At 57.2% G+C, this 57,671-nt stretch carries 50 protein-coding genes and 1 riboswitch (1 of these 51 running past the window's edge); of the genes, 26 read left to right on the top strand and 24 right to left on the bottom strand.

Annotated features, from left to right (window positions below):
• The 3 genes from IBT46_RS24270 to pnuC form a co-directional block, all read left to right on the top strand.
• Nucleotides 1-393, top strand: the 3' portion of a protein-coding gene (locus tag IBT46_RS24270; RefSeq protein ID WP_200547739.1) for a methylated-DNA--[protein]-cysteine S-methyltransferase. The gene continues 114 nt to the left of window position 1, outside the view; only the last 393 of its 507 coding nucleotides appear in the window; the start codon falls outside the window, past its left edge; it ends in the stop codon at nucleotides 391-393.
• Between the two features lie 159 nt (nucleotides 394-552).
• Complete coding sequence (gene nadA, locus IBT46_RS24265; protein ID WP_200547738.1) at nucleotides 553-1,614, top strand: quinolinate synthase NadA; 1,062 nt, start codon at nucleotides 553-555, stop codon at nucleotides 1,612-1,614.
• 28 nt (nucleotides 1,615-1,642) lie between these two features.
• Nucleotides 1,643-2,344, top strand: coding sequence for a nicotinamide riboside transporter PnuC (gene pnuC, locus IBT46_RS24260; protein ID WP_200547737.1), 702 nt, complete (start codon nucleotides 1,643-1,645; stop codon nucleotides 2,342-2,344).
• A gap of 59 nt (nucleotides 2,345-2,403) precedes the next feature.
• On the opposite strand, the gene zitB is transcribed toward pnuC, so the two are convergent.
• Both zitB and IBT46_RS24250 read right to left on the bottom strand, forming a co-directional pair.
• Nucleotides 2,404-3,336, bottom strand: a complete 933-nt coding sequence (gene zitB / locus IBT46_RS24255; RefSeq protein ID WP_200547736.1) for a CDF family zinc transporter ZitB — start codon at nucleotides 3,334-3,336, stop codon at nucleotides 2,404-2,406.
• A 185-nt stretch (nucleotides 3,337-3,521) separates the two neighbouring features.
• On the bottom strand, nucleotides 3,522-3,848 hold the full coding sequence (locus tag IBT46_RS24250) for a YbgS-like family protein (protein WP_200547741.1): 327 nt from the start codon (nucleotides 3,846-3,848) through the stop codon (nucleotides 3,522-3,524).
• A gap of 286 nt (nucleotides 3,849-4,134) precedes the next feature.
• On the opposite strand from IBT46_RS24250, the gene aroG reads away from it, so the two are divergent.
• Nucleotides 4,135-5,187, top strand: coding sequence for a 3-deoxy-7-phosphoheptulonate synthase AroG (gene aroG / locus IBT46_RS24245; protein WP_105591105.1), 1,053 nt, complete (start codon nucleotides 4,135-4,137; stop codon nucleotides 5,185-5,187).
• A gap of 749 nt (nucleotides 5,188-5,936) precedes the next feature.
• On the opposite strand, the gene gpmA is transcribed toward aroG, so the two are convergent.
• The 6 genes from gpmA to modE all read right to left on the bottom strand — a co-directional run bounded on the left by gpmA (nucleotide 5,937) and on the right by modE (nucleotide 12,788).
• Nucleotides 5,937-6,689 (bottom strand): 2,3-diphosphoglycerate-dependent phosphoglycerate mutase, encoded by a 753-nt coding sequence (gene gpmA / locus IBT46_RS24240; protein WP_012441996.1) that lies wholly within the window; start codon nucleotides 6,687-6,689, stop codon nucleotides 5,937-5,939.
• 156 nt (nucleotides 6,690-6,845) lie between these two features.
• A complete protein-coding gene (gene galM, locus IBT46_RS24235; protein ID WP_200547735.1) occupies nucleotides 6,846-7,874 on the bottom strand; it encodes a galactose-1-epimerase in 1,029 nt (342 codons plus the stop codon).
• Nucleotides 7,868-9,016 (bottom strand): galactokinase, encoded by a 1,149-nt coding sequence (galK, locus tag IBT46_RS24230; protein WP_200547734.1) that lies wholly within the window; start codon nucleotides 9,014-9,016, stop codon nucleotides 7,868-7,870. Before galK ends, galM begins: the two co-directional genes overlap by 7 nt.
• 2 nt (nucleotides 9,017-9,018) lie before the next feature.
• Complete coding sequence (gene galT / locus IBT46_RS24225) at nucleotides 9,019-10,065, bottom strand: galactose-1-phosphate uridylyltransferase (protein ID WP_200547733.1); 1,047 nt, start codon at nucleotides 10,063-10,065, stop codon at nucleotides 9,019-9,021.
• A 402-nt stretch (nucleotides 10,066-10,467) separates the two neighbouring features.
• The gene (gene modF, locus IBT46_RS24220) at nucleotides 10,468-11,934 is read right to left on the bottom strand and encodes a molybdate ABC transporter ATP-binding protein ModF (protein WP_200547732.1); all 1,467 of its coding nucleotides are present in this window, start codon (nucleotides 11,932-11,934) and stop codon (nucleotides 10,468-10,470) included.
• Nucleotides 11,935-12,008: 74 nt separating this feature from the next.
• A complete protein-coding gene (gene modE, locus IBT46_RS24215) occupies nucleotides 12,009-12,788 on the bottom strand; it encodes a molybdenum-dependent transcriptional regulator (protein ID WP_200547731.1) in 780 nt (259 codons plus the stop codon).
• Nucleotides 12,789-12,942: 154 nt separating this feature from the next.
• Between modE and IBT46_RS24210 the strand changes: the two genes are divergently transcribed.
• From IBT46_RS24210 to modC, 4 genes are all read left to right on the top strand, one after another.
• The gene (locus IBT46_RS24210; RefSeq protein ID WP_105591113.1) at nucleotides 12,943-13,095 is read left to right on the top strand and encodes an AcrZ family multidrug efflux pump-associated protein; all 153 of its coding nucleotides are present in this window, start codon (nucleotides 12,943-12,945) and stop codon (nucleotides 13,093-13,095) included.
• Between the two features lie 169 nt (nucleotides 13,096-13,264).
• Entirely contained in the window at nucleotides 13,265-14,038 is a 774-nt protein-coding gene (modA, locus tag IBT46_RS24205) for a molybdate ABC transporter substrate-binding protein (protein WP_105591114.1), read from the top strand.
• The gene (gene modB / locus IBT46_RS24200) at nucleotides 14,038-14,727 is read left to right on the top strand and encodes a molybdate ABC transporter permease subunit (protein WP_105591173.1); all 690 of its coding nucleotides are present in this window, start codon (nucleotides 14,038-14,040) and stop codon (nucleotides 14,725-14,727) included. The genes modA and modB overlap by 1 nt, the downstream gene beginning before the upstream one ends.
• Nucleotides 14,727-15,785 (top strand): molybdenum ABC transporter ATP-binding protein ModC, encoded by a 1,059-nt coding sequence (gene modC / locus IBT46_RS24195; protein WP_200547730.1) that lies wholly within the window; start codon nucleotides 14,727-14,729, stop codon nucleotides 15,783-15,785. The genes modB and modC overlap by 1 nt, the downstream gene beginning before the upstream one ends.
• Here modC and IBT46_RS24190 read toward each other — a convergent pair whose 3' ends face one another.
• Nucleotides 15,786-16,604 (bottom strand): pyridoxal phosphatase, encoded by an 819-nt coding sequence (locus IBT46_RS24190; protein WP_200547729.1) that lies wholly within the window; start codon nucleotides 16,602-16,604, stop codon nucleotides 15,786-15,788.
• Between the two features lie 113 nt (nucleotides 16,605-16,717).
• Here IBT46_RS24190 and pgl point away from each other — a divergent pair, with 113 nt between their 5' ends.
• Nucleotides 16,718-17,704, top strand: a complete 987-nt coding sequence (pgl, locus tag IBT46_RS24185) for a 6-phosphogluconolactonase (protein WP_200547728.1) — start codon at nucleotides 16,718-16,720, stop codon at nucleotides 17,702-17,704.
• Between the two features lie 150 nt (nucleotides 17,705-17,854).
• On the opposite strand, the gene IBT46_RS24180 is transcribed toward pgl, so the two are convergent.
• The 3 genes from IBT46_RS24180 to bioA form a co-directional block, all read right to left on the bottom strand.
• On the bottom strand, nucleotides 17,855-18,331 hold the full coding sequence (locus IBT46_RS24180; protein WP_200547727.1) for a kinase inhibitor: 477 nt from the start codon (nucleotides 18,329-18,331) through the stop codon (nucleotides 17,855-17,857).
• A 234-nt stretch (nucleotides 18,332-18,565) separates the two neighbouring features.
• On the bottom strand, nucleotides 18,566-19,612 hold the full coding sequence (locus IBT46_RS24175; RefSeq protein ID WP_105591119.1) for an NADP-dependent oxidoreductase: 1,047 nt from the start codon (nucleotides 19,610-19,612) through the stop codon (nucleotides 18,566-18,568).
• 98 nt (nucleotides 19,613-19,710) lie between these two features.
• Nucleotides 19,711-21,003 (bottom strand): adenosylmethionine--8-amino-7-oxononanoate transaminase, encoded by a 1,293-nt coding sequence (gene bioA / locus IBT46_RS24170; RefSeq protein WP_200547726.1) that lies wholly within the window; start codon nucleotides 21,001-21,003, stop codon nucleotides 19,711-19,713.
• Between the two features lie 88 nt (nucleotides 21,004-21,091).
• Between bioA and bioB the strand changes: the two genes are divergently transcribed.
• Genes bioB through bioD form a run of 4 tightly spaced genes read left to right on the top strand, consistent with a single transcriptional unit; the run spans nucleotide 21,092 to nucleotide 24,680 of the window.
• Nucleotides 21,092-22,123, top strand: coding sequence for a biotin synthase BioB (gene bioB, locus IBT46_RS24165; RefSeq protein ID WP_200547725.1), 1,032 nt, complete (start codon nucleotides 21,092-21,094; stop codon nucleotides 22,121-22,123).
• Nucleotides 22,123-23,274, top strand: a complete 1,152-nt coding sequence (gene bioF, locus IBT46_RS24160; RefSeq protein ID WP_200547724.1) for an 8-amino-7-oxononanoate synthase — start codon at nucleotides 22,123-22,125, stop codon at nucleotides 23,272-23,274. The genes bioB and bioF overlap by 1 nt, the downstream gene beginning before the upstream one ends.
• Nucleotides 23,258-24,016, top strand: coding sequence for a malonyl-ACP O-methyltransferase BioC (gene bioC / locus IBT46_RS24155; protein ID WP_200547723.1), 759 nt, complete (start codon nucleotides 23,258-23,260; stop codon nucleotides 24,014-24,016). Before bioF ends, bioC begins: the two co-directional genes overlap by 17 nt.
• A complete protein-coding gene (gene bioD, locus IBT46_RS24150) occupies nucleotides 24,009-24,680 on the top strand; it encodes a dethiobiotin synthase (protein WP_200547722.1) in 672 nt (223 codons plus the stop codon). Before bioC ends, bioD begins: the two co-directional genes overlap by 8 nt.
• A gap of 63 nt (nucleotides 24,681-24,743) precedes the next feature.
• Here bioD and IBT46_RS24145 read toward each other — a convergent pair whose 3' ends face one another.
• Nucleotides 24,744-25,460 (bottom strand): ABC transporter ATP-binding protein, encoded by a 717-nt coding sequence (locus tag IBT46_RS24145; protein ID WP_105591125.1) that lies wholly within the window; start codon nucleotides 25,458-25,460, stop codon nucleotides 24,744-24,746.
• An 838-nt stretch (nucleotides 25,461-26,298) separates the two neighbouring features.
• Between IBT46_RS24145 and uvrB the strand changes: the two genes are divergently transcribed.
• Nucleotides 26,299-28,323 carry an excinuclease ABC subunit UvrB gene (uvrB, locus tag IBT46_RS24140; RefSeq protein WP_200547721.1) on the top strand — a complete coding sequence of 675 codons (2,025 nt, stop codon included), beginning with the start codon at nucleotides 26,299-26,301 and terminating at the stop codon, nucleotides 28,321-28,323.
• A gap of 171 nt (nucleotides 28,324-28,494) precedes the next feature.
• Here uvrB and yvcK read toward each other — a convergent pair whose 3' ends face one another.
• Nucleotides 28,495-29,403: a uridine diphosphate-N-acetylglucosamine-binding protein YvcK gene (gene yvcK, locus IBT46_RS24135; protein ID WP_200547720.1), complete on the bottom strand. Its 909-nt coding sequence runs from the start codon at nucleotides 29,401-29,403 to the stop codon at nucleotides 28,495-28,497.
• 164 nt (nucleotides 29,404-29,567) lie between these two features.
• Nucleotides 29,568-29,703, top strand: a riboswitch (molybdenum cofactor riboswitch).
• Between yvcK and moaA the strand changes: the two genes are divergently transcribed.
• The 7 genes from moaA (at nucleotide 29,695) to IBT46_RS24100 (ending at nucleotide 34,409) form a co-directional block, all read left to right on the top strand.
• A complete protein-coding gene (gene moaA, locus IBT46_RS24130) occupies nucleotides 29,695-30,681 on the top strand; it encodes a GTP 3',8-cyclase MoaA (RefSeq protein WP_105591128.1) in 987 nt (328 codons plus the stop codon). (Overlaps the previous riboswitch by 9 nt.)
• Before the next feature lie 15 nt (nucleotides 30,682-30,696).
• Nucleotides 30,697-31,212, top strand: a complete 516-nt coding sequence (gene moaB, locus IBT46_RS24125) for a molybdenum cofactor biosynthesis protein B (protein ID WP_200547719.1) — start codon at nucleotides 30,697-30,699, stop codon at nucleotides 31,210-31,212.
• Nucleotide 31,213: 1 nt separating this feature from the next.
• The gene (moaC, locus tag IBT46_RS24120; RefSeq protein ID WP_200547718.1) at nucleotides 31,214-31,699 is read left to right on the top strand and encodes a cyclic pyranopterin monophosphate synthase MoaC; all 486 of its coding nucleotides are present in this window, start codon (nucleotides 31,214-31,216) and stop codon (nucleotides 31,697-31,699) included.
• A complete protein-coding gene (moaD, locus tag IBT46_RS24115; protein ID WP_105591131.1) occupies nucleotides 31,692-31,937 on the top strand; it encodes a molybdopterin synthase sulfur carrier subunit in 246 nt (81 codons plus the stop codon). Before moaC ends, moaD begins: the two co-directional genes overlap by 8 nt.
• Nucleotide 31,938: 1 nt before the next feature.
• Entirely contained in the window at nucleotides 31,939-32,406 is a 468-nt protein-coding gene (gene moaE / locus IBT46_RS24110) for a molybdopterin synthase catalytic subunit MoaE (RefSeq protein WP_105591132.1), read from the top strand.
• 78 nt (nucleotides 32,407-32,484) lie between these two features.
• Nucleotides 32,485-33,576, top strand: coding sequence for a DUF1615 domain-containing protein (locus IBT46_RS24105; protein WP_200547717.1), 1,092 nt, complete (start codon nucleotides 32,485-32,487; stop codon nucleotides 33,574-33,576).
• A gap of 122 nt (nucleotides 33,577-33,698) precedes the next feature.
• A complete protein-coding gene (locus tag IBT46_RS24100; RefSeq protein ID WP_200547716.1) occupies nucleotides 33,699-34,409 on the top strand; it encodes a Bax inhibitor-1/YccA family protein in 711 nt (236 codons plus the stop codon).
• Nucleotides 34,410-34,452: 43 nt separating this feature from the next.
• On the opposite strand, the gene IBT46_RS24095 is transcribed toward IBT46_RS24100, so the two are convergent.
• From IBT46_RS24095 to IBT46_RS24085, 3 genes are read right to left on the bottom strand one after another with little or no spacing between them, the layout of a single operon-like run.
• Entirely contained in the window at nucleotides 34,453-35,406 is a 954-nt protein-coding gene (locus IBT46_RS24095; protein WP_200547715.1) for a lysylphosphatidylglycerol synthase domain-containing protein, read from the bottom strand.
• Nucleotides 35,406-36,650, bottom strand: coding sequence for a cardiolipin synthase ClsB (clsB, locus tag IBT46_RS24090; protein WP_200547714.1), 1,245 nt, complete (start codon nucleotides 36,648-36,650; stop codon nucleotides 35,406-35,408). The genes IBT46_RS24095 and clsB overlap by 1 nt, the downstream gene beginning before the upstream one ends.
• Nucleotides 36,647-37,408: an endonuclease/exonuclease/phosphatase family protein gene (locus tag IBT46_RS24085; RefSeq protein ID WP_200547713.1), complete on the bottom strand. Its 762-nt coding sequence runs from the start codon at nucleotides 37,406-37,408 to the stop codon at nucleotides 36,647-36,649. The genes clsB and IBT46_RS24085 overlap by 4 nt, the downstream gene beginning before the upstream one ends.
• Nucleotides 37,409-37,590: 182 nt before the next feature.
• Between IBT46_RS24085 and IBT46_RS24080 the strand changes: the two genes are divergently transcribed.
• The 4 genes from IBT46_RS24080 to IBT46_RS24065 all read left to right on the top strand — a co-directional run bounded on the left by IBT46_RS24080 (nucleotide 37,591) and on the right by IBT46_RS24065 (nucleotide 42,204).
• Nucleotides 37,591-37,980 carry a YbhQ family protein gene (locus IBT46_RS24080; RefSeq protein ID WP_105591138.1) on the top strand — a complete coding sequence of 130 codons (390 nt, stop codon included), beginning with the start codon at nucleotides 37,591-37,593 and terminating at the stop codon, nucleotides 37,978-37,980.
• 257 nt (nucleotides 37,981-38,237) lie between these two features.
• Nucleotides 38,238-39,713, top strand: a complete 1,476-nt coding sequence (gene rhlE, locus IBT46_RS24075; RefSeq protein WP_200547712.1) for an ATP-dependent RNA helicase RhlE — start codon at nucleotides 38,238-38,240, stop codon at nucleotides 39,711-39,713.
• Between the two features lie 51 nt (nucleotides 39,714-39,764).
• Nucleotides 39,765-40,706, top strand: coding sequence for a tRNA dihydrouridine(16) synthase DusC (gene dusC / locus IBT46_RS24070; protein ID WP_200547711.1), 942 nt, complete (start codon nucleotides 39,765-39,767; stop codon nucleotides 40,704-40,706).
• 295 nt (nucleotides 40,707-41,001) lie between these two features.
• On the top strand, nucleotides 41,002-42,204 hold the full coding sequence (locus IBT46_RS24065) for an MFS transporter (RefSeq protein ID WP_200547710.1): 1,203 nt from the start codon (nucleotides 41,002-41,004) through the stop codon (nucleotides 42,202-42,204).
• Here the strand turns inward: IBT46_RS24065 and ppk2 are convergent.
• On the bottom strand, nucleotides 42,198-43,115 hold the full coding sequence (ppk2, locus tag IBT46_RS24060) for a polyphosphate kinase 2 (protein ID WP_200547709.1): 918 nt from the start codon (nucleotides 43,113-43,115) through the stop codon (nucleotides 42,198-42,200). The two genes, IBT46_RS24065 and ppk2, sit on opposite strands and share 7 nt — an antisense overlap.
• 198 nt (nucleotides 43,116-43,313) lie before the next feature.
• Here ppk2 and IBT46_RS24055 point away from each other — a divergent pair, with 198 nt between their 5' ends.
• Nucleotides 43,314-44,345 (top strand): transporter, encoded by a 1,032-nt coding sequence (locus tag IBT46_RS24055; RefSeq protein ID WP_200547708.1) that lies wholly within the window; start codon nucleotides 43,314-43,316, stop codon nucleotides 44,343-44,345.
• Between the two features lie 442 nt (nucleotides 44,346-44,787).
• Here the strand turns inward: IBT46_RS24055 and IBT46_RS24050 are convergent, their stop codons facing one another.
• The 6 genes from IBT46_RS24050 to IBT46_RS24025 form a co-directional block, all read right to left on the bottom strand.
• On the bottom strand, nucleotides 44,788-45,990 hold the full coding sequence (locus IBT46_RS24050; RefSeq protein WP_200547707.1) for a L,D-transpeptidase family protein: 1,203 nt from the start codon (nucleotides 45,988-45,990) through the stop codon (nucleotides 44,788-44,790).
• A gap of 615 nt (nucleotides 45,991-46,605) precedes the next feature.
• Nucleotides 46,606-49,776, bottom strand: coding sequence for a glycosyltransferase (locus tag IBT46_RS24045; protein WP_200547706.1), 3,171 nt, complete (start codon nucleotides 49,774-49,776; stop codon nucleotides 46,606-46,608).
• A 20-nt stretch (nucleotides 49,777-49,796) separates the two neighbouring features.
• Nucleotides 49,797-51,056, bottom strand: coding sequence for an HlyD family type I secretion periplasmic adaptor subunit (locus tag IBT46_RS24040; protein ID WP_200547705.1), 1,260 nt, complete (start codon nucleotides 51,054-51,056; stop codon nucleotides 49,797-49,799).
• The gene (locus tag IBT46_RS24035) at nucleotides 51,037-53,235 is read right to left on the bottom strand and encodes a type I secretion system permease/ATPase (RefSeq protein WP_200547704.1); all 2,199 of its coding nucleotides are present in this window, start codon (nucleotides 53,233-53,235) and stop codon (nucleotides 51,037-51,039) included. Before IBT46_RS24035 ends, IBT46_RS24040 begins: the two co-directional genes overlap by 20 nt.
• On the bottom strand, nucleotides 53,232-54,665 hold the full coding sequence (locus tag IBT46_RS24030) for a TolC family outer membrane protein (protein ID WP_370569525.1): 1,434 nt from the start codon (nucleotides 54,663-54,665) through the stop codon (nucleotides 53,232-53,234). Before IBT46_RS24030 ends, IBT46_RS24035 begins: the two co-directional genes overlap by 4 nt.
• 218 nt (nucleotides 54,666-54,883) lie before the next feature.
• Nucleotides 54,884-57,671, bottom strand: a 2,788-nt coding sequence (locus IBT46_RS24025) for an Ig-like domain-containing protein (RefSeq protein WP_200547703.1), incomplete at its 5' end; no start/stop codon positions are given.

Here is a 57,671-nt window from a genome sequence, read left to right as displayed (position 1 = left end):
TTCCTGCCGCAGGTTGAACAACCTGATAATCGCATTCTGCTCGAGGCGGAACGCCAGCTGTGGGAGTACTTCTCCGGCAAACGGCGGGAGTTTGCACTGCCGTTGGAATTTGTTGGTACCGAGTTTCAGAAACAGGTCTGGGCCGCGCTGGTCACCATTCCCTATGGTGAAACCCGCAGCTATGGTGATATCGCACGCCAGATCGGTAATCCGACGGCGGTACGTGCGGTGGGGGCTGCCAACGGACGTAATCCGCTTTCCATTATTGCGCCCTGCCATCGGGTCATTGGCACCAACGGTAAACTGACCGGTTTTGCCGGCGGTCTGCAAACTAAAGCTTTCCTGTTGCGCATTGAGGGCGGTGGCCAGCTATGGCCGGAAGAGGCACTTTAACGATCGACATCACATCCTGGTGTGAAAATTAAAAACTCAGCGACATTGCTCTATATTTCAGCTATCGTGTTTAGCATATAAAACAAACCAGCCGAAGAGTTGGCGCCGGACCGGGTTCCAGGGCCGTTTCGGTTAAGTTGAAAAAACGAGAGTTGCATTATGAGCCTGATGTTTAATCCCGAAGACGCCATCTATCCGTTCCCGCCGAAACCGGCAAAACTGTCTATCGAAGAGAAGCAGTTTTACCGTGAGAAGATTAAACGCCTGTTAAAAGAGCGGGATGCGGTGATGGTCGCTCACTATTACACCGATCCGGAAATCCAGTCACTGGCGGAAGAGACCGGCGGGTGTATTTCCGACTCGCTGGAAATGGCCCGATTCGGTAGCCAGCATCCGGCATCAACGCTGCTGGTCGCCGGCGTGCGTTTTATGGGCGAAACCGCCAAAATCCTCAGCCCGGAAAAAACCATTCTGATGCCGACGTTGCAGGCCGAGTGTTCGCTGGATCTCGGCTGCCCGATCGACGAGTTCAGCCGTTTCTGCGATGCGCACCCGGATCGTACGGTCGTGGTTTACGCCAATACCTCTGCCGCCGTTAAGGCCCGCGCTGACTGGGTCGTCACCTCCAGCATTGCCGTTGAACTGATCGAGCATCTCGACAGCCTGGGGGAAAAAATTATCTGGGCACCGGATCGCCATCTGGGGCAGTACGTGACGCGCAAAAGCGGAGCTGATGTGCTGTGCTGGCAGGGAGCCTGCATCGTCCACGACGAATTTAAAACCCAGGCGCTACAGCAAATGAAGGCACTCTATCCGGAAGCCGCCGTGCTGGTACATCCTGAGTCACCGCAGGCCATCGTTGATCTGGCCGATGCCGTGGGATCGACCAGTCAGCTGATCCAGGCTGCGCAGACCATGCCGCATAAGAAAATGATCGTCGCCACCGATCGTGGCATTTTTTACAAAATGCAGCAGGCCTGCCCGGATAAAGAACTGCTGGAAGCGCCCACCGCTGGTGAAGGTGCCACCTGCCGCAGCTGTGCGCACTGCCCGTGGATGGCAATGAATGGACTGAAAGCGATTGCCGATGGTCTTGAGCAGGGCGGCAGTGCCCACGAGATACACGTTGATGAAGCGCTGCGCCAGGGTGCATTGATCCCGCTGAATCGTATGCTAACCTTTGCAGCACAACTCAAACTTAAGGTTAAGGGTAACGCCTGACCGATGGTCTTCAGGATAAGGTCTTAATATGGATTTCTTCAGTACCTCAAATATTCTGGTTCATATTCCTCTCGGCAGCGGTGGTTACGATCTTTCATGGATCGAAGCCATCGGTACGCTGGCTGGCCTGCTGTGCATCTGGCTGGCAAGCCTGGAAAAGATCGTCAACTATGCGTTTGGCCTGCTAAACGTCACACTGTTCGCCGCGATCTTTTTCCAGATCCAGCTTTACGCCAGTCTGCTGTTACAGCTGTTTTTCTTCGTGGCCAATATTTACGGCTGGTATGCCTGGAGTCGCCAGACCAGCGATCATCAACAGGCGTTGAAGATTCGCTGGATGCCGCTGCCAAAAGCGCTTCTTTGTGGCGCTGTTTGCATACTGGCGATTGCGCTGATGACGTTCTATATCGATCCGGTGTTCGCCTTTCTGACGCGTACTTCGGTGGCGCTGATGCAGGGGCTGGGATTAAACGTGGTGATGCCTGAGCTTCAGCCGGATGCTTTCCCGTTCTGGGATTCCTGCATGATGGTGTTGTCGATTGCCGCGATGATCCTGATGACGCGCAAATACGTCGAGAACTGGCTACTGTGGGTGGTGATCAACATCATCAGCGTGATGATTTTTGCCCGGCAGGGGGTTTATGCGATGGCGCTGGAATATGCCATCCTGACGGTGATTGCCCTGAACGGTTCCTGGCTGTGGATTAAAAGCGCGCGCCAGCGCGCTTAACCGTCACCACGGCGCGGCAGGCGGGCGATAAATACCGCCTGCCGCAGTGACAATAGCCACTAGTGATTATGACCGTGATGGCTGTGACTCTCGCCCTGAATCCAGTGCAGATCGCAGTCATCGCCGTCGCAGCGCTGATACTCCATCTGCACCGTTGCGTGCTCGATCTGATAATTCTCATGCAGGTAATGATGAATTCGCTGCAATAGCGCATCGTGATCGCGCGGGGGTATCACCTGCACATGTAGCGTAATGACTGGCTTTTCTCCCACCTGCCACAGATGAACATGGTGCACGTTGCGAACCTCGGGAATATTGAGCGTCAGCGATCGCTGCAGCTTGTCGGCATCAATATGCTGCGGTGCGCCTTCCAGCAGTTCATGCGTACTCTCTTTAATCAGCATCCAGCCGCTGCGTAGCACCAGCATTGAAACCAGCACCGAGAGAATAGGGTCAATCGGGGTCCAGCCGGTGAACATAATAATCAGCGCCGCCGCAATGGCGCCCACTGAACCCAGCAAATCCCCCAGTACGTGCAAAGCCGCCGCCCGCACGTTGAGGTTCTTTTCACCGCTGCCGCGATGCAGCAGCCAGAATGAGAGAATGTTGGCCAGCAGGCCGCCAACGGCGATAACCAGCATCATGCCGCCTGCAACGGGCTGAGGATGAGTAAAACGTTGAATGGCTTCCCAGACAATCAGTACGGTAATCACCAGCAGGGCAAGGGCGTTGACGAACGCGGCGAGCGTGGTTAAGCGCAGCATGCCAAAGGTATGGCGTTTGTCCGGTCGACGTTGGGCAAACTGAACCGCCATCAATGCAACCAGCAGTGCAGCGGCATCGGTGAGCATGTGCCCGGCATCCGCCAACAGGGCCAGCGAGCCGGAAAGCAGGCCGCCGACGACTTCGGCGACCATATAGATTGCGGTAACCAGAAAAGCCGCCAACAGGCGGGAGCGGTTTCCATCTGCAGCAGAATGACTGTGTGCCATAGGTATCCGGTTGAGTGAACAGACGTGTAATCCACTATATTAATGGATTAGTTGCAATATTTGTATTCTGCTGTCTGTACTCATTAGTTAGATGGTGCCGTCATCAACTTTTTGCAGGCAGCCGCAATGCGGGATGAAACACCGGGAGCGATACTCTGCCCCGGTGCTACAGCGACAACGCGCTGTTACTGCGTTGTACCATCGGTTTTATGGTTGGCATCCTCGCCGACTTTCTTGCCGATATCCGGGCATTTTCCGTCTTTACACTGTGAGTTTTTGTGGACTTCTGCGGCGTTCATATCCTGATGCGTTGCGCTGGCATCGCCGGTATTAATTTTACTGTTGTCCACATTATTGGGCTGAAGGTTTTGCTTCGCGTCCGGCGCTTTGGCGCCGGCGTCGGCTGCTGCATTCGCCGCACCGTTATTGCTGCTGGTATCTGCGGCCATTGCCGTTGCACTACCCAGGGACATTGCTGCTGTGAGGAAGATAATGGCGAACTTATTCATCATTGTGCTCCATTGAGTTCTGAGTATTAACCAAACCTGCTTAACGGTTTGAAAAGAAATTATCCTGTTGGGAAATAAAGCTCCGTAAAGATAACTGTTGGCAATCGTTAATGGTGCCAATTCCATTTTTCCAGATATTTACATTTAAAATTGTAGTAAAGCGAAGTGGAAAATCAAATTTACCCGCAAAATCTTGAGGGAAAGGCGATTTACAGCGTCAGGGACTCGCGATAGATTGGAGCAGATGCGCCTGGTGTGCACTTCGGCAATGAAATAACCTGGAACTATTATGAATTATCAGAACGATGACTTAAGAATCAAAGAGATAAAAGAATTATTACCCCCTGTTGCCCTGTTTGAAAAATTCCCTGCCACGGATAAGGCTGCTGACACAGTATTCCGCGCTCGCCAGGCAATTCATCAGATTCTGCAGCAGCAGGACGATCGTCTGCTGGTGGTGATCGGTCCCTGCTCCATTCACGATGTGACGGCGGCGAAAGAGTATGCAGAGCGTCTGCTGAAGCTGCGCGAGGAGCTGAAGGATTCGCTGGAAGTGGTGATGCGCGTTTATTTTGAAAAGCCGCGCACCACGGTTGGCTGGAAAGGGCTGATTAACGATCCACATATGGATGGTAGTTTCCAGATCAACGATGGTCTGCGCATTGCGCGCAAGCTGCTGGTGGATATCAATGACAGCGGCCTGCCTGCTGCCGGTGAGTTCCTTGATATGATCACCCCGCAGTACGTCGGCGATCTGATGAGCTGGGGCGCTATTGGCGCGCGCACCACGGAATCTCAGGTTCACCGTGAGCTTTCTTCCGGTCTTTCCTGCCCGGTTGGCTTTAAAAACGGCACCGACGGCACGATTAAAGTTGCCATCGATGCGATTGGTGCAGCCGGTGCGCCGCATTGCTTCCTGTCGGTGACCAAATACGGTCATTCTGCGATTGTGGAAACCAGCGGTAATCAGGATTGCCATATCATTCTGCGCGGTGGCAAAGAGCCAAACTACAGCGCGCATCATGTTAGCGCGGTGAAGAGCGGTCTGGAAAAGGCCGGTCTGCCGGCGCAGGTGATGGTTGATTTCAGCCACGCTAACAGCAGCAAGCAGTTTAAAAAGCAGCTGGATGTGTCTACCGATGTGGCAGAGCAGATTGCTTCGGGTGAGCGGGCGATCATTGGTGTGATGATTGAGAGCCATCTGGTGGAAGGTAATCAGAGCCTGGAGAGCGGTGAGCCGCTGGTGTACGGTAAAAGCGTGACCGATGGCTGTATTGGCTGGGAAGATACTGAAACCGTGCTGCGCCAGCTGGCTGCGGCGGTGAAGGCGCGTCGCGGCTAAAGTCCGATTATCTGTGGGGGGCGTCTGAGCTGACTGTGTGCTGCCAGTTAGCTCTGTGGCTACAGCGCCTGAATTGACGGGGCGTTGCCAGTTAACAGTGTGGCTACAGCGCCTGATCAGACGGTTCGCTGTCCGCTTCGGCGGTCCTCGCGCCGCTGTGCGGTGCCCTCACTCCGTTCATCAGCCTCACGGACCAGCACAGACGCGTGTCCCGCGCGGCTGTGCTTTTCGGCCGCGTCCATGCGGCCAAATCCTGGCTTCCTCTCTTCGTTCAGCGCTGCGGATTGCCGAAGCGGGCAGCGATCCGTCTGCTCCGTAGCTTCAGCGTTTTTTTGCGATAACCCCCATGACTATTCAGCCGGTTAGCTTTAATCAGATTGCGTATTAACGTCTCTGGTGCGACCCCGAAGTCAGCCTCTGAGATGAACGGCGGGCAATTCGCAGCGCTGAGGTGAAAGCAGCAGGCCAGGAGACGCCAACAGGGAAGTTGGCGTCAGGCGAAGCCGGGCCATGGATGACACGTCTTTGGCGGTCCGAGCGGCCGGATGCTGAAACCGAAGGCATCACGCAGCGCGTGACGCGAGGACCGACCGGAAGCCCCGGCAGAGGCTGGGAACCGGGCACCGTTTTATCAGCGACAGAATCGCCGTCTCGACCAGCGACTCTCCCCAAATTGCACGCAAAAAAAACCGCCATCTCAACGACGGCGGCTTTATCAACTCAGCTCACTCCTGCCTCTCGGCAGAAAATTACTTCGCTTTACCCTGGTTTGCTACGGCCGCGGCTTTCGCTGCGATCTCGTCAGCATCACCCAGATAGTAGTGCTTGATAGGCTTGAAGTTTTCATCGAACTCATACACCAACGGCACGCCGGTTGGGATGTTCAGTTCCAGAATCTCTTCTTCGCTCATGTTGTCCAGGTATTTCACCAGCGCACGCAGGGAGTTACCGTGGGCAGCGATGATCACTTTCTCGCCGCTTTTCATGCGTGGCAGAATAGACTCGTTCCAGTAAGGCAGAACGCGATCGATAGTCAGCGCCAGGCTCTCGGTAGTTGGCAGCTGCTCTGCGGTCAGTGACGCATAGCGCGGGTCGTGGCCAGGGAAACGCTCATCGGCACGATCCAGCTCCGGTGGAGTCACCGCAAAACCGCGACGCCACTGCTTAACCTGCTCGTCACCATATTTGTTCGCGGTTTCCGCTTTATCCAGACCCTGCAGCGCACCGTAGTGACGCTCGTTCAGACGCCATGATTTCTCAACCGGCAGCCAAACCTGATCCACTTCGTCCAGAATATTCCACAGCGTGTGGATGGCACGTTTCAGCACGGAGGTGTAAGCAAAATCGAAGGTGAAGCCTTCTTTTTTCAGCAGTTGACCCGCTGCTTTAGCTTCGGTGCGGCCTTTATCAGACAGATCAACGTCGTACCAACCGGTAAAGCGGTTTTCGTTGTTCCACTGGCTTTCGCCGTGACGCACCAGAACCAGCTTAGTTACAGCCATAGCTTAACTCCTTAATAACTTTACGTTTCTATGATAATGGGAATCGGTAAACTGCCGGAGCCTGCGCGCGACAATTTTAATGTGCATTACCATAGCTGAAATCTGCGCAGCGCGTAAGCCCGTCGCGCATGCGTTGCGCGTTTTTCATGCGCTTTATCAAACTGCAATCAACTGGTAACGCGTCACCGACTGATACGATTCACCTGGCGCCAGCCAACAGTCCGGCTGCGGCCATTCAGGGTGATTAGGCGAGTCGGGCAGGAACTCGCTCTCCAGCGCAATACCCTGGAAAGCATTATAGACTCCCTGTTCGCGCGCCGGGGTTCCCGCCAGGTAATTCCCGCTGTAAAGCTGCAAAGCCGGAGCGGTAGTAAACACTTTAAGCTGTAGTTGACCGTCGGCAGACCACAGCTCGGCGGCCGGTTCCGGCGAGTCATTCAACAGGTAGGCGTGATCGTAACCTTTCACCCGCTGCTGATCGGCATCCTTCAGGAAATCCTGCGCCACGCTCTTCGCCTGGCGAAAATCGAAACCGGTTCCCTCCACCGCTTTCAGTGGCGCAGCGGGAATCCCTTCGCTGTCCACCGGCAGATAGTAATCGGCGTTTAACAGCAGACGATGCTGGCGCGCATCGCCGTGTTCCACATCCAGATTGAAATAGGCATGATTAGTCAGATTCACCGGGCAGGGTTTATCCACCGTCGCCTGATAGCTAATCGAAAGGGTGTTATCTTCATCCAGATGATAGCGCAGTGAGACGACTAGTTCGCCCGGGAAGCCCTGATCGCCGTCGGGTGAATCAAGGCGGTATTCCACTTCGCTTTCGCTCTGGCAGACAATCTGCCAGCGACGATGGCTGAAGCCTTCAGGGCCGCCGTGCAGCTGGTGTTCGCCCTGATTGGCGCTCAGTTTAATGGCCTCACCGTTCAGTACCAGCTGTGAGTGGGCGATACGGTTCGCGTAGCGGCCAACTGTCGCACCAAGATAGGCAGACTGGTGAAGGTAGTCGGAAGGTGTCGCGCAGCCCAGCAGCGCTTCTCGTACGCTGCCGTCGCGCATCGGCACGCGTGCGGAAAGCCACGTTGCGCCCCAGTCCATAAATGTCGCCACCATGCCGTTGCCGTTGCGCAGGGAGGTAATCCGCCACGGCTGTCCGTCCGGGGCGTGAGAATCAGGTTTTAGCATGGACCCGCTCCTTCTGAGGCTTTGCAAACGTAAAATGTTTCTTTGATACCGGACTGTGCCTCGTAATGCTCCGCCACGGCCGCTTTCACGCCCGCTACGCAATCCTGCGGCATCAGTGCCACCACGCAGCCGCCAAAGCCGCCGCCGGTCATGCGTACGCCACCGCTCTCACCCAGCGCGGCTTTAACGATATCCACCAGCTGATCAATTGCCGGTACGGTGATTTCAAAGTCATCGCGCATTGAGGCGTGGGATTCTGCCATCAGCACCGCCATGCGGGTCAGATCGCCGTTGGCCAGCGCATCAGCCGCTTCCAGCGTGCGGGCATTTTCCGTCAGCACATGGCGTACGCGTTTCGCTACCAGCGGGTCCAGCTCGTTCTGGCGCTCGTTAAACTGCGCCAGGGTTACGTCACGCAGGGAAGACTGGCCGAAGAACGCCGCACCTTCTTCGCACTGCTGGCGGCGGGTATTGTATTCACTGCCGACAAGGCTGCGGCGGAAGTTGGAGTTAATGATCACGACCGCAATATCTTCCGGCATCGGAACCGGTCGGGTGCCGAGCGTACGGCAGTCCAGCAGCATGGCGTGATCCTTCTCGCCCAGCGCCGAAATCAGCTGGTCCATAATGCCGCAGTTGCAGCCGACAAACTGGTTCTCCGCTTCCTGACCGTTGACGGCAATCGCTGCGCCATCCAGCGCCAGTCCGTAAAGGTGATTGAACACGGTGCCTACCGCCACCTCCAGAGAGGCCGAGGAGCTTAAACCCGCACCCTGCGGCACGTTGCCGCTAATCACCAGGTCCGCGCCGCCGAAATTTGGCTGACGCTGTTGTAAATGCTTCACCACGCCGCGCACATAGTTGGCCCACATATAGTCCGGGTGGGAAACAATCGGCTGGTCGAGGGAGAAAATATCCTGCTGGCTGTCGTAATCAGCTGCAACAACCCGTACCTGACGATCGTCGCGCTTCGCACAGCTGATGACCGTCTGGTAATCAATGGCGCAGGGCAGCACAAAACCGTCGTTATAGTCGGTGTGCTCGCCAATCAAATTCACCCGTCCGGGTGCCTGGATTGTATCGGTTGCCGCGTAGCCAAAAGCGTTGGTGAAAATCTGCTGGGTAGTGGTCTTTAAAGTCATGGTTATGCTCCGGTTTCGCGGAAATGGATATCGCTGACGGCACGCAGACGTTCGGCTGCCTGTTCCGGCGTTAAATCACGTTGAGTTTCAGCCAGCATTTCGTAGCCGACCATAAATTTACGTACCGTTGCTGAACGCAGCAGCGGTGGATAGAAGTGTGCGTGCAGCTGCCAGTGCTCGTTGTCTTCGCCGTTAAACGGCGCGCCGTGCCAGCCCATGGAGTAGGGGAACGAGCACTGGAACAGGTTGTCATAGCGGCTGGTCAGCTTTTTCATTGCCAGCGCCAGATCGTCGCGCTGCGCGTCGCTGAGATCGGTCAGGCGCTTCACGCTGGCTTTCGGCAGCAGCAGGGTTTCAAACGGCCATGCCGCCCACCACGGCACCACGGCCAGCCAGTGCTCGGTTTCTACTACCGTACGTTTGCCGTCCTGCAACTCGCGTGCGCAGTAATCAACCAGCATTGGCGATCCGTTTTTTGCATACCAGGCACGCTGCAGATCGTCCTCGCGCTTCGCTTCATTCGGCAGGAAGCTGTTGGCCCAAATCTGGCCGTGCGGATGCGGGTTGGAGCAGCCCATCGCCGCGCCTTTATTCTCAAAGACCTGCACCCACGGATAGCTTTGGCCCAGCTCAGCGGTTTGTTCCTGCCAGGTTTTCACCACATCAATCAGGCCGTCCAGCGTCAGTTCCGGCAGGGTTTTACTGTGATCGGGGGAGAAGCAGATCACCCGGCTGGTGCCACGCGCGCTTTCACAGCGCATCAGTAAATCATCGCTTTCCGGCGCATCCGGCGTATCGGTCATCAGCGCCGCAAAGTCGTTGGTAAAGACATAGGTGCTGGTGTAATCGGGATTTTTATCGCCGGTTACGCGGGTATTGCCCGGGCAGAGAAAACAGTCGGGATCGTGCGCAGGCAGTCTATCCTGCGAGGGTGTTTCCTGCGCGCCCTGCCACGGTCGTTTGGCGCGATGCGGGGAAACCAGAATCCACTGGTCGGACAGCGGATTGTAGCGACGATGTGGATGATCCACCGGATTGAATTTTTGCATGTTAAGTCCTGATAACCTTCTGTCTGCGTCAGATCTGATAAAAAAATAGCACAGTCGCGGTGCGGAAAGCGTGATCGAAATGGAAAAAATGGAATCGTTTACACAAACTTTAAAAACGGCAATGTCGCTAAGAGTAAAGGATGGACACAATTTCGCAAGCTTGTGGTAGTGAATTAGTGGTAGCGATTACACGATGTGGTTTACGCCACGTGCCGGTCACTGTAAGCCTGGATAAAACGCAATGGAGTGAAGAGGTAGGGCCGCGTCCGTGTTTGAGATAAGTCATGCGGAAACGGGAAGGGAAGGTGCTAATAAGTATTAAGAGAATCACACTGGATGAGTTCCACCAGAAGTGAGAGGAAAGCAGGGCAGGTCCACGAACGAACCCGCCCGGCGCAGGAATTACAGCGTTTCCTGTAAATATCCGTAGCGGTCGCCATCGGCAATAAAACTCAGACGATGGGTAATGCACTGCGGGGCATCTTCCGCGTGGTGGGAAACAAACAGCAGCTGGGTGCGGCCTTCACCAATCAGCACATCGACAAAGCGACGAACCAGCAGGCGGTTAATCGGGTCCAGCCCCTGTAGCGGTTCGTCGAGGATCAGCAGAGCCGGGTGTTTAACCAGCGCACGGGCGATCAGTACCAGCCGCTGCTGGCCCCAGGAGAGATCGTGGAACGGCGTATCACCCTGTTTTTCCATGCCCAGCAGATGCAGCCACTGTTTCGCCAGCGCCTGCTGACGATCCGAGACGGCCTGGTAGATGCCGATGGAATCAAAATAGCCGGAGATAATCACATTGCGCACGCTGCTGCTGACCCGGTAATCAAGATGCAGGCTGCTGCTGACGTAGCCGATATGCTGTTTGATATCCCAGATGGTTTCGCCGCTGCCGCGACGGCGGCCAAACAGCGTCAGATCGTTGCTGTAGCCTTGCGGATGATCGCCGGTGATCAGACTGAGCAGCGTCGATTTACCGGCGCCGTTCGGGCCAACGATCTGCCAGTGCTGCTGGCGATCGACCTGCCAGTCGAGATGGTGCAGGATCGGACGATCGTTATAGGAGACAACGCCGTCGCGCAGCACAATCAGCGGTGCATCGGCAGCCAGCTGCGGAATGGCCTCCGCGTCGTCGGGTTCCGGCAGCGTCATGCCGTCCAGCTTTTCACTGTGCGCCAGCTGGGCGACCAGCGCCTCGGCAAGGATCGCTTTACGCGGGCCGGTATGGCTGAGATGGCACTCCGCCAGCACGCCCACCTGCTGAATGAAGTCGGGGATATCATCAAAGCGGTTCAGCACCAGCACCAGGGTGAAATCAGGCCGCTGCAGTTCCCCCAGCACGCTGGCGAGATTAGCGCGTGAAGCCACATCCAGCCCGTCAAACGGTTCATCGAGGATCAGCAGGTCGGGCTGCGCCATCAGCGCCTGGCACAGCAGGGTTTTACGCGTTTCCCCGGTGGAAAGGTATTTGAAGCGGCGATCGAGCAGGTAGGTAATGCCAAACTTCTCCGCCAGCTGCTGGCAGCGCGCCGGGTCGCGCACCTCATCCTGAATAATCTCAGCCGCCGTACGTCCGGTATCGTCTTCGCCGGGGCTGAGCAGGTCGGTGTTATTACGCTGCCATTCGTCGGCCACCAGTTTCTGTAGCTGTTCCAGCGACAGGCGCACGGGGTGCCTGAAATCGCCGATCGCCAGGCCTTTAGAGGGGGCCAGCTCACCGGAAAGGGCGCGGGCCAGCGACGACTTACCGCTGCCGTTGGCCCCGACGAACGCCCAGCTTTCACCGGCGCGTAAAGTCAGATCGTTCAGGTTCAGAGTTCGGGTATCGCTCAGGCGAAAGATGCCTTGCGTAATTTGCAACATTGACATTATTCATTCCATTTTATGCATCACACGGCTATTAGGGGCTTCCTGCCGTACAATGTCAAATCCCGCCCGATGATTCAGAGCAGCGTCGCGATGATGACGCAATCGGCATTAAAATATGCTGTCACGGCCGAGCCGGGCTGCAGTTTTTGCTGGGTGATAAGCTGATTTTCAACGGTGGCACAGAGCGTTTCACCGCTGCCGAGCGTCACCAGCACTTCGCTGCGGCTTTCACCCTGTTCTATCTGGCTGATGTGGCCCGTCAGCAGATTATCCGCGCTGACGCTTTCCTGGCTAATGCCAACCCACGGCGCTTTAATCAACACCAGCACCTCTTTGCCCGCAGTCAGCTGCAGGCGGTTGGCGCTCTGCTCGGTCAACGCGACCTTGATTTGGGTGTCACCGTCGGCCAGCTGTACCGTAACATGCTGCTGTACCGGCAGATTGTCACGGCTGGCGACGGTGCCGTACAGCTGGTTTCGCGCGCTGGTTTGTAGTGAAAAGCGGGCGATTGCGCCCAGCAGACTGCCGAGTGGCGCATCGTCCTGTAAAACATCAAATGCCTTCTGCTGGATCTGTTCCAGCAGCGCATAGAGTTGGATCAGGCGCTCGCCGTAGGGCGTAACGATGGCCCCGCCGCCGCCTTTACCGCCGGTGGCGCGTTCAACCAGCGTGCGGTCGGCCAGCTGGTTCATCTCGTTAATCGCATCCCAGGCGCTCTTATAGCTGATCCCCGCCAGCTTCGCACCCTGGCTGATCGAGCCGCTCTCCTTTATCTGGCGCAGCAGTTCAATGCGGCGCGGGTCAGCGAACAGCCGCTGCTGTAACTTCAGAATCAGGGCAATTTCGGCCTGCATTTTGCTCTCCCATTTTCAGCATCTCATTGCCGGATTGTAGCAGCAGGGGATGCGGATGCGTGGGGAATAAATTCAGCACGAAAGCACAAAAGGTCAGTGCAATCCTGTGTTCTGTCGTTACAATAACTTTTTTGTTCAGCAAAATGAGGCTTCCATGCTGGAATTACTGAAAGGCCTGGCTGTAGCGATCCTGATGGTCCCGGTTGTGATGGCGATTATCCTTGGTCTGATTTATGGATTAGGTGAAGTCTTCAACGTCATTTCTAAAATCGGGCACCGTGACCGCCCGGTTAAAAACCAGCAGTAACACGTTTTCCCCTCACGCCCGGTTTACCGGGCGTTTGTTTTCCCCGCTATCCGCTTTTGTGAAATTGACCTCAAATAATGTTCTGTTCCTCTTCATCGATTTTTCTGTGACGTTCGGCCGCGCTATCGCTATATTATTGCCTACATAACGAACCTCTCTGGAGAAGTGCATGTCTGTAAAAATGAATACCTGGCTGACCGCTGCGGTCGTCACCCTGAGCATCAGTGGCCACGCGGTTGCTGCGGATAACATCACCGTTTTTGCTGCGGCCTCGCTGACCAACGCCCTGCAGGATATCGCCAGCCAGTATGAGAAAGGGAAAGATGTCAAAATCGTTTCCTCATTCGCTTCATCCTCTACCCTGGCCCGTCAGATTGAGCAGGGCGCTCCGGCCGATCTGTTTATCTCTGCCGACCAGCAGTGGATGGACTACGCCGCAGAGAAGAAAACCATCGATGAATCCAGCCGTTTTACTCTGCTGGGTAACGATCTGGTGCTGGTGGCTCCGGCCTCTGCCAAAGCGCAGAAAGTGGATATCAGCAAAACCACCGACTGGAAAACACTGCTGAACGGCCAGCGCCTGGCGGTGGGCGATCCTGACCACGTTCCGGCCGGTATCTATGCCAAAGAAGCGCTGGAAAAACTGGGTGCCTGGGATCAGCTCTCGCCGGTGATGGCGCGCAGCAACAGCGTTCGTGCCGCTCTGGCGCTGGTCGAGCGTGATGAAACCCCGTACGGCATTGTTTACGGTTCTGATGCGGTTGCCAGCAAGAAAGTGGCCGTGGTCGGCACCTTCCCGGCAGACAGCCACAAGCCGGTCGAATATCCGGTAGCTATCGTGAAAGATCATAAAAATGCCAGCGTCAGCGCCTTTTATGACTATCTGAAAGGACCGCAGGCGGCAGCGATTTTCAAACAGTATGGATTTGCGCCTAAGTCATGATGTTCCTCAGCGATCCCGAATGGCAGGCGGTGGCGCTCAGCCTGAAAGTCTCGGTGGTTGCGGTGGCATGCAGCCTGCCGTTCGGTATCCTGATGGCGTGGCTGCTGGTCCGCCGTCAGTTCCCCGGTAAAACTCTGCTCGACAGTATTATCCACCTGCCGCTGGTGTTGCCGCCGGTGGTGGTGGGCTATCTGCTGCTGCTGGGCTTCGGGCGGCGCGGGGTGATTGGCGAATACCTGTATGACTGGTTTGGCTTCAGCTTTGCCTTTAGCTGGCGCGGTGCCGCGCTGGCTTCGGCGGTGATTGCCTTCCCGCTGATGGTTCGTGCCATTCGCCTGGCGCTGGAAGCGGTTGATACCCGGCTGGAGCAGGCAGCCCGCACGCTGGGTGCCGGGCGCTGGCGGGTGTTTCTGACCATCACGCTGCCGCTGACCCTGCCTGGGATTATTGTGGGTACGGTGCTGGCTTTTGCCCGCTCTCTGGGCGAGTTTGGTGCCACCATCACCTTTGTTTCCAATATCCCGGGTGAAACGCGTACGCTGCCGTCGGCAATGTACACGCTGATTGAAACGCCGGGTGCAGAAGGCGCTGCCGCCAGACTGTGCGTGATTGCTATCGTACTGGCGCTGTTTTCTTTGCTTGTTTCCGAATGGCTGACCCGCTGGGGTCGTAAGCGTTTAGGTCTTTAATGTTAGAACTCGATTTCAGCCAGCAGCTGGGCGACTGCCTGCTTAATGTGCAGACCAGCCTGCCGGGTAAGGGAATTACCGCCGTGTTTGGCGTGTCCGGTGCGGGTAAAACCTCGCTGATTAACGCCATTGGTGGGCTGACGGTGCCGCAGCAGGGGCGCATTGTGCTCAACGACCGGGTGCTCAGCGATACCGCTAAAGGTATCTGGTTACCGCCGGAAAAGCGCCGCGTCGGCTATGTGTTCCAGGACGCCCGTCTGTTCCCACATTATCGGGTGCGCGGCAACCTGGAATACGGCATGGCGAAAAGCCTGCGCCCGCAGTTCGACAGTCTGGTTCAGCTGCTGGGCATCGAACCGCTGCTGTCCCGCTTCCCGTGGTCGCTCTCTGGCGGTGAGAAACAGCGTGTTGCCATTGGGCGTGCATTGCTGACTGCGCCGGAAATCATGCTGATGGATGAGCCGCTGGCCTCGCTCGATCTGCCGCGCAAGCGCGAGCTGCTGCCCTATCTGCAAAAGCTGGCGAAAGAGGTCGACATTCCGATTCTTTACGTCAGCCACAGCCTGGATGAGCTGCTGCACCTGGCCGAAAACGTACTGGTGTTGGATAAAGGATCGGTCATCGCCAACGGTCCGCTGGAAGACGTGTGGGCCAGTAGCGCCATGCGTCCGTGGCTGCCGCGCGCCGAGCAGAGCAGCGTGCTGCGCGTAAAGGTGCTGGAGCAGCATCCAAACTACGAGATGACTGCATTGTCGCTGGGCGAGGAGCGTATCTGGGTCAGCCGCATTGCTGCGCCGTTACAAACGCCGATGCGCATCCGTATTAACGCGGCGGACGTGTCGCTGGTGCTGGAACCACCGGTCAACAGCAGCATTCGCAATGTGATACCTGCCGTCGTAGTTGAGCTGCTGGAGATCGAAAATCAGGTGGAGGTGAAGCTGCGGGTCGGTCACAGCGAGCTTTGGGCGCGTATTACGCCCTGGGCCCGCGATGAATTGAAGATTAAACCGGATATGCCGCTTTATGCGCAGATCAAAAGCGTGTCAATCACGCCCTGATTACAGAATTTCGCGGTAAATGGTTTCGGCAATGCCCGGCTCAAGGTTGGTGCCGATCACGCGCCCGGCGCGGGCTTTGATCGCCTCGTCGGCGTTGCCCATTGCCACACCCAGACCCACAGTTTCCAGCATGCTCAGGTCGTTGTAGTTGTCGCCAAAGGCCAGCACGTCGCTCATCTGATAGCCTTCTGCGGCTACCCATTCTGCCAGGCGTTTGCCTTTGCTGTTACCGGCTTTGGCAATATCGACCTGATCGTGCCACGACCACTCGCAGGCCAGGCCGAGTTCATCCTCAACCTTCTGCGCGAAGCGATGCAGTTCTGCCGTGTCCTGGTGAGAAACGGCAAATTTCCAGATCGACTGTGCACTCTGCGCCGCACCGGCCAGGCTGTCGACATGCAGGAACGTCGGGCGCTGGGATTCAGGCAGAGTCAGGCCCCAGTTAATCGTGCGGGTCACGTGACCAGTTTCGGCCTGGTACAGCATGGCATCATCCACATACAGCAGGCCGTGAATCGCGGCGTCATCGAGCATTTCAATCACGCGCTGCGCCTGATCTTTTGGCAGCGGATCGGAATGTAAGACTTTTTTCGCCTGGTAATCATACAAATAGGTGCCGTTACAGCAGATTGCAGGTGTATCCAGCGCCAGTGCCTGATAAAAAGGATGGATAGCAACATGATGGCGACCGGTAACGATCAACACTTTTACCCCGGCCTGGCGCGCTTTAGCCAGCGCTTCCAGCGATTCGGGAAGAATGGTTTTATTCGGCGTTAAAAGCGTGCCGTCCAGATCAAGGGCGATGATGCGATAGCTCATATGCGTTTCCGTGACTAAATGTGAGTTAAAGAGTGTACACCCTGTGACGCCGGCCACAAAACCGACGAACGCAATCAATGATTACGACCCCGAAGACTTAACAAGGAGCATTCATGAAACACGTTGTTTATACCGCCAGCCCTGAGAGCCAGCAGATCCATGCCTGGCAGCTGAATGAGGATGGCGCGCTGACGCTGTTGCAGGTTGTCGATGCGCCGGGCCAGGTTCAGCCAATGGTGGTCAGCCCGGACAAAACGTTCCTGTACGTGGGTGCCCGTCCGGACTTCCGCGTGCTGGCGTATAAAATCGACAGTGAAGGCAAACTGAAAGAAGCGGGGCACGCATCGCTGCCGGGCAGCCCGACCCACATTTCCACCGACCGTGAAGGGCGCTTTATCTTCGTCGGTTCGTATAACGATGCCTGCGTCAGCGTCAGCCCGATTGGCGACAATGGCCTGCCGGGCGAACCTGCTCAGGTAATTAAGGGTCTGGATGGCTGCCACTCGGCGAATATCGACCTCGGTAACCGGACGCTGTTTGTTCCGGCGCTGAAGCAGGACCGTATCGCGCTGTTCGAGCTGGCGCAGAACGGCGAGCTGACCCCGCGCACTCAGGCAGAAGTGAATACCACCGCCGGTGCCGGTCCGCGCCATATGGTGTTCCATCCGAACCAGAAGTTTGCCTACTGCGTCAACGAACTGGACAGCAGCGTCGACGTCTGGGCGCTGGGTGAAAAAGTCGAGAAGGTGCAGAGTCTGGATATGATGCCGGAAGGCTTCAGCGACACGCGCTGGGCGGCCGACATCCACATCACGCCGGATGGCCGCTTCCTGTACAGCTGCGATCGCACCGCCAGCGTGATCACCGTGTTCAGCATCGGCAACGACGGCGCGGCGCTGACGATTGAAGGTTACCAGCAGACGGAAACCCAGCCGCGCGGTTTTAACATCGACAGCACCGGGCAGTATCTGATCGCGGCAGGTCAGAAATCGCACCATATCGCGGTGTACAAAATCGCCGCGGATAACGGCTTGTTGCAGGAACTGGCGCGCTATGCGGTCGGTCAGGGACCGATGTGGGTCACCATCAGCGCGCTCTGATCGCCCGCTGACAGTTAATAAAAAAGGCAATCCGAAGATTGCCTTTTTTTATGCGCGACGATTGCCAGATATAGGCAATTGCCGCGTGGGGTAGAAATCTTACCATCGCGCAGAATCATAGCCTGCGCAACTGCCATTTCTGAGCGCCGATCAGGCGTAAATGGCGGTAATCGCCGCGCTGCCCAGCGTATGGAAATGTACGTTGAAGCCGACCATTGCCGCACTGGCGTTCTCGTCCACGTCCAGCTTTTCCACGTCCAGCGCGTGAACGGTGAAAATATAGCGGTGGTGCTCACCTTTTGGCGGTGCCGCGCCACCATAGCCGGCGGTGCCGAAGTCGGTGCGGGTTTCCAGCGAACCGGCAGGCAGTTCGGCGACGCCGGAACCGGCACCTTCCGGCAGTTCACGTGTGTCCGCAGGCAGGTTGGCCACCACCCAGTGCCACCAACCGGAGCCGGTCGGCGCATCGGGATCGTAGCAGGTCACCACAAAGCTTTTGGTTCCGGCCGGAACCTCATCCCACGCCAGATGCGGCGACAGGTTCTCACCCTGGTAGCCCATGGCATTTAATACCTGGCGCTCCGGCAGCTTATCACCATCGTTAAAACTCGTGCTAAACAGTTTCATTCCTTCTCCTGTCACTGAAGATGTCAGCTATTTTCAGCCGCTCTGCGGCGGCAAAGGTCTTCCCGGCTGCCTGCGCAGCCAACGCTGAAAAGGTATCACATGCCGCCGCGTTCATCAGTGAAGTATTCGTGGCTCACGGCTTCAACTTTATGAGCGATAAAGCCGCATTGCCTGGATCTCTGTACCTGGGCTCATTTACTGCAACGCATCCGGGAATGATACCCTTTGCCGCGTTTATGCTGGCGTATCGCCCGCTACCCGCACCACCACCTTGCCGAAGTTTTTCCCCTCCAGCAGGCCAATCAGCGTTTCCGGCGCGTTATCCAGACCGTCGACCACATCTTCACGGAACACCAGACGATCCTCCGCCACCCACTGGCTCATCTGGCGGAAGAATTCGTCAAAGCGATGGCCGTAATCCTGATTGATAATGAAGCCCTGCACGCGCAGGCGTTTACGCAGGATGGCGCTTTGCAGCAGCGGCAGGCGGTCCGGCCCGGCGGGAAGATTCGTGCTGTTGTAGTCGGCGATCAGACCGCAAACGGGAATGCGCCCTTTGGTATTCATCAGCGGCAGAACGGCGTTAAACACTTTGCCGCCCACGCTTTCAAAATAGACGTCGATCCCCTCCGCGCAGTGGCGGCTGAGCTGCTGCGCCAGATTATCATCGCGATGATCCAGACAGCGATCGAAGCCCAGCACCTGTTCGGCATAGCGGCATTTCTCTGCGCCACCGGCAATACCGACCACGTGGCACCCCTTCAGTTTGGCAATCTGGCCCACCAGTGAGCCCACCGCGCCGGTCGCTGCGGCCACCACAACGGTCTCGCCCGGCTGCGGATTACCGATATCCAGCAGCCCCATATAGGCGGTGAAGCCAGGCATGCCCAGAATCCCCAAGGCGTGGGAGGGATGTTTCAGCACCGGGCCGCTGAGTTTAAATAAGTCGCGGCCGTCGGACAGGGAAAAATCCTGCCAGCCGCTGTTGCTGACCACCCAGTCACCGACGGCGTAGTCGGCATGTTCAGACTGTTCGACAACCGAGACGGTGCCGCCGCACATCACCTCGCCCAGCCCGACGGGCGGCGCGTAGGAAGGCGCATCGCTCATCCGCCCGCGCATATACGGGTCGAGTGACAGCCACACGGTGCGCAGGAGCACCTGGCCGGTTTTTGGGGCAGGGACGTGCTGGGCTTCCAGACGGAAATTGTTTTCCGTCGGTGCGCCGTGCGGGCGCGAAGCCAGCAGGATGCGACGATTGGTTTGCTTATCTTGTGGCATAAAAGAACCTCCGCTATCTCGTGCCCGGCTTCAGTGCCGTACACACAATGCTAAAAGCGTAGTGCATACGGCCTGCGGCTGCCTCGCGCTGCGTGCCCTCAGGTCATTTTAAAAAGCTGCGGATTATCCACGGCGGCGGCAACCGTTGCGGTCAGCTTTGCCAGCTCGTCGCTGGAAATAATATAGGGCGGCATCAGGTAAATCAGGCGACCAAACGGACGTATCCACACGCCGTTTTCCACAAAGAAGCGCTGAATGGCGGCCACGTCCACCGGTCGGCGAGTTTCCACTACGCCAATCGCGCCCAGCACTCGCACATCGGCAACTTCCGCCGCGGCCTTTAACGGCATCAGCGCCGCCCGCAGCTGCGCTTCAATTGCCGCGACCTGCTCGGGCCAGTGGTTCTCTTCCAGCATCGCCAGCGACTCGGCCGCCACCGCACAGGCCAGCGGATTGGCCATAAACGTCGGGCCGTGCATAAAGCAGCCCGCCGCCCCGTTGCTGATGGTGTCCGCTACCCGGCGAGTGGTCAGCGTCGCCGAAAGCGTCATCGTGCCACCGGTCAGGGCTTTGCCGACGCAGAGAATATCCGGGGCGATCCCCGCGTGTTCGCAGGCAAACAGCCTGCCGGTGCGGCCAAAACCGGTGGCAATCTCATCGGCGATCAGCAGCAGCTGATAGCGGTCGCACAGCTCACGTACCCGCTGTAGATAGCGCGGGTGATAGAAACGCATGCCGCCCGCACCCTGCACAATCGGCTCGAGGATCACCGCACTGAGCTGACGATGATGGGTCACGATCAGCTGTTCCAGCGCGTCGGTATCGCTTTCGCGCCACGGGTCGTCAAACCGGCACGTCGGCGCGGGGGCAAACAGATGCTCGGGCAGATAGCCCTGATACAGGCTGTGCATTGAATTCTGTGGATCGCACACCGACATCGCCGCAAAGGTATCGCCGTGATAGCCGTTACGCAGCGTCAGAAAGCGCTGACGTTTTTCGCCGCGCGCCTGCCAGAACTGCAGGGCCATCTTCATCGCCACCTCAACTGCCACCGAACCGGAATCCGCCAGGAACACGCATTCCAGCGGTGCGGGAGTGATGGCGACCAGCCGACGGCACAGCGCCACTGCCGACGGGTGCGTAATACCGCCGAACATCACGTGCGACATCTGCGCCATCTGGTTCTGTAACGCCTGATTCAGGCGCGGATGGTTGTAGCCATGAACCGCCGCCCACCATGACGACATGCCGTCAACCAGCTGCCGACCATCGGCCAGCTGTAACCTACATTCCTGTGCGGCAAAGACCGGATAGCAGGGCAGCGGATCGCGCATTGAGGTATAGGGATGCCAGATATGGTCACGGTCAAAAGCAAGATCGGCTGCATTCATAAATCACTTGTAAACCAAAAATAAAAAATTTAGTTTACAAGTATAACCAGGCCGTGAAGACAAATGACAGACTTTTTTGGAGCAAGCAATGGCAAAACGTTGGACCCTTTCACAGACGCAGGCGCTGTTTGATAAGCCGTTTCTCGAACTGATGTTTGAAGCGCAGCAGATCCACCGCCAGCATTTTGATCCGCGTCAGGTACAGGTCAGCACGCTGCTGTCGATCAAAACCGGAGCCTGCCCGGAGGACTGCAAGTACTGCCCGCAAAGCGCGCGCTATAAAACCGGGCTGGAGTCCGAACGGCTGATGGAGGTGGAGGAGGTGCTGAACTCCGCGCGCAAGGCGAAAGCCGCCGGTTCCGGTCGTTTTTGCATGGGGGCGGCGTGGAAAAATCCGCACGAGCGCGATATGCCCTATCTGGAGCAGATGGTGCAGGGAGTGAAGGCGATGGGGATGGAAACCTGTATGACCCTCGGTACGTTGAGCGAGCAGCAGGCACAGCGGCTGGCCTCCGCCGGGCTGGATTTCTATAACCACAACCTCGACACTTCGCCGGAATTTTACGGCAGCATCATCACCACCCGCAGCTATCAGGAGCGTCTGGACACCCTTGGAAAAGTGCGTGATGCCGGGATTAAAGTCTGTTCCGGCGGCATCGTCGGCCTGGGCGAAACGGTCAACGACCGGGCCGGACTGCTGGTGCAGCTGGCGAACCTGCCGACGCCGCCGGAAAGCGTGCCAATCAATATGCTGGTGAAAGTGAAGGGCACGCCGCTGGCGGATAACGAAAACGTCGATCCGTTCGACTTTATCCGCACCATTGCTGCGGCAAGAATTATGATGCCGCGTTCCCACGTGCGTCTTTCCGCCGGGCGTGAACAGATGAGCGAGCAGACCCAGGCGATGTGCTTTATGGCCGGGGCTAACTCGATTTTCTACGGCTGCAAGCTGCTGACCACACCGAACCCGGAGGAGGATAAAGATCTGATCCTGTTCCGTAAGCTGGGCCTGAATCCGCAGCACACCGCGACGCACGCCGGGGATAACGAACAGCAGCAGGCGCTTGCCGCCCAGCTGATGACCGCTGACACCGAACAGTTTTACAACGCGGCCCTGTGATGAGCTGGTCGCAACGCGTTCAGCAGGCGCTGGAGCAACGTCGTCAAAACGGTCAGTACCGCCAGCGCACGCCCTGCCAGCAGGCCGACGCGCGCAGCCTGAACATCGCAGGGACGGACTACCTCAATTTTTCTGCCAACGATTACCTCGGGCTGAGCCATCACCCACGCATTGTGAATGCCTGGCAGCAGGGCGCGGCGCGCTATGGCGTTGGCGCAGGCGGCTCGGCGCATATCACCGGATTTCGCACCCCGCAGGCGGATCTGGAGCAGCAGCTGGCCGACTGGCTGGGCTATCCCCGCGCGCTGCTGTTTATCTCCGGCTTTGCCGCCAATCAGGCGGCGATCGCGGCGCTGGCGGGTAAAGACGATCGCATTCTGGCCGACAAACTCAGCCACGCTTCGCTGTTAGAGGCCGCCAGCCACAGCCCGGCGACGCTGCGCCGCTTTGCTCACAACCAGCCGCAGGCGCTGGCTGCAAGGCTTGCTGGGCCGTGCAGCGGTGAAACGCTGGTGGTCACGGAGGGCGTCTTCAGCATGGACGGCGACGCCGCGCCGCTGACTGCGCTGCATCAGCTTGCGCAGCAGCATAACGCCTGGCTGCTGGTGGATGATGCGCACGGCATTGGCGTTTGCGGTGAGCAGGGGAGGGGCAGCTGCTGGCAGCAGGCAGTTAAGCCCGATCTGCAAATCATTACCTTTGGTAAAGCGTTCGGCGTCAGCGGTGCGGCGCTGCTGTGCGATGACGACACCGCCGAGTTTATGCTGCAGTTTGCCCGCCATCTGATTTACAGCACCGCCATGCCGCCCGCTCAGGTCTGCGCACTTCAGGAGGCGCTGCGCTGCGTGCAGCAGGGTGACGAACTGCGCCAGCGCCTGCGGCAAAATATCGCCCGTTTTCGCGCCGGAGCCGACGGTCTGCGCTGGCAGATGATGAATGCCGACAGCGCGATTCAGCCGCTGTTAGTGGGCGAGGAAGGGGCCGCCGTGGAACTGGCTGCGCGGCTGCGGCAGCAGGGCTGCTGGGTGAGCGCGATTCGACCGCCGACCGTACCGCCCGGCACCGCGCGGCTGCGCATTACGCTGAGCGCGGCGCATTTGCCGGATGATATCGATCGCCTGCTGGAGGTGCTGCATGCTACAGGCGATTGATAAACGGGCGGTTGCCGTGGCCTTTGGCCGCGCTGCATCGGGGTATAACCAGCACGCCGAGCTGCAACGGCTGTGCGGTGAACGGCTGATGGCGCTGGCGAGGTGCGGGAGCACAATGCAGGTACTGGACGCAGGCTGCGGTACCGGCTGGTTCAGCCAGCGCTGGCAGCAGAACGGCCATCGGGTGACCGCGCTGGATCTCTCGGCAGAAATGCTGCGTCAGGCGGAATCATTGGCGGTCGCATCGGACTACCGGCTGGGGGATATCGAAGCGCTGCCGTTCGTGGATGCCAGCTTCGACCGCTGCTGGAGCAATCTTGCCGTACAGTGGTGCAGCGATCTGCGCCAGGGGCTGAGCGAGCTGTATCGGGTGACCCGCCCGGGGGGGCAGGTGCTGTTTTCTACCCTCGAAGCCGGATCGCTGCACGAAGTGACGGCCGCGTGGCAGGCGCTGGGAGCCGAGGCTCCTCTCAACCCGCAGCTGACCGCCGACGAGATCGCGCAGGCCGGGGTCGGCATGAATTTACAACTGCACCGTTTCACATTGACGCTAGCCTACCCGGACGCCATTAGCGCGATACGTTCGCTAAAAGGGACCGGGGTGACCCATTTACATCGTGGTCGGGAAAGCCATTTTCTTAACCGGGAACGGCTACAGCAGCTTGAGCACGTCTGGAGCCGCGATCGGCGCGGCTGCCTGCTGAGCTGGAAACTGATTTTAGGAGTGATTGAACGTGAGTAAACGCTGGTTTGTGACCGGAACCGATACGGAAATAGGCAAAACAACCGCCAGCTGCGCGCTGCTGCAGGCCGCCAGTGCGGCGGGTTATCGCTGTGCGGGCTATAAGCCGGTGGCCTCCGGCTGTGAAGTCACACCCGAAGGGTTACGCAATGAGGATGCCCTGCTGCTCCAGCGGTTTTCCAGCGTCGATTTACCCTACGAGATGATCAATCCGCTGGCATTTATGGAACCCACCTCACCGCATATCGTCAGTGCGGAAGAGCAGCGCCCCATCGCCTTCAACCAGCTATCCGCCGGGCTGGCGTCGGTAGCGCAGCACGCTGACTGGGTACTGACCGAGGGTGCCGGAGGCTGGTTTACCCCGCTGTCAGCGGATCAAACGTTTGCCGACTGGGTGGTGCAGGAGCAGCTGCCGGTGATTCTGGTGGTGGGGGTTAAGCTGGGCTGCATCAATCACGCGCTGCTGACCGCGCAGGCGATTCAGGCCAGCGGATTACCGCTGGTGGGCTGGATTGCCAACTGCGTACAGCCCGCCGGCAAGCGTCACGCGGAGTATATGGCGACGTTGCGACGGCTGCTGCCTTCGCCGCTGCTGGGGGAGATCCCTTATCTGCCCGATGAAGCGCAGAGGGCGCAGCTGGGGCAGTATCTGTCGCTGCCATAGCGGCAGACGCCCCGATGCGAAGACGCTGGAATAACGCCGGGATGCCACTCCTGACAGCGCTATTCAGGCCGTCAGCCAGGTATTCACCACGCCTTCATCCAGCAGCGCCATTTTACCGTGGGCAACGTTTCGCCCGCGGTGCAGCAGCAGGAAGTAGTCGGCCACCCGGCGGATAAACGACAGGCGCTGTTCCAGCAGTAAAATGGTCATGCCGAAATCATGATTCAGCCGGTGGATCAGATTGCCCATTTCCTCTTCCAGCCACGGCGACATCCCTTCGGTCGGATCGTCCAGAATCAGCAGTTTGGGTTCCAGAACCAGCGCACGGGCCAACGCCAGATGCTGCTGCTGGTCGAGGGGCAGTTCGCCACTGCGCTGCTGGCGTAGCGAATAAAGCGCCGGAAACAGGTCATAAACCATCTGCGGGATAGCCCGGTGGCGCTCCTGTCCTGCACCGGCCAGCAGGGCGATTTGCAGGTTCTCTTCCACGCTAAGCTGAGAAAAGATTTGCCTGCCCTGTGGAACATAGCCAATGCCGAGAGCAGCACGCCGCTCTACCGGCTGTAGCAGCAAATCCTGCGGCGGCAGATCGCCTTCTTGCCAAATCATCGAACCGCTGTTGATCGGCAGGTGGCCCATGATGCAGTTAACCAGCGTAGTCTTCCCCATCCCGGGGCGGCCAATGATGCCGGTACAGGTGCCGGGGGGAAGATCGAGGTCCACATCCCACAGAATATGGTTTTGCCCATAAAATTGATTGATTGAACGTAAACTCAGCATCTTGCACTCTCCTCCAGACAGTATCCGATTGCACCCGCATTACAGGGCGATTTAGCTGGCGTACTATTTAACAAGCAATTAACGGGCCATCTCTACATAACGGTGAAAAACTCGATGAACTATCCGTTCTGCGGCTCTATTTGTCAGAAACGTTAAACAATTTCTGACGGTAATCAGCGGGCTGCACCCCGATAGTGCTCCGGGCTAATCAATTGTGGTGCAGATGCTGCGTGAAATGGCAGGAGTGAGCTGAAGTCTGAAAGAGGGGGATGCTTAAAATTCCTACTGGCTATGCAGAATTCCACCTTTTCATATCCAAAAAGGTGCGTTGAAGTGTGAAAAAAAAAACAAAAAAAAATATTTAGCCGCGGTTATGAGCGATGGGGACGATTTATACACATCAGACGTTACAAGCGCTGTAATCAGTTATCCACTGTTACTGTGGATAACCTTGTGTATTAGATTGTGAAAACTTGCGTAAAGCGAGAGCGGGCGCGGCTTTGGCTCTGATTGGTGCGAAACTCGGCTTGTTATTAAATTTTATTAAAATCAGCACCTTAACTAAAATCAAGCGCCGGGGGTTCTTGAACCAAAGTCGGCCGCGCTTTTAACTACCGACGCTTGACAAATGTTAATATAACAAAAGTTCTGGGGATAACCCAGTAACAGTTTATGCGCAGTCGTTTGCGTACTGTCCGACAAAAGTGCGGCTCTGCCCTCTGGATTCGCATTATGCAAATTAACTGTTAATTTATCCAGTATTTTTAACTGGCAAATTGGCGATGGCGGAGTAGAATTAGAACCCGGTTCGTGCATATTTCCATCAGGTAGCCTGCTAATGAGCAAAGTCTTTAAACTCAACTCCGATTTTAAACCCTCTGGCGATCAGCCTGAGGCGATCCGCCGTCTGGAAGAGGGGCTGGAAGACGGGCTGGCTCACCAGACGCTGCTTGGGGTAACGGGTTCAGGAAAAACGTTTACCGTCGCCAACGTGATTGCCGATCTCAATCGGCCAACCATGGTGCTGGCACCCAATAAAACCCTGGCCGCGCAGCTGTACGGCGAGATGAAGGAATTTTTCCCCGACAATGCGGTGGAATACTTTGTCTCCTATTACGATTATTACCAGCCTGAGGCCTACGTCCCCAGCTCGGATACCTTTATCGAGAAAGATGCCTCGGTAAACGAACATATTGAACAGATGCGCCTGTCGGCGACGAAGGCGCTGCTGGAGCGCCGTGATGTGATCGTGGTGGCGTCGGTCTCGGCGATTTACGGTCTGGGCGACCCCGACCTCTATCTGAAGATGATGCTGCACCTGACGCGCGGCATGGTGATTGACCAACGCGCCATTCTGCGGCGTCTGGCTGAACTCCAGTACACCCGCAACGATCAGGCCTTCCAGCGCGGCACGTTCCGCGTACGCGGTGAGGTTATCGATATTTTCCCGGCGGAGTCCGACGACTACGCGCTGCGGGTTGAACTGTTTGACGAAGAGGTGGAACGGCTGTCGATTTTCGATCCGCTGACCGGGCAAATTACCTCGGTGATCCCACGCTATACCATCTATCCAAAAACCCACTACGTGACGCCGCGCGAGCGTATTTTGCAGGCGATGGAAGAGATCAAAGTGGAGCTGGCCGATCGCCGTCAGGTGCTGCTGGCCAACAATAAACTGCTGGAAGAACAGCGTATCAGCCAGCGCACCCAGTTTGACCTGGAAATGATGAATGAGCTGGGCTACTGCTCGGGCATTGAAAACTACTCGCGCTATCTTTCCGGGCGCGGTCCGGGTGAAGCGCCGCCGACGCTGTTTGACTATCTGCCTCCCGATGGCCTGCTGGTGATTGATGAATCACACGTGACCATTCCGCAGATCGGCGGTATGTATCGCGGCGACCGGGCGCGAAAAGAGACGCTGGTGGAATACGGTTTTCGCCTGCCTTCGGCGCTCGATAACCGCCCGATGAAGTTTGAAGAGTTTGAGGCGCTGGCCCCGCAGACCATCTATGTTTCCGCCACGCCGGGAAATTACGAGCTGGAAAAATCCGGCGGTGATGTGATCGACCAGGTGGTGCGCCCAACCGGTCTGCTCGACCCGATCGTCGAAGTGCGCCCGGTCAGTACCCAGGTTGACGATCTGCTGTCGGAGATTCGCCAGCGGGTGGCGATTAACGAACGCGTGCTGGTGACGGTGCTGACCAAACGCATGGCGGAAGATTTAACCGAGTATCTGGAAGAGCACGGCGAGCGGGTACGCTATCTGCACTCCGACATCGACACCGTTGAGCGTGTTGAAATTATCCGCGACCTGCGCCTCGGCAAGTTTGATGTGCTGGTGGGTATCAACCTGCTGCGAGAAGGGCTGGATATGCCGGAAGTCTCGCTGGTGGCGATACTCGACGCGGATAAAGAGGGTTTCCTGCGTTCTGAACGTTCGTTAATCCAGACCATCGGCCGCGCGGCGCGTAACCTCAACGGTAAAGCGATTCTGTACGGTGATAAGATCACCCCGTCGATGGAGCGCGCCATTGGTGAAACGGAGCGCCGCCGTGAGAAACAGGACGCCTTTAACAAAGAAAACGGTATCGTGCCGCAGGCGCTGAACAAGAAAATTGCCGACATTCTGGAGCTGGGGCAGGGGCTGGCGAAAAACAAAGCCAAACCGCGCAGCATGAAGGGCCGCAGCATTGTGGAAGACGATCCGGGTTATGTGGATCTGTCGCCGCAGGGGCTGCAGAAACGCATCCACGAACTGGAGGCGCTAATGCAGCAGCATGCGCAGAACCTTGAGTTTGAGGAAGCCGCCGAGGTGCGCGATAAGCTGCATCAGGTGCGGGAGCTGTTTATCGCCGCGTCGTAAACAACGACGCGCTGATTGGCGGCCTTTCACAGATGGGAACGTCGCGGCAGTGAGGCGATGGGTGATGATGACTCACTATCCTGAATCCTGCCCCGTAGCGCACAGTCTTACGGGGCAGGCTGACTCAGAGCCAGGCGACCAGGGTGCGTAGCGGTGCCGTTTGCCGCTTAGCTAGTTCATCGCCTGGATGGCGTGCTCCAGCGCATTGCGCAGCAGCTGGCGATCGTGGCGATAGCGAATATCGTTAGCCTCCAGCGGCTCCTGTACAACTACCCGGTCGCTTAGCAGGCTGGTATCGCTGACCGGGCCGACCACCAGTGCGTCAATCACCCGCTTGCCAATCGCTTTTTCCATAATCTCCAGTTTATCGGCGACGGTCAGTTTTGCCGCCGCCGGGCTGAGTTCCTTGCCCAGATTGCCGATAAACACCATGGTGGCCGGGCTGCGACGCAGCGCCTGTGCCAGTTCAGGCACCAGCAGTACCGGCATCAGGCTGGTGTAAAAGCTGCCGGGACCAATCAGAATCAGGTCGGCTTCGGCAATCGCTTCTACGGCTTCGCGGGTGGCGCTGACCACCGGCGACAGCCTCAGCTCCTGCGGCCGTTGGCTCATCTGATCGATCTCGGTTTCGCCATACACCAGATGCCCCTCTGCATCGACGGCCACCAGATCCACCGGCTGCTCGGACATCGGGATCAGAAATGCATCGACCTTCAGCAAATTGCGGATAAGATTGATTGCTTCCAGCGGGCGTACGCTGAGGTGGTCGAGGGATTTCAGCATCAGATTGCCGAGATTATGCCCGGCCAGCTCGCCGTTTCCGGCAAAGCGGTACTCAAACATGGCGGAAGCCACACTCGGTTCTGCGATTAGCTGATTAAGGCAGTTACGCATATCGCCCCATGCAATGCCGCCTTCCGAGCGGCGAATTCGCCCGGTGGAACCCCCATTATCGGTGGTAGTGACAATGCCGGTCAGGCGGGAACCCAAAGGAGAAAGAGCGGACATCACACGGCCCAGTCCGTGCCCGCCACCCAGAGCCACCACGCGATCGAGGTCGGCTAATGTGCGATTACGCATAGAATTTTTTCATCACGCTACAAGAATCATTATGTTTAGCATTTTACGCTAACCGGCGGCGAAAATGCGGAAAAATCGTTATATATCATAATATATACCGAAACTTTGTACTGGAATCCAGCCTGCTTTAGCGTTAAAGTTTTAATCAACTTGGTTTACCGATGAGCGGTAAATCACACTTAGCCCTGATACCTAAGTCTTTAAGCGGATACGGTGTCCTGGCCGCAACCTCGAGTTGCCAGGGTGCAGAAAGAAATGCCTGCATCTCCCGACATTGGAAAGGTGTAGCTGGTGCTAAATTTCACGGATAATTACGCCCGTAGTTTTTACTACCTGCGTTTATCGATCACTGACGTGTGCAACTTTCGTTGCACCTACTGTCTCCCCGACGGCTATCGGCCGCAGGGCGCAAATAATAAAAGCTTCCTTTCGCTGGATGAAATCCGCCGTGTGACCCGGGCGTTTGCCGCTGCGGGCACTGAAAAAGTGCGTCTCACCGGCGGGGAACCCTCAATGCGCCGTGACTTCACCGATATTATAGCCGCCGTTCGCGAAAACAAAGGTATCCGCCAACTGGCAGTCACCACCAACGGCTATCGACTGAAGCGTGACGTTGCTCAGTGGCGCGATGCCGGACTGACCGGGATCAACGTCAGCGTCGACAGCCTCGATCCCCGCCAGTTTCACGCCATCACCGGCCAGGATAAATTTGAAGAAGTGATGCGCGGTATTGATGCCGCCTTTGACGCCGGTTTCAGCAAGGTGAAGGTGAACAGCGTGCTGATGCGTGACGTTAACTACCGCCAGCTCGACTCCTTCCTCGGCTGGATTCGCACGCGTCCCATTCAGCTGCGTTTTATTGAACTGATGGAAACCGGTGAAGGCGGCGATCTGTTCCGCCGGCAGCACGTCTCCGGTGAATCTATTCGTCAGTATCTGCTTGAGCACGGCTGGGTCCTGCAGGCGCGCGCGCGCAGCGACGGCCCGGCGCAGGTGTTTCACCACCCCGACTATCTGGGGGAAATCGGTCTGATCATGCCCTATGAGAAGGATTTCTGCGCCAGCTGTAACCGGCTACGCGTCTCGGCCGTCGGTAAACTGCATCTTTGCCTGTTCGGTGACGGCGGCGTGCCGCTGCGCGATCTGTTGGAGAATGACGATCAGCAGGACGCCCTGCAGGCGCGTATCGCCAGCAGCCTCAGCCATAAAAAGCAGACGCATTTCCTGCACCAGGGCAATACCGGCATCACACAAAACCTCTCGTTTATCGGCGGTTAATCTAAGGATTTGATTATGGGTAAAGGTACAGCGGAGTTCATCGCACTCAACGTGGCGATTCTTACCGTGTCGGACAAGCATACGCTGGCCAGCGACACGTCCGGTGACTGGCTGAAAGAGGCGGTCAACGAGGCCGGGCACCAGGTGCTCGATCGCGCCATCGTGCCGGATAACCGTTACCGCATTCGTGCTGTCGTATCCAGCTGGATCGCCAGCGCGGATATGCAGGTGGTGCTGATCAACGGCGGCACCGGTTTCAACAGTAAAAACAGCACCCCGGAAGCCTTACTGCCGCTGTTTGACCGCGAAATTGAAGGCTTCGGCGAGCTGTTTCGCATGGTTTCGTTAGAGGATATTGGCACCTCAACGCTGCAATCACGAGCGGTGGGTGGCATCGCCAACCAAACGCTGATCCTTGCCGTGCCGGGATCAACGTCCGCCTGCCAGCTGGCCTGGGAGCGCATCATTCAGGATCAGCTGGATGCCAGAACGCGCCCGTGCAATTTCGTTTCACACGTAAAGAAGCTTTAATATGTCTCAGTTAACCCACATTAATGCCGCCGGTGAGGCGCATATGGTGGATGTCTCCACCAAACAGGAAACCGTGCGCGAAGCCCGCGCCGAAGCTTTTGTGGTGATGCACCCGGAAACGCTGCAAATGATCATTGACGGCAGCCATCATAAAGGTGACGTGTTTGCCACCGCGCGCATCGCCGGTATCCAGGCAGCAAAGCGCACCTGGGAGCTGATCCCGCTGTGCCATCCACTGATGCTGAGCAAGGTGGAGGTAAAACTGGAAGCCCAGCCCGAGCAGCATCGTGTGCGCATCGAAACGCTCTGCCGCCTGACCGGCAAAACCGGCGTGGAAATGGAAGCGCTGACCGCTGCCTCGGTAGCCGCGCTGACCATCTACGATATGTGCAAAGCGGTGCAGAAGGATATCAGCATCGAACAGTGCCGCCTGCTGAGTAAAAGCGGCGGTAAATCCGGTGATTTCCAGGCGGTGCCTCATGCTTAATATTCTTTTCTTCGCTCAGGTGCGGGAACTGGTTGGCACCGATCGTATTGAGCTGCCTGCCGAGTATGCCGACGTGGAATCGCTGCGCGCGGCGCTGGCCGAACGCAGCGATCGCTGGGCGCTGGCGCTGGAGTCCGGCAAGCTGCTGGCGGCGGTCAATCAGACCCTGGTTTCGCATCAGCATCCACTTCGCGCCGGGGATGAAGTCGCCTTCTTCCCGCCGGTTACCGGGGGCTGAGATGGAAACACGTATTCGGGTCAGTGCCGATCCCTTCGATATGGCCGCAGAATATGCCTGGCTTTCCGCCTGCGACAGCGACGGGGCGGTGGTGACCTTTACCGGCAAAGTCCGTAATCACAACCTCGGCGATAACGTTAGCGCGCTGACCCTGGAGCACTATCCGGGGATGACCGAAAAAGCGCTGGCCGATATTGTAGCCGAGGCCCGCCAGCGCTGGCCGATGCAGCGGGTGACGGTGATCCACCGCATCGGAGAGCTGTTTCCCGGTGACGAAATTGTGCTGGTGGGCGTCAGCGGTGCGCATCGCGGAGCCGCCTTTGACGGTGCGGAGTTCATTATGGACTACCTGAAAACTCGCGCGCCGTTCTGGAAACGGGAAGCCACCGCCGAAGGCGATCGCTGGGTTGAATCCCGCGACAGCGACAAGCAGGCCGCCGGGCGCTGGCAGCAGCAAAAGGCGGAGTAAAACCGCTTTATCTGATGGATCTATGGTGAATCAGCCGCTAGTCTGAGCGCATAAATCGGGTTAATCGTAAGGATATCCATGCTTTATCGCGCTCTGAGTCGCCTCTCTTTGCTGGCCCTGCTGATCCTCGCAGGCTGTAGCAGCCCGACCTCTAAAAAAGCCGACGCGCCGCGTCCCGCCGATGTGAAAACGCAAATCACCCGCCTGCTGCCTGCGGGCGTTAGCGATCGCCAGGGCTGGGCCGGGGATATCTTCGTGGCGCTTAACGGTCTGAATATCCCGCCGACCGCCAGCAATATTTGCTCGGTGATCGCCATTGCCGGGCAGGAGTCTAATTTTAACGCCGATGCGCCCGTCGCGGGGCTGCCGAAAATTGCCTGGGCTGAAATTGACCGCCGTGCGGGCCAGCTGCATATCCCATCATTCCTGGTGCGTACTGCGCTGATGATCGATTCCCCGAATGGTAAAAGCTACGCCGACCGGCTCGATCGTGTGAAGAGTGAAAAAGAGCTGAGCGCAATATTTGATGACTTTATCAATATGGTGCCGATGGGACAGAAGCTGTTCGGCAATCTGAACCCCATCCATACCGGCGGGCCGATGCAGGTCAGTATCGCGTTTGCTGAAGCGCATGCCCGCGGCTATCCCTATACGCCGGACGGATCTATCCGCCGCGAGGTATTCACGCGGCGCGGAGGCGTGTGGTTTGGCACCCAGCACCTGTTGGGCTATCCGGCCGACTATCCGGCTCCGCTGTACCGCTTTGCCGACTATAACGCAGGCTGGTATGCCAGCCGCAACGCCGCTTTCCAGGCGGCCGTATCGCGGCTGAGCGGTATCAAACTGGCGCTGGACGGTGACCTGATTAACTACGGCTCCGACAGCGCAGGATCAACGGAAAAAGCGCTGCGCACGCTGGGCAAACGGCTGGACTACAGCGACCGGGCTATTCGCCGTGCGCTGGAAAAAGGAGATGATGCGGAATTTGGCAACAGCGATCTGTGGCAGGCAGTCTTCGCGCTGGCGGATAAAGACGCTGGCAAGAGGCTGCCGCGTGCCGTGCTGCCGGGTATCAAGCTGGAAAGCCCGAAAATAACCCGTAATCTGACCACCGCCTGGTTCGCCCAGCGGGTGAACAGTCGCTATCAGAGCTGCCTGGCGCGCGAGTAACAGTTTCAACCCTGGCTCAACGGGGTGAGTTTGTTTCACGACGAACTGGCACAGACGGGAATCTATGTGCCAGACTGAGAACAGATTAACGGGTTTATTCACTTATCTTTGAGAGGAGCATCATGGACAGATATCCACGTTCCAGTGATTCAATCGTTCAACGTGCCAGTACGGGCCTGTCCACTTACATGGCGCAGGTATACGGCTGGATGACCTGCGGCCTGCTGCTGACGGCGTTTGTTTCCTGGTATGCGGCGAACACCCCGGAGGTCATGCAGCTGGTCTTTGCCAATCGCATTACTTTCTTCGGACTGATTATCGTGCAGCTTGGATTGGTGGTACTGCTGTCGATGATGGTGCAGAAGCTCAGTGGGGCAGTTGCTACCGGCATCTTTATGCTTTACTCGGCGCTGACCGGTCTGACCATGGCCAGTATCTTCCTCGTTTACACCTACTCATCGATTGCCAGCACTTTTGTGGTGACCGCGGGGATGTTCGGTGCGATGAGTCTGTGGGGCTACACCACCAAACGTGACCTTAGCGGTATGGGCAGCATGCTGTTTATGGCGCTGATTGGGATTCTTCTCGCGTCGCTGGTGAACCTGTGGCTGAAGAGCACTGCACTGATGTGGGCAGTGACCTATATCGGCGTGGTGGTGTTTGTCGGTCTGACCGCCTATGACACCCAGAAGCTGAAAAATATCGGTGAAAGTATCAACGTGGACGACAAAGAGAATCTGCGTCGTTACTCAATCATGGGCGCGCTGACCCTGTATCTCGACTTTATTAACCTGTTCCTGATGCTGCTGCGGATCTTCGGCAACCGCCGCTGACTTAGCCTTATCACGGTCCGGGCTTATCCCCGGACCGTTTGTGTCACGCCGCCAGGTTCTTTTCTTTCAACGATTTAGCCCGACTCTCCAGCCACAGATATAGCACCAGCGCCAGCAGCAGCGGGGCGATAAAATAGAGCAGGCGATAGGCCAGCAGCGCGGCAATAATTGCACCGTGGCCGACAGGCTCTCCGCGCAGCAGCGCCAGAAACACCGCTTCCAGTACGCCGATCCCGGCAGGAATATGAATAATCACTCCGGCAATACTGCTAATCAGCAGCACGCCCAGCACCTGAGGAAAATCCACCTTCTGCATCAGCAGCAGCCAGATAATTGCCCCCATCACCAGCCAGTTCGCGCTGGAAACCGTAAACTGCACCAGCGCCATGCGCAGCGACGGCAGCGCCAGCTTATGGCCTTTAATGCTCCAGCGGCGGCGGCGGGAAAAGGCACACAGCAAAAGATAGACAAACACAAACAGCAGCAGCCCGATGCCAATAGTGCGTAAGGTTGCCGACCCGACAAACCATCCTGCGGGAATTTTCACCATGCCCGCGCTGAATACAATGCCGGACACCAGCACATAGCCCAGCCAGTTGGTGGCGATACTCAGGGTAAAAATGCGGGTAATGGTACTGCTGCTTAAGCCCAGCCTTGAGTAGAGGCGATAGCGCATCGCCACGCCGCCAACCCAGGTGCTGAGCGTCAGATTAAAGGCGTAACAGATAAACGACACCAGCATCACCTGGCGTTTTTCCAGCTTGTGGCCGCAGCTGGCGCGGCCGATCAGATCGTACACGCCGTAAGTCAGATAGCTGACGATCACCAGCGCCACCGAAGCCAGAACCGCCGTGCGGTTGTAGTTCACGATGGTGTCCAGCACCTCACTCCAGTCAACTTTGCGAGCGTAAATAACCAGCAGAACGATAACGGCGATAAAAAACAGCCAGGTCATCGCCTTTTTCACCGGTTTCCATAAGCGATGGGATGTCGACATCAGAATTTAGCTCCTTCATTTTCCGTCCCCATGCGGTCCTGAGTTTCCATTTCCGGCTGTACCGGTGCAGGGACTTCGGCCAGTTTAGGGGTATGGGCAGGCAGCCAGCCGGCAATTGCGGGAAAATGGCGCAGGAAGTGGAACACCACCACGTTTTTACACAGCTGCCACCCGCTTTGCGGCGGTAGCTCGCGCTCTTCCACCCGGCGGCAGTCCTCACGCAGCAGGCGCTCGAGGTTATCCCGCACCTGCTGGTTAAAGTCACGGTCGTGGATCATCAGATTGGCTTCCAGATTCAGCGACAGGCTGAGCGGGTCAAGATTACTGGAGCCGACGGTGGCCCACTGCCGGTCTTTTACCGCAATTTTGGCGTGCAGCGGGCGGCGGCAATATTCATAAACCTCCACGCCGCCTTTCACCAGAAAGCTGTAGAGCAGCTCTGCACCGACTTTAACGATGGGCATATCCGGTTCACCCTGAACAATCAGCCGCACGCGAACGCCGCGCCTTGCCGCATTGCGCATCTCGCGCAGCAGGCGGTAGCCCGGAAAGAAATAGGCGTTGGCGATAATCACATCTTCTTTGGCCGTGCGCAGCATCTCGAGATAATGCTGCTCGATGTCATCGCGGTGATCGCCGTTATCACGCCAGACCAGCAGCGCCTGTGCGTCACCGGGTGTGGCATTCTGCGCCGGACGATGGCGTCGGGCGCCCCACCAGCGGTGGCCCGAACGCTTGCTGCCGATTTCCTGCTGCACGTAGGCGCCAATATCGGCGACGATTGGCCCTTTCACCTCGACGGCATAGTCCTGCTTGGCCTGGGGGCCAAAGCTGGCGTTGTGCTCCGCCGAATAGTTAATGCCGCCTACGAAGGCAATATCGCCATCGGCGACCACGATTTTCCGGTGCAGGCGGCGGAACAGGTTGGTCCGCATCCCCAGCATCAGCGGGCGCGGATCGTAATACACGAAGCGTATCCCCTCTGCGGTCAGGCTGTTAACGAAAGCGTCAGGCAGATCGGGTGAGCCATAGCCATCCACCATCATTTCGATATGTACACCACGCTTTGCCGCCGCCAGCAGTTCGGCGTGTAGCGCCTGGCCTACTTCGTCGTCGAACAAAATAAACGTTTCCAGCAGCAGGTTGTGCTGTGCGCGTTGGATCGCACCGAAAACGCGAGGGAAAAATTCTTCGCCGTTCTCTAACAGCCTGATGGAGTTACCTTCTCGCCAGCCTGGTTTCATAAATGGATTTCCACCGCCAGCGGCGCATGATCGGAAAGATGTGACCACGGTCGCAGCGGAATAGTTTGCGGATGGCTGATACCGACATTGCGCACATAAATTCGGTCCAGCCGTAACAGCGGAAAGCGAGCAGGAAAGGTTCGCGCCGGTCGCCCGTGCTGCCGGCTGAACACCTCTTCCAGGCCCGCCTGGCGTTTCAACATATCGTTGGCCCGCTGCCGCCAGTCGTTAAAATCCCCGGCGATCACCACCGGAGCATCGGGCGGCAGGGCGTTAACCAGCTGACAAATCATCAGCAGCTGATTGCGGCGATCGGCTTCGCGCAGGCCCAGATGAACGCACATCACGTGCAGCGTTCCCGCTCTACCGGGCAGGGCAATCTGGCAGTGCAGGATGCCGCGCTTTTCCGTTCCCGCAATGGAAATATCGCGATTCTCAAATTGGGTAATGGGCAGGCGAGAGAGCACGGCATTCCCGTGATCCCCATCTGGATAGACGGCGTTGCGGCCGTAGGCGAAATCCTGCCAGATCGAATCCGCCAGAAATTCGTAATGTGGTACGCCGGGCCAGTTTTCCACCTTTAGCGCATGCAGACGGTGGCTGCCCATCACTTCCTGCAGGAGAACGATATCGGCCCCGGTAGCACGTACTGCATCTCGTAATTCTGGCAGGATAAAACGTCGGTTAAAGGGGGTAAAACCCATATGTGTATTAATGGTCAGGATTTTAAATGAAAATCCTTGCGCATTTTGTGACATAATTAGCGCGCTCTCCCTTTCAACTTGTGAAGAGTAAAGTGTAGTCCTTGTCACAAAAGAGTGCTTAATTGCGCTTTTTTTTGCGGATTTGTCCGAAAGTTGAGTTAGTCTGGAGAACTGCGTTACTGGCCTGTGTCAGTAACATGCTTGGGTGGCCAGTCATGGACCACCGGGAGAAACAAATGAAATGGTCTAATCGTATTCAGATTGTCACTGGGCAAAACTGTTTACACATCGCGCTACATCTGCTGCTGATTGCCGCACTGGTGTGGGGATGGAAGCACCATGCGCTGCTGCAGGTCAGCCTGCTGCTGCTGGCGATGTATGCCAGCGTGTTTGCCGCCATGCTGTTAACGCAGCGCGTACCGGGTTTACGGCGCATTGGCGATTTCCTTGAAGATGTTACAACCACTTACTATTTCGGTGCAGCGATGTTGGTGCTGCTGGTACTGTCGCGGGTGATTCACAATAACCTGCTGCTCGGTGCCGTAGGGGTTGTCATGCTGGCCGGTCCGGCGGTCGTTTCGCTACTGGCGAAAGAGCCGGCGCGTTCGCGCCACCGCCAGCGTTAATCCCAGACGGGCCACTTCGGTGGCCCGTTATTTTATCCGCTGAATATCCCCGTAAGCCTCCCATGATACCCGCATCTTTTTTAGGATTTCAGTACCAAGAATAACTCCCTGTAGAGCGTGGGGATCTGTTATAATCTGCCGCTTACGCACCGTGGTTTGTGCTCTCATTCAAGCGTCAGGACAATCCTGGCGTCATATTCTCCCCCTGGAAACTACACCGCTTTGCGGTCAGGGCGGACCCGGAGTCAGTCAACTTTATGTCATTTGATTCTCTCGGCCTCAATGCCGATATTCTTCGCGCTGTCGCTGAACAGGGCTATAACGAGCCAACGCCGATTCAGCGTCAGGCAATCCCGGTAGTGCTTTCCGGTCGCGACCTGATGGCCAGCGCCCAAACCGGTACCGGTAAAACTGCCGGTTTTACCCTGCCGTTGCTGCAACTGCTGAGCAGCAGTAACCCGCACGCTAAGGGCCGTCGCCCGGTTCGTGCGTTGATTTTAACGCCAACCCGCGAGCTGGCAGCGCAGGTCGGTGAAAACGTTGCTGAGTACAGTAAATATCTGAACATTCGTTCGCTGGTGGTATTTGGCGGCGTGAGTATTAACCCGCAGATGATGAAGCTGCGCGGCGGTGTTGACGTACTGGTCGCCACGCCGGGCCGTCTGTTGGATCTGGAACATCAGAACGCGCTTGACCTGTCCAAGGTTGAGATTCTGGTGCTGGATGAAGCCGACCGCATGCTGGATATGGGCTTTATTCACGATATCCGTCGTGTGCTGGCCAAGCTGCCGGCAAAACGTCAGAACCTGCTGTTCTCCGCCACCTTCTCTGATGAGATCAAATCTCTGGCGGAAAAACTGCTGCACAACCCGGAGCAGGTGGAAGTGGCTCGCCGCAACACCGCATCTGAGCAGGTTACTCAGCACGTTCATTTCGTTGATAAAAAGCGCAAGCGGGAACTGCTGTCGCAGCTGATTGGTAGCGGCAACTGGCAGCAGGTGCTGGTCTTCACCCGTACCAAGCACGGCGCTAACCACCTGGCCGAGCAGCTGAACAAAGACGGTATTACTGCCGCTGCGATCCACGGCAATAAAAGCCAGGGTGCGCGTACCCGTGCGCTGAGCGATTTTAAAGACGGTAAAATTCGCGTGCTGGTGGCAACCGACATCGCTGCACGCGGCATCGACATCGAACAGCTGCCGCACGTGGTGAACTACGAGCTGCCAAACGTGCCGGAAGACTATGTACACCGTATTGGTCGTACCGGTCGTGCAGCGGCGGTGGGTGAAGCGCTGTCGCTGGTCTGCGTGGACGAACATAAGCTGCTGCGTGACATTGAGCGCGTGCTCAAGCGTGAAATCCCGCGAATGGCTATCGATGGCTACGAGCCGGACCCAACGATCAAGGCTGAGCCGATCGTTAACGGTCGTCAGCAGCGCGGTGGCGCAGGCGGCGGCGGTCGCGGTCGCGGCGGTGCGCCGGGCCAGCGTAGTGGTGGCGGCGGACGCAGCGCCGGTGGCAACCGCAGCGGTAGCAGCAACAGTAGCGGTAACAACGGTGGCGAGCAGCGTCGCCAGGGCAACGGTGGTGAACAGCGTCGTCAGGGTAACGGCGGCGGTGCGGCGAACGGTTCCGGAGCAGCACGCGGTGCGCGCCCGGAAGGTGGCAACGGTGCGGCACCACGCGTAAACCGTACCCGTCAGCGTCGTGCTAATCCTGGCAACAACGGCTAATTCATTCGGGGGAACCGTCCGGTTCCCCCTTTTACAACCCACAGGTTTATCATGCGCGTGCTACTGGCCCCGATGGAAGGCGTTCTCGATTCGCTGGTGCGTGAACTGCTGACCGACGTCAACGATTACGACCTCTGTATTACCGAATTTTTGCGGGTAGTGGATGCACTGCTGCCGGTAAAATGTTTTTCACGTCTCTGCCCTGAACTGGATCACGCCAGCCGGACGCCCTCCGGTACGCTGGTGCGTATTCAGCTGCTGGGCCAGTACCCGGAATGGCTGGCGGAAAATGCCGCCCGGGCGGTGGAGCTGGGTTCCTGGGGCGTGGATCTGAACTGCGGCTGTCCGTCGAAGACGGTCAACGGTAGCGGCGGCGGTGCCACGCTGTTAAAAGATCCCGAGCTGATTTACCAGGGCGCGAAGGCGATGCGTGCCGCTGTGCCTGCACATTTGCCGGTGACGGTAAAAATTCGCCTCGGCTGGGATTCCGGAGACCGCCAGTTTGAAATTGCCGATGCGGTGCAGCAGGCCGGTGCTACCGAGCTTGCCGTACACGGCCGTACTAAAGAAGACGGGTACAAAGCCGAGCGCATTAACTGGGCGGCGATTGGTGAAATTCGCAAACGCTTAACGATTCCGGTGATCGCCAACGGCGAAATCTGGGACTGGCAGAGCGCGCAGGACTGCCTGGCGTCGACAGGATGTGATGCGGTAATGATCGGACGCGGCGCACTGAACGTTCCCAACCTCAGCCGGGTGATCAAGTACAACGAGCCGCGTATGCCGTGGAACGACGTCGTGATGCTGCTGAAGAAATACGTATTGTTGGAAAAACAGGGCGATACCGGCCTGTACCACGTCGCGCGCATCAAGCAGTGGCTGGGCTATCTGCGTAAGGAATACGAAGAAGCCAGCGGGCTGTTTGCTGAAATTCGTGCGCTGGGCACCTCAAAGGATATCGCGCAGGCGATTGGCAATATTCCCCTGAAGTAAACGGCCATCAGCACTATCGCCGCCTTTTGTAACCGGGGAACTCGCCTTTTGCCAACAGAATGGCTCCGGCGAGCGGCCGATGCCAGTAATCATCACCACTTTGCCCTGAAATTGCAGGGTAAATTGGTGGGTGGATTAACGTATTCTGTCGGAGCCTCCACGGAAAGTGCGTTTAACATTCGCTGCTGGCAACAAAAATCCTCTTTTTGACATAACTTATCGTGATTCTTCGCGGGATCTGTTAGCAAGCTAAGGGTATGATATAGCGACTATTACAACCTGTTTTGGCTCTGCTATGTCTGCAATTCCGGCATTAACCAATGCCCAGCTTAATAAACGCATTATCTCCGTCGTGGTTTTTACTTTTTTCTGTTACCTCTCTATCGGCCTGCCGCTGGCGGTGCTGCCGGGCTATGTGCATAACCAGCTGGGATACAGCTCGTTTGTTGCCGGGCTCATCATCAGCCTGCAATATTTCGCTACGCTGATTAGCCGTCCGCAGGCCGGTCGCTATGCCGATCTGCTCGGACCGAAAAAAGTGGTACTGGCCGGGCTGGTGCTGTGTGGTGCCAGCGGTGCGCTGAGTATTCTGGCGGTGATATTTAATAGCTCTCCACTGGTCAGCCTGCTGCTGCTGGCTGCGGGAAGGGTGGTGCTGGGCTTCGGTGAAAGCCTGACGGCTACCGGATCGATCCTGTGGGGGATTAATGTGGTCGGCACGGTGCAGAGTGCACGCGTGATCTCCTGGAACGGCGTGGCGACCTATCTGGCCATGGCAATGGGCGCACCGCTCGGCGTGATGCTGAATTCGCTGTTTGGTATTCCTGGCTTTGCCGGGTTGATCGTGGTGATGGCGATTCTTGGCTTCTGGATGGCAACGCGCCGGCCGGCGGTCAAAGTGCAGGTGGGCGAGCGCACGTCGTTCAGCCAGGTGTTTGGCAAAATCTGGATCTACGGCCTGTGCCTGGGGCTGGGCACGGTGGGCTTCGGTACGATTGCCACCTTTATCACCCTCTATTTCAGCCATCACGGCTGGAGCGGTGCGGCCTTCTCGCTGACGCTGTTCAGCTGCGGGTTTATTCTGATGCGCCTGCTGTTCAACAACAGCATCAGCCGCTTTGGTGCGATGCGCGTATCGCTGGTGTCGTTCACGATCGAGTGTATTGGCCTGTTGATTATCTGGCAGGCGAGCAGCGTATGGATGGTGGATCTGGGGGCGTTTCTCACCGGTTCCGGCTTCTCACTGATTTTCCCGGCGCTGGGCGTGGAAGCGATTCGGCGCGTTAAGCCGCAGAATCAGGGATCGGCACTGGGGCTTTATTCTGCCTTTCTCGACTGCGGTCTGGGGATCACCGGGCCGCTGGCTGGCTTACTGATTGGGCACTGGGGAATTGATGCTATCTATCTGGCTGCGGCGGGCGTAGTGCTGATTGCGCTGGCGCTAATCGTGAGAATGCTGATGCGGGGGGACGGTCGAGCCCCCCGGCCGGATCAGTAAATTTCCGGTACGATCATCTCTTCCGGCACCGGGTTGCGGCGATACTCATCGTGACGCTCCCGGTGCGGCAGGGTGATAGTTTTCTGCTCCGTGTCCTCATACGGGATCTGGCGCAGCAGATGGCTGATGCAGTTCAGGCGCGCTTTCTTTTTGTCCACGCCCTGTACGATCCACCACGGAGCTTCATCAATATTAGTGCGCTCCAGCATCTCTTCTTTCGCCTCGGTGTACTCTTCCCAGCGGCGGCGGCTTTCCAGGTCCATCGGGCTGAGCTTCCACTGTTTTAACGGATCGTGGATGCGGCTGAGGAAGCGCAGTTCCTGCTCTTCATCGGTAATGGAGAACCAGTATTTAACGATCTGAATTCCACTGCGCGTCAGCATCTTTTCAAACTCCGGCACGCTGCGGAAAAACTCTTCCACTTCCTGTTCGTTGCAGAAACCCATCACCCGCTCAACGCCCGCACGGTTGTACCAGCTGCGGTCAAACAGCACCATTTCCCCTGCGGCCGGAAGATGCGCGATGTAGCGCTGGAAATACCACTGGGTGCGTTCCCGATCGTTAGGCGCGGGCAGGGCGGCAACGCGGCAGGTGCGCGGGTTAAGGCGCTGGGTAATGCGTTTAATCACCCCGCCTTTGCCGGCGGCATCGCGGCCTTCAAAAATAATCACCAGGCGGTGGCCGGTGCGGGTGACCCACTCCTGCAGCTTGACCAGTTCACCCTGCAGGCGCAGCAGTTCGCGGAAATAGTGCTTACGCCAGGCTTTTTCACCCGATTCAGGCTCGCGGCCGTCGCCAAAACGCAGATCGTCAAGTTCCATCTCCAGCTCTTCGTCGTAGCTGTCGTAGAACTCCTGCAGCAGGCGCTGGTTAATATTCTCAATGGAGAAATCATTACCTTGCATCGCCATTCTCGCTTACCCCCGGTAAGGTTAAAAAGTAGTCATTGTGCTGTTAAACAGAATTACTCTCCGGTAATACGCAGTTTTTATGACAAAGAAATGACGAAGCGGGCGAATAAATGCGCACCCGGCGACAACGGTAACAAAACTGTCATCTGCATAGGTCAGGATAGGGTTATTGCGGCCCTGTTTTAGCCTGGTAAAACTATGACTCAACGCCTGCCGCTGGTGCGGCAAAAACCCGACTTTAGTGATGATGTTTCCGGCCTGATTTATGGCTATCAGTTTTTCAACGGCCGCGAGCCGCAAAGTCTGACCGTACAGCAGTCGTGTGAAGCATGGAACAGCCAGAGCAGCGCGGAAGATAGCTTTCTGTGGCTTCACGTTAATCTGAATCACGCTGCCGCCGCGCGCTGGCTGCAAACGCATTTTGCCGTAGATGAAGAGTTCTTCGACGAGATCCAGCACGGTTCACACAGTACCCGCATTGAGCGGCAGAACGATGCGCTGATGGCGGTGCTGAACGACGTGATTTTTGATGCGCGTGAAAGCGGTGAGGAAACCGCCACGCTGTGGATCTGGTGCCGGGCGGGGCTGGTGGTCAGCGCCCGCTTTAAGCCGGTCAGGCTGGTGGAGCGGTTACAGCAGAAGCTGATTGCCATGGACCTGCGATCGCCAACCGAGCTGCTGGCCCAGCTGCTGGCGGAACAGGAGGATGTACTCGGTTTGATCGTGCGCCAGTCGAATCAGTATGTCGATCAGATTGAAGAAAGACTACTAGGGCAGCATATTAAAAGCAATCGCGCAGAACTGGGCAGGCTGCGGCGCACCCTGCTGCGTTTTCAGCGCCTGCTGGCCCCGGAGCCGGCAGCGCTTTTTCGGCTGATAAACCGGCCTCCCGGCTGGCTGAACCCCAGCGTGGTGCAGGATCTGCGGCAGTTTACCGAAGAGTTTACGGTGGTACTGAACGACCTTAATGGTTTGACCGAACGTATCCGTCTGCTGCAGGAAGAAGTGGCTGCACAGCAGTTGGAGCAGAGCAACCGCACGCTGTTTACCCTGACGCTGATTACCGTGCTGGCGCTGCCCATTAATCTGGTCGCCGGTTTTTTCGGCATGAATGTGGGAGGGATACCGCTTTCAGGTAACCCACATGGTTTCGTGCTGTTAGTGATGCTGGTGATGGTGTTTAGCTGTGCGGCGGCCTGGCTGGTGCTTCGGCGGCGGGAGCCGAGATAAAAAAAAGGGAAAGGGTGGCATCCTTTCCCGGTGGAAATGCTGGCCGAGACACAAACGCCAGCGGTGAGAACAACACGGGTTCTCCAAAGCCTATTGTTGTCGAGGGCATCAGCAAATTAACGCTAACGCAGCATTAAGCTAATGCGATTAGCCTGGTCAGTACGAGTCATTCCGTGCGCTTGTGCCTATTTTCGTTAATTAAATCAGACAGTAAGATGCAGCCTAATTCTAAGTGATTATATAAATTGCGGGCGATCAAAAAGGAGCAGGACGCGATTCGAAGATGTGCAGCTGAAGGTGTCCGCAGCCATCCGGGAGAGGGCGTGCATTATTCTGCAAGTGAAGCTTTATGGCAAAAAAAACTGCACCTTAATCAGCGGCTCTGACCGCCTTTCAGGTGCAGTTTTTAATCACCGGGCCAGTGAGCGGCCCCTGATGTCAATCAGGATTTCGGCGTGCTGTAGATTGGGCCTGGCTGGCTCAGACCAGGAATGGTCTGCGCGTTGCTTTCAGCGGGTGCATCGGTCGCTGCCGGTGCAGACTGCTCGGTGGCTGGCTGCTCCGCCGCGGCCTGTTCAGCGGGTTGCTGCGCTGCGGCAGTGGCATCACCGGTAACAGAATCAATCACGTTGGCACCCTGCGGGGTGACCGGCGTCATCGGCTCTTCTTTCGGCAGTGCACCTTCCTGCTCTGGGACAGCAACCGGAGCGGTGGCATCGGCTTCACCGTTTACTTTTACTGGCATACCGGAACGCGCTTTCAGCGCGTCTTCCATGCTGGTGGTGTTAACGCTGGCATCGCTAACCACTTTCGTTACCGCAGCGGTAAGCGTCAGTGGAACCGGCTCGCGTGACTGGAACTGCTCTTCAGTCTGCGACAGCGGGTTGTGGATCTCGACATAGCGTGAACCGTCCGGCTCGACCGTTGCCTTAACAGGCTGATCGATAAACTGCACGCGTGTACCAACCGGCACGTTGTCGAACAGCCATTTAATATCGTCAGCGCGCAGACGCACGCAGCCGTGGCTTACGCGCAGGCCGATACCAAAGTTGGCGTTGGTGCCGTGGATGGCGTACAGGCGGCCAATATACAGCGCATAAAGACCCATTGGGTTATCCGGGCCAGCCGGGAAAACGGCAGGCAGAGATTCACCGCGCGCGGCATACTCTTCGTGCATTTTCTTGGTCGGGGTCCAGGTCGGGCCGTCTTTTTTACGCTGAACGGAAGTGGTCCAGTTAACCGGCGTATCTTTACCCAATTCACCGATGCCGATTGGCAGCACGACAACGGTTTTCGTGCCTTTCGGGTAGTAGTACAGACGCATTTCCGCGCTGTTGATCACAATGCCTTCGCGCGGAGCATCTGGCAGGATCAGCTGCTGAGGAATGATCAGTTTGCTGCCGGCTTTTGGCAGATACACATCAACGCCCGGGTTGGCTTCCATCAGGTTGCTCAGACCCATCTGATATTGTGCAGCAAACGCTTCAAGCGGAAGCTTGCTGTCTTCAGGAATAGTGATTTCCAGGTTCTGTCCAATCAGGCGGCTGTTGGCGGCCGGAAGCGGATAAACCACGGCGAAGGCTGAGTGGCTGAACGCCGCTGCGGCCAGAAACAGGGTGACAAATGCACGGATGCTTTTTTTCATATTATTTCAGGTGTAGCGCCATGTAGACTGTTGATAAACGACCCAATACTGGTCAACTGTGACCGGCTGCACATTATATGTTCATAATGGCCTCGGATGAAACCAGGATTTATCTTTGTTGAACTTTCTTTACGAAGAATTGTCTGCAATGCCACCAAATCGTGGTGAATTTTCACTCCAGCCTGCGATACTAACGATTCCAGCGATATTTTCTTCAGTGTTTTCCTAAAAGAACGTGTTGCTGTTGACCAATCTAACAACCTGCCCTTAACGATAAAGTCAACGGAATGAAAAACGCGCGAAGGCAGGCACAAAAAAGCCCATCCAGTTTTATGCAAAAAGACACAGGCTTGCCGTTGTGCAGTCATTAACGAAGCCATGATATTCATATCATCGACAGCGTGATGTCAGTCAGGCGGTCATTAGCGGATGATAGTTAAGGCGATCGCTGACGTACGATGAGGGACTTTTTCAGCGCAGGTCGCGCAAAGCGGGAATGGCCAGGATATCGGGGGCGAAAATGCTAACCGCCCCCGTCATCAACTGAATAAATGTTGTGATGTCTCAGACTATTTTGATCCGGGCGCCGGCGCTATCTCCAACGGCACGGAACGACTATTGCTTTATTTTGACGCGCTCCTGGCTGGCTGGTAGCGCCTGCTGTTCGCGGTCGGCCGCCAACTGGCGCATATCATCCCACCACTGCCGCCATTTCTCTGCCACCACCGGCGTAAAGAAGCGTGCCGCGCTGCGTGCAGCTGCCCCGCGCATGGTGCGTAGTTTACCCGGGTGCTCAAGCAGATCGATCAACGTATCCGCCAGCGCCTGCTCGTTACCGTCTTCAACCAGCACGCCTGCCTTGAAGTTGCTCAGCAGATCGCGCGGACCGTAATCGACGTTAAAGCTGACCAGCGGTGTGCTGTAGGCCAGTGCTTCCAGGCCAAACAGCGAGAAACCTTCCTGGTCGGAACACAATACCGCGCAGCAGGCCTGGCGGTGGATGTCTTCAACATCGGCGGAGAATCCATTGATATGGATATTCTGCGTCAGGCCTTTGTCCTGAACCTGTTTAATCAGTCCGGCACGCAGCGGACCTACGCCCCAGGTATGCAGCTGCGCATCTGGCACCGCTTTCAGTACTTTCTCAAATACACGGATCAGCAGGCCGTGGCGTTTTTCTTCAGCATAACGGGCCATATAGACCACATTTTTGCTGGCTTTTTTGGTGATTTTTTTGGTCGCCTGCGGGTTATCAATGTGGTTAGGGATAGCGCGCAGCCGCTGCGCCGGGAACCCGCTGTTGAGCAGCGCCTGCTGCTGTCCGTCGGTTAACACGATCAGCTGGTCGATACTTTTCTCGCAGTCCAGGACGCGTGCATAGCCTGCCTTCAGCCTGCCATCGGCCAGTTTGTGGGTGGAGTGGAACAGGGTGGTCAGCGTGCCGTTGCAGTGCAGGTGTGGTGCATGGCGGATAAACTCGCTCCACGGACGGTTTTTATCCACCAGGAAGTGCCATTCGGTACGCGGGTCGAGGCACATGATCGCCATCGCCGCGACAAACGCCGCGTCGCTGCGCCAGCTCAGTTTCTCGGCGTTTGGCTGGCCGACCTCAATGCTGGACAACAGGCTGCTCTGCTGGCGCTGGGTATAGTGCTTGCGCAGAACGATGCGCTGACGGCTGTCGACATAATCTTCGAAGCTCAGCTCGCCTTCACGCCCCGGCAGCGCATACTGCAACACGCGCAGCGGCGTGTCTTTCGCCCCCGTTGAACGTAACAGCACGCCCTGCGGAATCGCCGCCAGCGGTGCGAGTTTCTTGCTATCGCACAGCGGTGAAAGCCACTGATAGATGCTCATCACCTGAGTTTCTGCCGGAAGCTTACCGGCCGCCTTAAAGGCCTCGGCGGTTTCTTCCAGCGCCGGGTTAAACGACGAACTTAGAATGGTTGGCACCACGCCAAGGTACTCTTTAAACAGCCTGACGCGGCGCATCGTTGCCACTTCAATACCGTTACCGACGTTACGCAGGTTTTCACACAGGAACAGCACCCGTGGTTCGCCGGACTTTCTTGGCCCACCGCGTGCAGCCATGGCCTTTGCCGCTACTGAGGCCTTCACAGCGGCCGCCTGTTCATGAGCGGGTTGACGCAGATAGTTGTGGTAGGCAACGTAGCCTGAAAGATAGTGTTCAACATCATCGATCCTCACTCGGAAGCTGTGGTGGCGGATAAAGAAGCTGCCAACAATACGCTCGGGGTTTTTAAAGAACATCGCCAGTTCTGGCCAGAAGAAACCGTTCAGCAGGTAGCGGGCGCGGAACTCCAGCGCCTCGTAAAATTTATTCAGATCGAAGTCAAACAGCAGATGGGCGTGGCGTTCGTCGGCGGCCATCCGCACGATCATCTTCTGCGCCGCCATCATCAGCTCAAGCAACGTCGGGAAAGTGGTGATGCGCGTCAGCACAAAATTCAGATAGTCGCGAACGTTATCCAGCCCGAATTTAAAATAGCGCTCTTCAGGCCGGTACAGCGTCAGTTCATTAACGCAGTAACTCAACCAGTGGTCGTGTGCCTGCCAGTGTTTATTCTCAATAAAGTAGTCAAACGCGCGCTCGACGATCTCCAGCCAGCGCGGATTGCGCGTTATGCCGTAAAGCCGCATCAGCGCAAAGGCCGCTTCACCGTCGTAATAGATGATGCGATGTTCTGCCTTCACCGACAGGCTGGGGAAGTTCAGCACGTGAACAAACGATTTCTTATCTGTCTGCATAAAGCCGATGCCGTTTGCCAGCCGCTCCATCTGCTCAACAAAACGACGATCGCCGGTCAGTTCGGTGTATTTAGCCATTGCCAGAATACAAACAGCGTTGCCGCCCAGCTTGATCTCATTGCCGGTATCGACAAGAAAATCGGCGTCGCTGCCATCCGGCAGTTTGCGGGTGTGGATCAGCTTGCCGGTCAGGTAGCGCAGCGAGCGCTCAACCGCTTCAATCTGCTGCGGCTGCTGGCTTTTCTCCCAGCCTTCAAGCAGGGCATAGGTGGAACTGGCGTGGCGCAGCGCGTTGTAGGAGTCAATAGGGCGGTCAAAGCAGGGGAACCAGCCGTAGTAAAACTCACCGGAAGATTTCACCTGTTCTGCCAGGAAGCTGGTGGCGCTATCAATCACCTGTGGCAGCGTCTCGCCCGGCCAGTTGTCAATGCGGCGGTAGCCCGCGTTCAGCCCGCGATTTTCCAGCGGCAGAGTTTGCTGACCGTCGGTAAATACGCCGCTGGTGGTAAAGCACCAGAGGATCTCATCGTCGCGCTGCGGCCACTGTAACGGCTGACCAAAACGCTGGCGGCCGTAGCTCGCCAGGTTAATCACGTTCGGCGTCGCGAGGTTTTTATTGCCTTCATACAGGACGGCGTTGGCGCACAGTTCCTGAGGCAGCATGGCGAGGGTGAACTGGCTGTCCAGAGAAAGCCCGCAGCCAAAGTAATTGCGTTTCGTCTTGCCGAATTCACGCTGTAAATCTTCCCAGCTCACCGCACGGACCTGATCCACCACGTCCACCCGCAGCCAGAGCGGCTTGCGGCTTTGTTTTTTATTCCATTTTTGCAGCGCTTCCGCGCCCTCACTCCAGGCCTGTTCAAAGCTGTTTCCGCTGGCAATATGGACATGTGCACGTTTATTCCCGTGACAGAGACTGAAAAAGAGTACCCAGCCGGGATGACCTGCCGGCAGTGCTGTGGTCGTCACGCTTTCGGCAGAATCTCGGGCTGCCTGCAATAGTTTGCTTAATGACATCTCATCTCCTCCAGAGACTATTAACGCTCTCTGAGCGCTTCTTTTGCTCGGTTAAACGGTTTAAACAGGTAATCCATCACGGTTTTCTCGCCGGTTTTAATATCCACCGACGCGATCATTCCCGGAGAAATGGAGAAGTGTTTGCCATTTTTATTCTGCAGATAGTCGACATCGGTACGGATAAATACGCGGTAGTAATAAATCTCCGGTTTCACTTCGTCCTGAATGGTATCCGGTGAAATGGTCTCAACCACGCCGTGCAGCCCGCCGTAAATGGCATAGTCGTAGGCGCTGATCTTGACCAGCGCATTCTGGCCGGGGTGGATAAAGGCAATATCGCGCGGCGACAGGCGGGCTTCGATCAGCAGACGATCGTCAACCGGCACAATCTCCATCAGATCGCCGTTAGGGGGGATAACCCCGCCGATGGTGTTCACTTTGATATTTTTAACGATGCCGCGCACCGGCGAACGTACGGTCAAACGGTCGACTGAATCTGAACGGCCCTTGATCACTTCCGCCAGCGAATCGGCTTCGGCGTTGGCTTTGGCCATCTCTTCCCGCGCCTGCACGTAGTATTGCGAACGCAGATCGGTCAACTTCAGGTCAAGGTCCGCCTTCTGGCGGCGCAGGCGCAGCACTTCTACATTACTGGCCGCGCCGGTGGTGGCGAGCCGCTCGGTGATTTGCAGCTCGCGTTTTACCAGGTCCAGCGCTTCATTGATCTGCGTTTCCGACCCTTTCAGCTGGGCACGGCGGGTGTTATACAGCCGGGTTTCGGTCGCTTTCAACGACTCATATTTATCCAGTTCGGCCGGGAAGGTCAGCGGCAGATCGTTCACTTCCGCCGTCAGACGCGAGGCTGAGGCCAGTGCCGCCCGGTAGCGGGCCGCGCTTTCACCGACGTTAGATTCGGATCGGGTCGGGTCCATCCACGCCACGATCTGGCCGGCTTCCACTTTGGAGCCTTCACGTACGTTCAGGCCGCCGAGGATCCCGCCGTCCAGCGACTGCAGTACCTGCTCACGGGTGCTGGGGATGACCTTACCCGTACCGTTAGAGACTTCATCCAGCGTGCCAAACCACGCCCAGACGGCAATCACCGCCAGCATCAGCGCGGTGATCCACACAATCCGCGTGGAGCTGGACAGTTTGACTTCATCACTTTCACTGTTATCGATGTCGTCCGCCAGGGTAATACTGGCACCGTTATAGACCGGCTGTACCGGAGATTTGGCTCCATCGAGGGTGATCGGCAGATCAGGCAAATTTGTTTTCATCGCTGACCTCCAGGGTGCGTTTTTTCTCTTCGGCACGATTCATCGCTTTATCCTTCGGCGCGTCCATCACCAGCGCACCATCCTTCAGTACTAGCACACGCTCGGCCAGCTCCAGCACGGCAGCGCGGTGGGTGGCGATAATCAGCGTACGACCGGCCAGCCAGCCGCTAAGGCGCTGCAGGAAGTCGCGTTCGGTGTGTTCATCCAGCGAGGCGGTCGGTTCATCCAGCAGCACGATATTCGGGTCACGCAGCAGCATACGTGCCAGCAGGATGGACTGACGCTGTCCGCCGGACAGACCCAGCCCGCCTTCCATAATCTGGTGTTCCAGCCCCAGCGGCAGGCGTTTGATAAAGTCGGCCGCGCCGCACACTTCCAGCACCGCGAAGATATCTTCGTCGCGGGCATGCGGTGCACCCATGGTCAGGTTGTCGCGCAGGGTGCCGTGGAACATGCGGGCGTTCTGGGTCAGCAGGCCGATATTGCGCCGCAGGTCGGCGACGTCGATATGCGGCAGGCTGAGGTTATCCAGCCGCAGCTCGCCGTCCGCCAGCTCCACGCCACCGGACAGCGCCTGCAGGAAGGTGGACTTCCCGGCACCGTTGCGGCCCAGCACGGCAATGCGTTCGCCGCGGCGGATATCCAGCTTGTTCACCCGCAGCGGGATCTGGGTCGATTCCATGTCATAGCGGAACACCGCCGAACGGATATAGTAATCACCGTACAGCGTGGCGCAGTGTACGCGCGCCTCATCACCACCGTTTTCCACCGGCAGCTTCATGATGTTATCCAGGCCGTCCTTCGCCGCTTTCACCTGCTGCCAGCGTGCCAGCACGCCGCACAGGCTGGTCATCGGGGCAATCATACGTGAAGAGAGCATCGACGCTGCCACCACCGCACCGGTGGTAATATCACCGTTGATCACCAGCGGTGCACCGATCATCACCACGGTGGCGTACACCAGGCTCTGCACGGTCATTCCCCAGCTGATTAGCCCCTGAGTCAGGCGGCGGGTGGCCATGCCGGACTGTGCGGTGATCTGAATGTAGCTGTTCCACTGCTGCTGGAAGCGCTGCTCCGCCTGCATCAGTTTGATATCTTCCAGGCCCTGCAAACTCTCCACCAGAATCGCGTTGCGCAGGGTGGTTTCCATCGAGGCCTGGCGTGCCAGCCGCGCCAGCTTTTTCTGTAACAGCAGGCCGGGTACCAGCATCAGTACCGTCGCCACCGGTGCTATCCAGGACAGGTAAGGCGAGATCACGATCAGTACGCCCATAAACAGCAGGAAGAAGGGCATATCAACGATGGCAGACACGGTGGTCGAGGTGACCATTTCACGCACCTGTTCCAGTTCACGTACCTGGGAAATAAAGCTGCCGGTGGAGCGGGGGATCGCACTGTTACGCAGGCGCAGCGCGTGGCCAAAGACCCGATCGGAGACGCGCAAATCGGCGCGTTTGCCAAGAATATCGGTCACGTGCCCGCGGGCGATACGCATGATGAATGAGAAGATAATGGCAATCATCACGCCGCCAAACAGCACGTACAGCGTCGGATAGGACTGCGCCGGGATTACCCGGTCATACACCTGCATCGAGAAGATAATCCCGGACAGCGCCATCACATTGATGATTAACGAAGCCAGCATCACGTACCAGTACGGGCGGATATCGCGCATCACCAGATCGCGCAGCCAGTTCGGCGTGTATTCCGCCAGATAGCGGTCGGCGCGGACATCTTTTACTGCGGCAACGGGACGGAAGGCGGCAATATGCCGGATGTCCGGCAGCAGCTCGGAGAAAGAGAGCTGCGTCACCAGCTGGGCGTCACTGATAAAGCTGACCCCGATGCCGTCTTTGCCGTCGAAGGTTTCAATAATGCCCACCTGGCCGTCATTCAGCTGGATCACCAGCGGCAGTCGCCAGCTGGTGATCTCACTGTCTTCGGTGTTCAGCAGTCGGCCGGACAGCCCGGCCTGACGACCGAGATTTTGAATAATGGCCGCCAGCGGCTTATCCCGCTGCCAGCTGGCGGCGGCCTGCAGACCGCCGGGGGAATATTCCAGACGGTAGTGTCTGGCAATCTGGCCAATCGCCGTCACCCAGTCGTGAAGATGGCTGTTCTCATTATTATTCTCGCCGTTATCGGGTTCGAGAGGTTCCTGGTGCAGCTGACTCATGGTTGGATCTCCACCTGCTGGATTTTCTGATTATCCAGGGCAAAAGCACTGCGGATATGCCCCGTGCTGTACAGACAGTCCAGCTGCAGGGTACGGAGCTGGGCGATGGTCTGCTGCTCGGTAAAACGGGACTGATAAATTTCCTGCTCGGCGTTCAGCACGTCGAGAAGCTGGCGGGTGCCAAGCTGCAGGTACTGCTGTTGATACAGCTCGCGGGTTTTTTCACCGAGCGCCTGCTGACGGGCCTGAATGGCTAAGGTGGTGCTGAGGCTCATCGACTCGTTCTGCGAAGCGCTGAGCTGCTGCCGGGCATCCAGACGCGCCGACTGCACCATGGCATTGGCCGCCTCAAGGGTATGCATGGCGGCATTACGCTGTGCATCCAGCCCGCCGCCCTGATACAGCGGCATCTGTACCCGGACATACGCCGAATACTGTGTGCGGTCCAGGGTCTGATGGTTGGCGTAGCGATCGTTAAGATAGTGGGTGACTTCCGGCTCCAGGGAGATGGTCGGCATCCGCTGGGCATCGGCATAATCCAGCTGGGCCTGCGCCTGATTGGCCTGTGCCCACGCGGCCAGCACGGAAGGGATTAAGCGATCGTCAACCTGGGTCACTTCACAGGCTTTCGTCAGCTTTGCCGGGAAGTCGTTGGTGACTTTATTCACCGCTTTCCAGCCGAGATAGGTGGCCAGCGTTGCGCGCCAGCGATCGAGGTTGGCGCGATACTGCATCAGCGTCGCGCGCGCGCCTTCTATACGGGTGTTGGTCTGTACCACGTCCGATAGCGAGCTGGCTCCCTGATCGTTACGCTCGCGGGCCAGGCCGCCAATGGTGTTCAACGAGTCCAGCTGCGCCTGTGCGATGGCAACCAGCTCCTGATATCCCTGAACCTGTACTAATGCAGCGGCCGTATCATGAGCAACCTTGTCGATGCTCACCAATACCTGGGCCTGCTGTTGTGCCACGCCGGCATTCGCAGAACGCACAGAGCTGGAGACTTTACCGAAGTCATACAGCATCTGGGAAAGCGAAAGGACCAGCGACGGGCTGTAACCGTGTCCACTGTATGTGTTGGTAATACCGTTATTCATTCCACCGCTAATTTGCGGATAGTACTTGGAACGGGCGTAATTCACCTGTTCGGACTGCTCAAATAATTTCCCGACCTGTTCACTGATTGTCGGATGCCACTGTACCGCGCGCTGTACCGCCTTGCTGATATCCAGCGGCTGGTTGGTATTTTCTATAACAAGTTCGGTGACTTCGCCGTTCAGGCTGGGTAGTTCTTGTTGGGTAACCAGATGTTGCGCGCTGATGCGCGAAGGGGCGTCTTCATCCAGCTCTTCTGCCTGCGCCGGAGCCAGCGGAAACAAAACACCGGTCAGCATAAGTAAGCCTGCCGTACTGCGTTTTAGGCGATGAATCATAGAAATACTTTTCCCTGTTCGCTGTTGCTGATCTCTTACATGCTTCACCCGTCTGCGGGGTTTTACTGTTGTAACATTTAACAATCCGCGTACTCCTTCAGGCAAACCGTAACAGGAAACGGGGGTGCGGCAGCCCCTGGCTACACTACCCCCGTTAGTAAATAACGTTACATTTTTTGGCACTTCCCTGTGCCACTGAAAAATCCCTAAATCATTAGTTACACGGAAGTATTGTGCTGTTGCAGCAATTCGTCCAGGGTAACGGTCACATTTTCGAGAGTAATCAGTTCGGTTGAGTCGTACTGCGTTCCTGCACCGTCACGGTCAATCGACACCACGGTATTGCCGTCGTCGGTATGTTCTACCGAGACATAGTTACCGATAGTGGCGGCCGAACCGTCCCAGCCCTGCAGCAGTTCACTGACATCGATGTGGTCTTCGCCGACGGTGAAGTCGGTCCAGGTATCCGCACCGTTGCCGCCGGTAGAGTCATCCTGATCCAGCAGGTGGTAAACCACCGTGTCTGCCCCGTCACCCAGAGTGAAGGTGTCGTTGTAGGCACTGCCGGAAACAGAGTCATCTTCGCTGGTGCCAGTGACCGCTGGTGCCAGGTCAATGGTCAGCGAGTTCAGCGTGATTGAACCGTCGGTTTCAACCAGCGAGTACGAGAACACTTCTTTAGAAGTGATATCGGCCGCGGTGATCCCTTCGTTTAATTCATAGCTGTACGTACCGTCAGCGTTGATAGTCAGCGTGCCGTACAGGCCATCCACGGTGGTCGATGCCGTACCGTCATCCGTCAGGCTGATACCATCAATACTCAGCGTTGCGCCGGTATGAGTGGTGGTATCGCCATCGTGCACGTTGCCGTGAACGGTGCCGGAGGCTTCACCATCAGTATCGAAGGATTCCACCGCCATCAGCGCACTGAACGTATTCACCCCGTTGTGCAGGGTAATGGTCAGCGTCGATGATGTCGTCACGTTATGCGAATCAACCACCTGATAGGTAAAGGTCGTTGTTGCTGGCAACGAGTTCACTTTCAGGTTAGCTGCCAGGGTGAAGGTGTAATCCCCCGCCGCGTTGACAGCCAGAGAGCCGTACGCATTAGTGATGGTGGTCAGACCAGAGGTTGCAATCGTCGTACCGTTCACCGTGGAGACATGCGTGCCTGTTGGAATTTCACCAGTAGAGGAGCTGGTGTCATTGGCTAACAGGTGGCCTGTCGTACTGGTGCTGTTGGTAAGCACAGTGGTGGTCAGGTCGGTTGCTGCGTTTACGCTCAAGTTGTTCGTGGTGATTGCCGTGACACCTGTGGTGTTCAACGCAACAACATAGGATCCGGCGGTGTTAATGGTAAAGGTGTGAGAACCTGAGGTAGGTGTCAGACCAAGCAGTACCTGGTAGAGTTGACCAGTGGCAACACGGGTTAATGAACCATCGGTGTTAACGTGGTACACATACGCCGAAACGGTTGAAAGAATCTGAGCCCCATTAATACCGCCGGTTACGGTAAAGGTTCGAGACTCATTCGCCCCCACGGTGAACTGCAGATATGGGTTGCTACCCAGAAGGGTAATATTCAGCAGATTCGCCCCAAGACCCACAGTCAGTAATGCAGTCTTGCTGTCCGCACCAATCGCCGTGGACTGTACGCTTCCCGTGTGCGTCAGGAAGTCCACTTCACCGGTATCCGGCGTTGCCGTCACGATGATCGCGGCTTTCACCGACGACGCCGTTGATGGGTTGTTCGCGGCATCCGTCAGCGTAACCGACAGCTGCGTACCATTGGTTTGCGGCGTAGTCAGATTAACGGTAAAGGAACCATTATCTCCAACCTTCACGTTCGCCGGACTGATGGTATTGCCGTTGGCATCTTTCACCGTCACGGTTGAGCCAGGCTCACCGGTACCGGTAATCACCGTACCCGCCGTGTTGATAGACAGTCCGGTTGGAGCATCCGGTGGCGTAGTGTCGTGTGCAGTAACCGGTGCAGTTGGCGATGGGTTGCCCGCTGGATCGGTCTGCTGGACGGTCAGCGCCTGGCCATTGGTCTGCGCGGAAGTCAGGGTTACAGTGAAGTTACCGTCTTCTCCAACGATGGCTCCTGCCACGCTGATCACAGTGCCGGCGGCATTACGTACGGTGATGCTCGCACCTGGCTCGCCAGTACCCGTGATGCTCAGGCCGTTAAGTGCCACGTCCAGATCCCCTACCTGTACCGGAGGCGTGGTATCGCCCGCGTCAACGGTGGTTGGATCGGACGGATTGCCTGCTTCATCGGTCTGAATGACGGAGAGGGTTTCGCCGTTGGTCTGAGGCGTGCTCAGCGTTACGGTGAAGTTGCCGTCTTCGCCCACCACAGTACCCGGGAGGCTGATAATGTTGCCGTCAGCATCACGAACGGTGATGGCTGCACCCGGTTCACCGGTACCCGTAATCGTCAGGCCGTCAGCGGCCACTTCCAGATCGTCTACCTGCGCCGGAGGCGTGGTATCGCCCGCGTCAACGGTGGCCGGATCGGACGGGTTGCCCGCTTCATCGGTTTGAATAACGGAGAGGGTTTCACCGTTGGTCTGTGCCGGGTTCAGGTTCACGACAAAGTTGCCGTCTTCACCTACAACCGCACCAGGGAGGCTGATAATGTTGCCGTCAGCATCACGAACGGTGATGGAGGCACCCGGTTCGCCGGTACCGATAATAGTCAGACCGTCATTGGATACGATCAGATCGTCAACCTGCGCCGGAGGCGTGGTGTCGCCCGCATCAACGGTGGCCGGATCGGACGGGTTGCCCGCTTCGTCGGTCTGGGTAACGGAGAGGGTTTCGCCGTTGGTCTGAGGGGTGCTCAGCGTTACGGTGAAGTTACCATCTTCGCCCACCACGGCACCCGGGAGGCTGATGACGTTGCCGTCAGCATCACGAACGGTGATGGAAGCACCCGGTTCGCCGGTCCCCGTAATGCTCAGGCCGTCAGCGGCCACTTCCAGATCGTCAACCTGTGCC

It is taken from the genome of Erwinia sp. S38 (assembly GCF_016624545.1).
Taxonomy (GTDB): Bacteria; Pseudomonadota; Gammaproteobacteria; order Enterobacterales; family Enterobacteriaceae; genus Erwinia; species Erwinia coffeiphila.
Note: the sequence above shows the minus strand (reverse complement) of the source record. Positions and strands in the feature narration are given on the sequence as shown.

Coding starts and splice junctions, on each gene's coding strand:
- nadA (WP_200547738.1), top strand. CDS start 553: ATGAGCCTGATGTTTAATCCCGAAGACGCCATCTATCCGTTCCCGCCG.
- pnuC (WP_200547737.1), top strand. CDS start 1,643: ATGGATTTCTTCAGTACCTCAAATATTCTGGTTCATATTCCTCTCGGC.
- zitB (WP_200547736.1), bottom strand. CDS start 3,336: ATGGCACACAGTCATTCTGCTGCAGATGGAAACCGCTCCCGCCTGTTG.
- IBT46_RS24250 (WP_200547741.1), bottom strand. CDS start 3,848: ATGATGAATAAGTTCGCCATTATCTTCCTCACAGCAGCAATGTCCCTG.
- aroG (WP_105591105.1), top strand. CDS start 4,135: ATGAATTATCAGAACGATGACTTAAGAATCAAAGAGATAAAAGAATTA.
- gpmA (WP_012441996.1), bottom strand. CDS start 6,689: ATGGCTGTAACTAAGCTGGTTCTGGTGCGTCACGGCGAAAGCCAGTGG.
- galM (WP_200547735.1), bottom strand. CDS start 7,874: ATGCTAAAACCTGATTCTCACGCCCCGGACGGACAGCCGTGGCGGATT.
- galK (WP_200547734.1), bottom strand. CDS start 9,016: ATGACTTTAAAGACCACTACCCAGCAGATTTTCACCAACGCTTTTGGC.
- galT (WP_200547733.1), bottom strand. CDS start 10,065: ATGCAAAAATTCAATCCGGTGGATCATCCACATCGTCGCTACAATCCG.
- modF (WP_200547732.1), bottom strand. CDS start 11,934: ATGTCAATGTTGCAAATTACGCAAGGCATCTTTCGCCTGAGCGATACC.
- modE (WP_200547731.1), bottom strand. CDS start 12,788: ATGCAGGCCGAAATTGCCCTGATTCTGAAGTTACAGCAGCGGCTGTTC.
- IBT46_RS24210 (WP_105591113.1), top strand. CDS start 12,943: ATGCTGGAATTACTGAAAGGCCTGGCTGTAGCGATCCTGATGGTCCCG.
- modA (WP_105591114.1), top strand. CDS start 13,265: ATGTCTGTAAAAATGAATACCTGGCTGACCGCTGCGGTCGTCACCCTG.
- modB (WP_105591173.1), top strand. CDS start 14,038: ATGTTCCTCAGCGATCCCGAATGGCAGGCGGTGGCGCTCAGCCTGAAA.
- modC (WP_200547730.1), top strand. CDS start 14,727: ATGTTAGAACTCGATTTCAGCCAGCAGCTGGGCGACTGCCTGCTTAAT.
- IBT46_RS24190 (WP_200547729.1), bottom strand. CDS start 16,604: ATGAGCTATCGCATCATCGCCCTTGATCTGGACGGCACGCTTTTAACG.
- pgl (WP_200547728.1), top strand. CDS start 16,718: ATGAAACACGTTGTTTATACCGCCAGCCCTGAGAGCCAGCAGATCCAT.
- IBT46_RS24180 (WP_200547727.1), bottom strand. CDS start 18,331: ATGAAACTGTTTAGCACGAGTTTTAACGATGGTGATAAGCTGCCGGAG.
- IBT46_RS24175 (WP_105591119.1), bottom strand. CDS start 19,612: ATGCCACAAGATAAGCAAACCAATCGTCGCATCCTGCTGGCTTCGCGC.
- bioA (WP_200547726.1), bottom strand. CDS start 21,003: ATGAATGCAGCCGATCTTGCTTTTGACCGTGACCATATCTGGCATCCC.
- bioB (WP_200547725.1), top strand. CDS start 21,092: ATGGCAAAACGTTGGACCCTTTCACAGACGCAGGCGCTGTTTGATAAG.
- bioF (WP_200547724.1), top strand. CDS start 22,123: ATGAGCTGGTCGCAACGCGTTCAGCAGGCGCTGGAGCAACGTCGTCAA.
- bioC (WP_200547723.1), top strand. CDS start 23,258: ATGCTACAGGCGATTGATAAACGGGCGGTTGCCGTGGCCTTTGGCCGC.
- IBT46_RS24145 (WP_105591125.1), bottom strand. CDS start 25,460: ATGCTGAGTTTACGTTCAATCAATCAATTTTATGGGCAAAACCATATT.
- uvrB (WP_200547721.1), top strand. CDS start 26,299: ATGAGCAAAGTCTTTAAACTCAACTCCGATTTTAAACCCTCTGGCGAT.
- yvcK (WP_200547720.1), bottom strand. CDS start 29,403: ATGCGTAATCGCACATTAGCCGACCTCGATCGCGTGGTGGCTCTGGGT.
- moaB (WP_200547719.1), top strand. CDS start 30,697: ATGGGTAAAGGTACAGCGGAGTTCATCGCACTCAACGTGGCGATTCTT.
- moaC (WP_200547718.1), top strand. CDS start 31,214: ATGTCTCAGTTAACCCACATTAATGCCGCCGGTGAGGCGCATATGGTG.
- moaD (WP_105591131.1), top strand. CDS start 31,692: ATGCTTAATATTCTTTTCTTCGCTCAGGTGCGGGAACTGGTTGGCACC.
- moaE (WP_105591132.1), top strand. CDS start 31,939: ATGGAAACACGTATTCGGGTCAGTGCCGATCCCTTCGATATGGCCGCA.
- IBT46_RS24105 (WP_200547717.1), top strand. CDS start 32,485: ATGCTTTATCGCGCTCTGAGTCGCCTCTCTTTGCTGGCCCTGCTGATC.
- IBT46_RS24100 (WP_200547716.1), top strand. CDS start 33,699: ATGGACAGATATCCACGTTCCAGTGATTCAATCGTTCAACGTGCCAGT.
- IBT46_RS24095 (WP_200547715.1), bottom strand. CDS start 35,406: ATGTCGACATCCCATCGCTTATGGAAACCGGTGAAAAAGGCGATGACC.
- clsB (WP_200547714.1), bottom strand. CDS start 36,650: ATGAAACCAGGCTGGCGAGAAGGTAACTCCATCAGGCTGTTAGAGAAC.
- IBT46_RS24085 (WP_200547713.1), bottom strand. CDS start 37,408: ATGTCACAAAATGCGCAAGGATTTTCATTTAAAATCCTGACCATTAAT.
- IBT46_RS24080 (WP_105591138.1), top strand. CDS start 37,591: ATGAAATGGTCTAATCGTATTCAGATTGTCACTGGGCAAAACTGTTTA.
- rhlE (WP_200547712.1), top strand. CDS start 38,238: ATGTCATTTGATTCTCTCGGCCTCAATGCCGATATTCTTCGCGCTGTC.
- dusC (WP_200547711.1), top strand. CDS start 39,765: ATGCGCGTGCTACTGGCCCCGATGGAAGGCGTTCTCGATTCGCTGGTG.
- IBT46_RS24065 (WP_200547710.1), top strand. CDS start 41,002: ATGTCTGCAATTCCGGCATTAACCAATGCCCAGCTTAATAAACGCATT.
- ppk2 (WP_200547709.1), bottom strand. CDS start 43,115: ATGGCGATGCAAGGTAATGATTTCTCCATTGAGAATATTAACCAGCGC.
- IBT46_RS24055 (WP_200547708.1), top strand. CDS start 43,314: ATGACTCAACGCCTGCCGCTGGTGCGGCAAAAACCCGACTTTAGTGAT.
- IBT46_RS24050 (WP_200547707.1), bottom strand. CDS start 45,990: ATGAAAAAAAGCATCCGTGCATTTGTCACCCTGTTTCTGGCCGCAGCG.
- IBT46_RS24045 (WP_200547706.1), bottom strand. CDS start 49,776: ATGTCATTAAGCAAACTATTGCAGGCAGCCCGAGATTCTGCCGAAAGC.
- IBT46_RS24040 (WP_200547705.1), bottom strand. CDS start 51,056: ATGAAAACAAATTTGCCTGATCTGCCGATCACCCTCGATGGAGCCAAA.
- IBT46_RS24035 (WP_200547704.1), bottom strand. CDS start 53,235: ATGAGTCAGCTGCACCAGGAACCTCTCGAACCCGATAACGGCGAGAAT.
- IBT46_RS24030 (WP_370569525.1), bottom strand. CDS start 54,665: ATGATTCATCGCCTAAAACGCAGTACGGCAGGCTTACTTATGCTGACC.